Origin of the sequence: Curvibacter sp. CHRR-16 (assembly GCF_018474005.1) — a bacterium.
Lineage (GTDB): Bacteria > Pseudomonadota > Gammaproteobacteria > Burkholderiales > Burkholderiaceae_C > Allorhodoferax.
Genome location: NZ_JAHCSH010000003.1, coordinates 286434 through 342903 on the forward strand (window position 1 = coordinate 286434; position 56470 = coordinate 342903).

Below are 56470 nucleotides of genomic sequence, written 5' to 3' on the forward strand. Positions count from 1 at the left end.
GTATCCACCTCATAGGTGTACATGCCGTAGTTCACAGCAGGCACCTTGGATAGCCAGTCGCTGAACTTTTGCCATACCTTGTCGCCGCCGAAGAAGGGGTCGGCTTCCGAGTAGGCCTTGCCATTGCGCGATGCCAGCAAGGAACCCACAGCGCCACGGGTCGTCAGGATGTTTTGGTAGAAGTCCATGTCCTTGACGTAGACCTCGTTGAGGAAATCTATCGCAGCCGCTTTTTCCTTGGCGCTGGAGAGCACGTACCAGCTAGAGCCCCCCAAGTTGGAGGCGTTGATGGCACCGGGCACATTCAGGCGCGGTGTGGGGGCTACGGCCCACTTGCCCGACTGGCTCGCCTCGGCCTTTACAGAGCCGGTAATCCACACGCCCGTGGTGACGGAGGCCGCGTCGCCTTTGTTGAAGGCACCCACCCAGTCGCCCCAGCCCGACGCGGGTTTGTAGATGCCCGCTTGCATGATCTTGGCGTAGGTTTGCAAAGCAGCCTTGAGCGCAGGATTGTTCTTGATATCGAGTTTGCCGTCTTTGTCAAAGTACCAGCGGCCAGCGCCTTGCATCATGACGCGCAGCAGGCCAATGTCGCCTGGATCCATGGCCAGCATTTTTTTGCCAGTCTTGGCTTCCACTTGTTTGCCGATGTCGATGAAGCGATCCCACGTGATGTTTTCCATGTCTTTGGCAGCAAAGCCTGCTTGCTTGAGCAAGTCGCTGCGGTAGTACATGCCGGTGGTGCCAGTGTCAAACGGCACACCGTAGACCTTGCCGTTCATGGTCATCAGGTTGACCTTGTATTTGGCAAAGCCATCGTGGTTGATCTTGCCGTTCAGGGCTTCAAACGCACCGGGGAAGGAGCGCAGGTACTTGGGTGCGTTGTAGTCTTCCACCAGTACGATATCGGGCAGCGCTTTGCTCACTCCCGAGGCCAAACCGGTTTGCAGTTTCTGCTCCACGTCGGCCTTGGCCATGTCCACGATCTTGAAGGTCACGCCGGGGTGCTTGGCTTGGTAGCGCTTAGCCGCCTCTTGCATGATGGCGATGTTGAAGTTCGGGTCCCAAGCCCAAATCGTCACCTCGCCGGCTTGTGCGGCGTGGCTGGCCATCAGGCCCGATGCGCTCAGGGCCAAGCCAATCATGGTGCTCAGGGTGGTGCGTTTCGCAAAGTTCATGGTTGCTCCTCGTTGTGATTTAAGCGTTTAAATTTGGCGCGCTGAAATGGCCTGAACCCAACACGCCACAGTATCTTGCGCGAATTGGCATGCGGGTTGTATTGGGGATTTAAGCGTTTAAAAAATTTGTTTTTTGCGCTATAAGAGCCAAAAACACATTTTGCTTATGGCCACTCTCAACGAAGTAGCACGCTTGGCAGGGGTCACCACGGCCACCGTGTCCAACGTGCTGCGCAACAGTAACAAGGTACGCCCCGAAACCATCCGCAAGGTGGAAGAGGCCATACGCATCACCGGCTACCAGCCCAACTTGATGGCGCGTGCGTTGGCCGAGGGAAAGTCCTCCATGGTGGCCTTGGTACTGCCCGATATCAGCAATCCTTTCTACCCTGAATTCGTGCGGGTGGCCGAACGCGTAGCCCGCCAGCGCAACTTCTTCCTCATGGTCTGCAACACCGATGCACGCCCCGAGGTGGGCTGCGCTTACCTGCGCCAAATCGCCGGCACCTTGGCCGATGGGGTGCTGGTCTTGCACACTGGTTTGCAAACTGAGGACATCCAAGCGCTCAAAGGCCGCCGCTCACCCGTGGTGCTGGCCTCGGAAGAAAAAGCCAATTTGCAAGACCATTTTCCCCATGTGCTGGTGGATTTGGCACGCGCTGGCCAGCTAGCTGCCGAGCATTTGCTGGGACTGGGGCACCGGCGCATTGGCGTTATTGTGGGTTGTGGCTTGGAAGGCGAGCAGCACACCCGATTGGATGGCTTTACCAGTGTGCTGCAACAGCACGGTATTACCTTGCCACCAGAGGCTGTGCTGCATGTTTTGGACAACGTGGAAAGTGGTCGCAACGCGACCCATGAACTGCTGCAGCGTCACGGAGACCTCACGGCCTTGTTTGCCACCAACGACTTGCTGGCCATGGGCGTGTACCAGGCCTTGTTTGAGCGGGGACTGCGTGTGCCACACGACATATCCGTCATGGGACTGACCGACATCCAGCTGGCGCGCGAACTGCGCCCGGCGCTGAGCACCGTGTCCTTGCACGTGGAAGAGTTGGCCACCTTGTCGGTCAACTTGCTGCTGGATTTGGTGGGCAATCCGCAGCACCAACCCACCATTTTGCAGGTCAGTCCTCCCACTTTGGTGGTGCGCGACAGCACCGCGTCGGTGGCGGTGTAAGGTGGCTTAATCGGTTGCAGGCACGGGGTCGTGCGGTTTGTCGTGCAGACTGAGCGGTGGCAGGGCCCGTACCAACAGCAAACACAGCACCAGCACCGCCAACAAAAAGCCAAAACCTTGGTGATTGGCGTTGACCAGTGTGGCAGGTGTGTTGTGGGTTTGGGTGTGGTAGCTGATCCACGTGCCCATGAGTGCCGTGCCCAGCATGCCACCCACCATGCGCACGGTTTGCAGCATGGCCGTGGCAATACCCAGTTGGCTGCGTGGCGAGGTGTATTGCACCAGCAGGGTGATATTGGGCAGCAGCAGCCCCAAGCCCAAGCCACCCAGCACCATGGTGATGACAATCCACCAGTGTGGGGTAGTGGCCTGCATGGTCATCAGCGATACCGCCATGCCCATGGTGGGCCACAAGCCACAGAGCAACAGGGTGTTGCTGCTCAGTTGCGGCAGCAGACGCACCACTTGGCCATTGACCATGCTGCCGATGGTGATGCACACCGCCAGTGGCGTGACGAGCAAACCCGCGTCGTGCGGGCTCAAACCAAAGCCGCTTTGCAGCAGCAGCGGGGTGTAGAAAATCACCCCAAACATGCACAAGCCCAGTAGGTTGGCCAGCAGCATGAGCTGGGACAGCGGTTTACGCAGCAGCATGTCCAGTGGCAGCATGGGGTTGGGTATGCGGCGCTCCCAGCGCCACAGTGCCACGGCAGCGCCCGTGCTGAGCAATGCCAGCAGCACCAGTACCAGTGGGTTGTGGCCTTCGGGCAGCCACTCCACCAGCAGTTGAAAGCCACCCAAGGCCACGGCTACCAGTGCGGCCCCCCACCAGTCCAGCGCTTGGGGCTGGCTGTGTTGGTGGCGCACGCGGGGCAAGTGGCGCCACACAAAGTACAGCCCCAATATGCCCACTGGCAGGTTGACCAAAAACACCCAGCGCCACCCCCAGTAGTGCGACAAATAGCCGCCCAGACTAGGCCCAATGGCACTGGCCAGACCGTAGCTGCTGGAAAACACCACCTGCCAGCGCAGCCGTTCTTGGCTGTTGGGGAAGATGTCCGCAACCGAGGCAAATACCGATGCGGTCAGCATGCCACCGCCTATGCCCTGCAGTGCCCGTGCGGCCACCAGTTGCGGCATGCTTTGCGCGGCTCCGCACAGCAACGAAGCGAGCGTGAACAGGGTGATGGAAATGAGCAAAAACGGCTTGCGTCCATGTTCGTCACCGAGCTTGCCAAAAATAGGCACGGTAATAACGGAGGTCAGCAAGTAGGACGTACCGACCCAGGCATACAACTCAAAGCCCTGCAATTCGGTCACGATGGTGGGCAAGGCCGTGCCCACAATGGTTTGGTCCAGTGCCACCATGATGAGAACGCAGCACAAACCGACCATGGCCAGAAGCAGATCACGCAGGGTTTTGGTGGAGTGGGGTGTGGTGTGGGCAGCAGGGGGCGATTCGGTCATGGTCGGCGCATTCCGTAGGCGCAGTAACCCGGCTTGGGGCTTTTCTTTTGGGGGTGCAGGCGGCAGGTGTCGGGGCGTTGCTCGTACACCGTGCAGCGGCGGGTTTGCGCGTCCAGAAAACGGCAATCGCCTCCAGCACGGCGGGCGATGGTGAAGAGGCAGTGCTTGTGGTTGAAGTGCTCGATGATGCCTGCTTTTTCCAATCGTTTGGCGATGCGACGCGGCTCCTCGTACTCGGCTTCAAAAGGATCCACCACCCCCAAGCGGATCAAATCGGGCAGCCCCACTTCCAGCGGCATGGTGCAGCAGTTGGCTTGGCAGGTGTCGCACAAGCCATTGCGGTAGCGCGACCAAGTATCGAGTCGATCCACGTCCACGATGTGAATGGATGAGCGCATGGGAGGGGTCAGAGCGATGCGTTGGGGTCGTTGCTGTGGCGCTGTGTTTTGGTGGGCGCGCCCAAAGTCTTGCTGATCCATGTGACAACGCGGTCGATGATGGGCTTTTGGAACCAAGTCAAATCGCCATGCCCAGCGCCTTCGACCAGCACGTATTCGGCACTATTGCCCTTGGCCACCAGACCTTGGTAGAGCTGGGCGCTTTGCACGGGGGAAACGTGCGTGTCTGCACTGCCGTGGAAAATCAGAAACGGGGGTTTTTTGCCCTCCAAATGGCCCATGGAACTGGCTTCCAAGGCTTTGTCGGGCACGCTCATGATGCTGGCTCCGGGAAAGCGCGCAAAGGCAGGGCCGTTGACCAGCAGGGCTTCCGTGACGGCGGGCGATTCGTGCACCTTTTGGATGTTCTCTGGCAAGCCAGCGCCGATGTTGAGCAGATTGGACAGTCCATACAGCGTGACAACGGCCTGCACATCGGAAGACTTGTCCAAGTACGAACCTTTGTCGTAGCGCTTCTCGCCCCCTGTGGTGCCCAGCAGTTGGGCTACATAGCCACCGGCTGAATCACCGAGCGCGGCAATGCGGGTGGGGTCTATGCCGTATTCGGCGGCATGCTCGCGCAGATAGCGCACGGCTGCTTTGGCATCTTCGAGGGGCGCAGGAAATTTGTCCGGCACGGTGCGGTATTCCACCGCGGCCACTACATAGCCCGCTTGGGCCAAGGCCATGCGCATTTCCAAGTATTTTTCGTGTTCTGAGGTGGTGAATCCCCCGCCGGGAAAGTACACGATGGCGGGTTTGAGATCGTCATTGCGGGGCACCAGCAAAGACATCTTCATCTGGCGTACTGAGCGCGTGCCTTTCCACTGGGCGTAAATCACATTGCTCAGTAAATCGACTTGACCACGTTCTTGCTGGATTTGAACCACTTGGGCGCCGGGCACATAACCCATGAGCTTGCTGTTATCGGCTGCCATGGCGGTGCAGCACAAACCCGAGAGAAGCCATACAGCCAAGGCTGCATTTCGCATAAAAAACCCTTTTAAAAGAATAGTTGTGTGTTCCAGCCAATGGGCCGGTCATTATCTTGGATGCGGTTTGCGCTATGGAGTTCCTGCCATGGCGCATGCCTAAAGAGAGGTCGCTGGCAGTGGCAGGCTCGATGTGGGGGTATCGTGCAGTTTTTGTGCTGTAGCAAAAAAGTCATCACAAGGCATGGGTCGCGCAAACCAGTAGCCTTGCCCCGTGTCGCAACCTTGGGCCGCTAGCCACTGCGCGGTAGCCGCATCCTCAATCCCTTCAGACACCACCGTCATGCCCAAGCGGTGCGCCAAATGGATGGTGGAGGCCACAATGGCTTGGTCACTGTTTTGGGATAGCAGTTTGCGCACAAACACTTGGTCGATTTTGAGCTCCGTGATAGGCATGTCTTTCAGATAAGCCAGTGAGGAAAAACCGGTCCCAAAGTCGTCAATCGATAGCTGGAAACCCATGCCACGTAGCTGGTGTAGTACTTTCAAGGCGCGCTCAGGCGAGCCAATGAAGCAGCTTTCGGTGATTTCCAGTGTCACGTTCTTGGCCTGCACTTGGTATTGCTGCAGCCAATTACCAAGCTGCTCCAAAAAGCGTGGATGCATCAGCGTCAAAGCCGATACGTTGATGGAAATGCCTAGTTGCAAGCCAGCAGCTTGCCAACGGGCAAGTTCGGCAAAACAGCGTTGAAGCAGCCATTGCGTTAACGGCCCAATCAGTCCCGATTCTTCGGCAATGGGGATAAAGATAGATGGCGGAATCATTCCCTCAGTCGGGTCGCACCAGCGGGTGAGTGCTTCGGCGCCCACCAGTTTGCCAGTGGCCAAGTTCACTTGTGGTTGCAGATAGAGCTGGAAATTGTCATCGTTGAGAGTCTGCACCATGCGGCTAAACAGCACATGGTTGCGCTGCAACTGCAATTCGTGGGCTTGGTCGTACATAGCCCATGCCGCGTCGGTTTTGTATGCTTGAACCAAGGCTTGCTCAGCCTGGCGCATCAGGGTGGTTGCTGTATCACTGTGCATTGGGTAAAGCGCAATCCCAACGGCAAATTCCACCCTCAGCGTGTAGCCTTGCACTTCCAATGAGAGTTCTCGGTGTTCCATCAGCTTTTTCACGGCCTCAGGTTCTAGTTTGCTACTGGGCATGCGGCAAATCAGCATGAACTCATCGCGTCTGCTGCGTGCTACATGGCCATTGTGTTCAAGCACACGTGTAAGGTGTTTGCCAATCGAGAGAAGCATTTCATCCACGCCCTCTACGCCAAGAGAGTGGCTCAACTCCAAAAAGCGTTTGATATGCAAACAACACACGGCGATGCCAGTGCCTTGCTCGTGAGCGCGGGCAATTTCGTTTGCCAGTAGCGTGGCAGCTTCAAGGCGGTTGGGTAACAGGGTGACTACATCGTGTCTGGCCTGATACTCAAGTTGCTCCATATACGTGTGTGCAGTCTTTGTACGCTCTTCCACCTTTTGCTGCAAACGCTCTTCAAACCGTGCCCGCAAAAGGTTGAAACCCGCTGCAATGGCGGTGTAACAAATCAAGGAAGCGCAGTAGTGCCATCCGTAACCCTCGGGATAGCGGTGGATATAGGGCAAAAAGCCTGATCCGACTTCAAAGAAACTGGCTACGGCGATGATAAATAACAAGCTGTAGAGCAAGCCAAGGCGCGCACCTTTGAGGAAAAAAGCCAAGAAGGGAAATAAGAAGGCCCAAAACAATCCTGTGCCTAGTACGCCATAGAACACGATCAGTGAAGAAAAGATGAAAAAGCCACTGAGCAGTACCAAGTTTTCAGCTACGGCGATGGCGCGTTTATTCAGAGCCAAAAAACCAGCGGGGAGCAAGAACAATACCGATGCGCACAGCTCTATGACGCCAACCAGTTTGAGTAACGGAACGTTGAGGTTTGAAAAACCGTAAGGAACAGCAAAAAACAGTCCCAGTACCACCGTGAGCAGCACTTGCTGGGCGCGTTCTTCGGTGCCCAGTAGGTCGTCCATGGCAGATATGGCTTGCCAGCCCGATCGCATGGTTTGCTGCATGCTTGCCAATCCCATCCGCCCCCCCGAAAATAGAAAAGCCACACCGTGTTGCGAGGCATTATGCGGTTAACTATTAAGGATGACCACCATGAACCGATCACTGGATCACCTGCTTTTGCTGTTGGCTGCACTGCTGGTAAGCCTGTTTTTTAGACTTTATCGGTTCATGGTTAATCTTACGTTGCCGATCATTTTTGTGGGGCTTTTTGCCTTGCTTTACTGGGGGCATCAGTATTACGGCCTTGGCGCTTGGGCTATGGCGACCGTGGTCTTGGGCATGGTGTTGCTCGTGGGCACATACACTGCCTATGCGCTGTACCACTACGACAGCGATCGTTTACCCGATTCGGTAGGCGCTGGTGGTGTGGTCACGCGCATTTGCTCGCGCTTTATCACGTGGCTGGGTACGTTGCGCTACTTCCGGGCGCCGTGGGTGGTGGTGCAAGAGAGCAGCGTTTTCAAACTGCGCGGCCACGAAATACGCCAACTCATCGACCAGCCCGGCGGCTTGCTGCAGCCAGGGGACATCTTGCTGCGCGGGTTTGACGGCTATGTGGATGGTGAGTTCATCCGCCTAACTGGTGGTGCTGGCAATGGCAGCCAGTATTTCTCGCACGCCGCACTGTATGTGGGCCCGTTGACCGAGGCCGATCGCGCTATCGCCAGCCGTCGTCTCAAGGCACTGGGGGCGGATGGCCATTGGCACGAAGCCACGCAAGCGCAGCAAGATGCCGTGCGCCACAACCCGGATTACTTTCAGACGGGCTCGCAAATGGTCATGCACTCCATGGCCAAAGGTGTGCATGTGGAGGACATCCTCACCTTCTTGCGCTGCGACTATGTGGCCGTGATCCGCATGCCAGAGACCTTCACCCGCGCTGACTTGCAGCCCGACGCCCACACCTTGGTGCAACTCAGCGGAGAAGCCAAAACCCTGTACGAGCGCCTGCACGCTGGCGACACCTTGACCCGCGCCGAAGTGGCTGTGGCAGCTATCCGCTCTGGTTTGGGGCAAATTGGCGCGGGCTACGACTGCCTGTTTGAAGACAGCGCCACCTTCCACCGCTTTAGCTGCTCGGAGTTTGTGTACTACTGCTACAAAAGCGTGCACCAAGTGGTGGGCTTGCAGCCCCAAACCCATGCCATAGCGGGTTTGTTCAAGCGCATTACCGTGTCACCCGCAGACCTGTACAACGCTGCCGGGGCAGGCTTGGGCAAGATGCGCGTGCTGTGGAAGAACGTTTAGGACTATTTATCGCCGCAGAGGCTGCAGCAAATGGCGCAAGCCGTTGTGGTCTATGGTCTGCATCAGCTCCAGTAAGCGACCCAGCTCACCGGGTGGAAATCCCTCGCGGGCAAACCAGTTCAGGTAGTGCCCCGGCAAATCGGCCAGCAAGCGTCCAGCGTATTTGCCGTAAGGCATTGGCATAGAGACAAGCTTGAGTAGCTGGGTGGCGTCGTTGGGGAGCATGGGAGCCGATTGTGCGTGCCGCGACTTGTTTTTTTGTCAGTTGGCGACCTTTGTGGCCGAAAAACGTTGACGATCTCATGGAAATCTTGAACTAGGGCCAGAATGTTCTCAAGGTCATCAGTGGTCAGTGTTGTGCGTTCGAACAGCATTGCCACAACAAGCTGTCTGCCCGACAGGTAGCTTCTCGGCCCACTTCTGAATTTCGCTAAGGATAGTCACTTGTTGCCTCCTGAAGGCTGGTCGCCCAGTTGTCGCGCTGTTCTTTACATGAAAAGTCGGTAGGGATAAACCTTGCCGGGCAGGTCCGGAACATTGGCGATGGTCCGCGCCAACCGCTGCGAATACCGAATGCTCACCGGTACTGGGTCATACAGTGCGTCGTTGTTCCAGTCCATCTTGGTCAGAGCAAGCGCTTCGTGGGCAATCAGCTCTAGCGAGCCTCTTCCAGCATGCCGGATGAGTTGCAGCGGCTTCGGGATGCTCTTCTTCCCTTGGTAGTAGTCGCCTCTCGTAGATACCTCAGGTGCGTTGCCGGCCACCCATACGAGTGCCGAGGTCCCCGAACGGGCGACCATCGTCCCTCGGGGAACCGGATAGCCCGATGGTCTGGTCGGCGGCGTCGCACCAGCAGACTGAATCAGCCAGACCCCTCGCCAGCAGGACGCTGCACCGACCTCTACACACTCAATCTCAGCCACGCCGGACAGCGCATCAAACGCGCCTTCGATTTCCTCCTGCTTGAACGCCGTGGTCTTGTGGATGACCAGTCGTTTGGGCAAGTTGCCACCATTGCGGCCCTGATAGAGCTCAAGGCTTCGTGCGAGAACCGCACGCATGTCGTCCCGGCTCAGAAAGGGGTTGCGGCGGGCCTCGGCTACGTCGGCGACAGGGTCGCGCGCTTCGAACGCCACGAACTGCATGCCTCCGCCGTCCATGTCAAAAACCTGCGAGCAACACGTCACATAGTGAGCGTCACGCTGGTCGCCACGTAGTGCATAGGCGAGGCCGATGTACGCGGTGTCATCGGGCACCCCTTTCAGCGGAGCCAACTTCCAAGGTGTCCCCGCCGCCTTCACGTAAAGGGCGGTTGCCAAGCGCCAGGCGAGCGAAGCCTTGTAGTTGAAGGTGAAAACTCGGTCGTTGAGCACCTGGGTAGGAATGTTGTACTTTGCCCCCAGTGCTTTGAGTGCGTCGTGTGCATCGAAGAACTTGCTGCGTGTTGCGGTAGCCCAGGAGTCCGGGAAGTGCACCAGCACCACATCGAACTCGTTGCGCACCGCATCAAGCCTGCGAAGAGCGGAATTCATTGCCTGGAACAGCCGAGCCTGCGGATCGCCGTCGCCTGGAAGTTGAGCTAGGGAGTCAGGCCATTTGATATGCGCGCCGCGCGCCGCCTCCAACTGCACACCGAACAATCGATCAAAGCCTGGGTACGGTGGCACGTACTCGGAGCGGTCGCTGGGCTGGTATGAGCCGCGCAGAGATGCCATCAGCTCACCACGGCGTTTGTACGAACTCTCGGGCCCCACAGTGGCGATTCGAATCTGCGAGGTGTACCCACCGAATGAGCCCTTGGAATACGGCCCGAAATTGAGTAGTCCTCTCAGGGGATGGACGTCCACCTGTGTGTCGTCCGACGGCGAGAAGGAGAGCAGCGGCTCGTCCAGGAGCGTGAATGGCGGAAGCTTCGATGCTTGGAAGGAACTGGCCATCACTTGGTCCTATCGAAGTAGGTGTGATGGTGGCCTGGTCGGCTCCAGCCAGTGAACCGCGAGACGGTGAACACTGCGTCGATGCCAATGCCATCCTCCAGACCGAAGGCGCGGACCTTGCCGTCCTTGGCCGACGTGAGCAGCGTTGCCCACGCGTGGATGATCGCTGCCCACTGCTTGTTGTACTTCGGAGCCCAACGCTCTCTTCGCCAGTCTCCCGCCGGATCACCACCGCGGCGTTCGAATGGCACTCCCAACGCGTCGTTTTCGGTACTACCTGACTCTGGCTGAAGGGCCCGCTCAGAGTGCTCAGGCCGGGGAATGTCTACGAACGTGTATGGCTCGAAGCCGCACCACCAACGGTCCTCTATCTGTTCCAGCTTCAAGAAGACACCTTCATTGAACGGGAAGTTGAGCTTCGGGACGTTGCCCGTGAGGGCGCTCTCATACGCCGTGCGCAGTGGGGCGAGGTCCTGTGAACGCTTCAGAGCGAATTCCGGGTCCTCGCCTTCCCGAGGGCTGGCGACGATGAGTGAGTGCCCGGAACGCTTGAACCGAGGAATGAGGGGGCGATACCGAGACAGAGCTTTGACCAACGCGTCGTACAGAAGACCCAACGCCCAGCTGTCCCTGGCCGCATCCAAGTCTACCGTCCCCGCGATCTGAGCTCCGAGGGGCGCTAGCGCTGCCAAGACTTCTTCGTCTTTCCCGAACACCGCTAGTTCACGGCCATTTGCGGCGACGACTGCCCTGCTGTGCTGTTCTTTCAATAGTGCTCTGACCGTGGGAGAGGTCGCAGCCTGCGCTAGGGTCATCCGCCGTGCAACGCGCGGCAACGATTCGATGAGGAGTGCGGAGTACCGCAGCACCGGAAACTCCCGGGCGTGGCTGTTCGGCAGATTGACGGGCACCAGGCGGGGGGCAGCCCTGCCTTGCATCACATGGTCCATCAGCACCTGCGGCAGGTCGACATGCTTGATGACATCACCTGCCAATTCGTCGAACGTCTTGCACTCGACCACCGCAACGTCGACGCCAGCAAGATGAGCGTGCTCCAAGAACTCAGTGACCGCAGGTAGGAGACGGGAAGCGGACGATGTCACCCAATACAGGCCGTTCGGAAACGGTGCAGGTTCCCGTAAGACTGCGGTCAACGCCTCCATAACCGAAGCGTCCCGCCCGCTGTAACCGACGAACACCATCCCGAAGCGTTTGCTTGCCTCGACGAGCACGTGCCGCATGCGCTCGTCCTGCCGCTCGAGTTCAGACCCTGTGTTCTTGATGGCGATGGATTGGTAATCGCCATGGAGCTTGGCCACCAAGGGCCAGTCCGACTCGTTGAGGCAGCGCATGGCGCGCTCTCCCGAGTCAATGGCCGCGACCGTTGGCCGCGCCTGATCCGCCGTGGGCAGCAATACGTTGGCACTGACTGCGGATTCCTCCACCAGGGGGTCAAAGTTGGTGGTGAATATGCAGTCCACCTTGCGGGCGGCAATCAGGCTTCCGAGAACCTTGTGCCCAAAGCAAGGCGTGCCTTTGGAGATGGCGTCGTCAATGTACTGCCTGCGATGCCGGGGCTGGGGGTAGACCGCTTCGAACGCCGCAGCGTACTCGGTCGGGTCTCCATCTGGCGGGAGAAGCGAGGTTTGCCTGAAGAAGGCGTCGATCCGGTCAATCCAGACTTGGTCGCCGGTGTCGATTTCGCGCTTGGAGAGGTTGTTCTTGCGACAGAAGATTTGGGCCTTGAAGTCCCGAATCATCGCGTAGCCAGTAGGAATTCCTGACGCGGCGGAAGCGCCAGCCCCGAGGAACCAGGCCACCAAGTTGGGCCTCAAGGCGAAGGCCGTTGAGAACTGTGCTGCCGAGATTGTCGGTATCGAACTAGACACGTAGCTCATTCGCTTTTTTCCTTGGATGCGACGGCTTTATAAATCCGTCGGTCAGCCCTATTAAACGCCCTCAAATCATAGATTTTGCAAAATATTGTTCGCCGTATTGCATCTTATAAATCGTTCAAAAATCACACATCAATATTCGCAGCCCTCAGCGCGTTGGTCTCGATGAAGTCGCGGCGCGGCTCCACGTCGTCGCCCATGAGCATGGTGAACACGCGGTCGGCTTCGATGGCGTCTTCGATCTGCACCCGCAGCAGGCGGCGCACAGTGGGGTCCATGGTGGTTTCCCACAGCTGCTCGGGGTTCATTTCGCCCAAGCCTTTGTAGCGCTGGCGGCTGGTGGTGCGCTCGGCTTCGGCAATCAACCACGCCATGGCTTGGCGGAAGTCGCTCACCTTTTCTTCCTTGGCCTTTTCGCCTTCGCCACGGGTGGCTTTAGCGCCTTCGCCCAGCAAGCCACGGAAGGTATTGGCCGCTTCGGCCAAGGCGGCGTAGTCGGCACCGTGCACAAAGTCTTGGGTGATGATGCTGCTCTTGACGTTGCCGTGGTGGCGGCGGCTGATGCGCAGCACGGGTTTGTCGGTGCGCACGTCAAATTCGCCGGCCACCATGGCTTCGCTGCCCACGTCGCGCAGCTTGGCTTGCAGGGCATTGGCGCTGGCTTGAGCGTCGTCCAAAGTATCCAAGTTCAGGGCCACGCCGTCGGCTATTGACCTCAGCGCCTCGGCATCCATGAAGTTTTGCAGGCGATCCACCACGGCCTCGGCCACTTGGTGCTTGTGTGCCAAGGTGGCCAAGGTGTCGCCGCTGAGCACTTGGGGGGCAGTGCCACCGGTGTGGACGGAAGCACCCACCAGCGCAATGCGCAGCAGATAGCTGTCCAGGGCGGAGGCGTCTTTGAGGTACAGCTCTTCTTTGCCGTTCTTCACCTTGTACAGCGGGGGCTGGGCGATGTAGATGTGGCCGCGCTCGACCAGATCGGGCATCTGGCGGTAGAAGAAGGTCAGCAGCAGGGTGCGGATGTGGGCACCGTCCACGTCCGCGTCGGTCATGATGATGATGCGGTGGTAGCGCAGCTTGTCCACGTTGAAGTCGTCCGCGCCGCTCTTGCCGCTGTCTTCGCTGGCTTTGCCAATACCGGTGCCCAGTGCGGTGATGAGGGTGACGATTTCGTTGCTGGAGAGCAGCTTCTCGTAGCGGGCTTTTTCCACGTTCAGGATCTTGCCGCGCAGGGGCAGGATGGCTTGGAACTTGCGGTCGCGGCCTTGCTTGGCCGAGCCGCCGGCGGAGTCACCCTCGACGATGTAGATTTCGCACAGGCTGGGGTCTTTTTCTTGGCAGTCGGCCAGCTTGCCGGGCAGGCCCATGCCGTCCAGCACGCCTTTGCGGCGGGTCATTTCACGCGCTTTGCGGGCCGCTTCGCGGGCTTTGGCAGCGTCGATGATCTTGCCGCACAGAATCTTGGCGTCGGTGGGTTTTTCTTCCAAGAATTCGGTCAGCGCCTTGGCCACGATGTCTTCCACCGGGGCACGCACTTCGCTCGATACCAACTTGTCTTTGGTCTGGCTGCTGAATTTGGGCTCGGGCACTTTGACCGAGAGCACGCAGCACAGGCCTTCGCGCATGTCGTCACCGCTGACTTCGACCTTGGCTTTCTTGGCCATGTCGTTGTCGGCGATGTACTTGCCAATCACGCGGGTCATGGCCGCACGCAGGCCGGTCAGGTGGGTACCACCGTCGCGCTGGGGGATGTTGTTGGTAAAGCAGAGTACCTGCTCGCTGTAGCCGTCGTTCCACTGCATGGACACTTCCACACCAATCTCGGTGCCGGGAATGCCGCCGTAGCTGTCGGCAGGGCGGCTGCCAGTGGCGTAGAAGGCGTTGGGGTGCAGCACCTTTTTGTTGGCGTTGATGAAGTCCACAAAGCCCTTGACGCCGCCAGCGCCGGAGAAGTCGTCTTCGCGGCCATCGCGCTCGTCCTTGAGGCGAATGCGCACGCCGTTGTTCAAGAAGCTCAGCTCGCGCAGGCGCTTGGACAGGATTTCGTAGTGGAAGTCGTTGTTTTGCTGGAAGATTTCGGTGTCGGGCAGGAAGTGCACTTCGGTGCCACGCTTGTCGGTGGTGCCGGTCACGCGCATGGGGCTGACTTCCACGCCATCCACGGTTTCCAGTATGCGGTTTTGCACAATGCCTTGGGCAAACTCGATTTGGTGTACCTTGCCATCGCGGCGCACGGTCAGGCGCAGCCATTTGGACAGGCCGTTCACGCAGGATACGCCCACGCCGTGCAAGCCGCCAGAAACCTTGTAGCTGTTTTGGTTGAACTTGCCGCCCGCGTGCAGTTCGGTGAGGGCAATTTCAGCGGCCGAACGCTTGGGCTCGTGCTTGTCGTCCATCTTCACGCCGGTGGGGATGCCGCGGCCGTTGTCGGTGACGCTGATGGAGTTGTCCGAGTGGATGGTGACCACGATGTCGTCGCAGTGGCCAGCCAGCGCTTCGTCGATGGAGTTGTCCACCACTTCAAAGACCAAGTGGTGCAGACCGGTGCCATCACTGGTGTCGCCGATGTACATGCCGGGGCGTTTGCGCACGGCTTCCAGCCCTTCCAAGATTTGGATGCTGCCTTCGCCATAGCTGTCTGCTCCGGCTGCGGGCATGGGTACTGGGGTGTTGTCGTCGGCGTTGCTGGTGATTTCGCTCATGGTGTTCTGCTATGGTTTTGCTAGCGCGTCAAGCTTTATCCATGCGCCTTTCGGCGCATTTTTTACTTTTTTGCGGGCTTAGATGCGCATCGGCATGACAACGTACTTGAAGTCTTGGTTGTCGGGGATGGTGATGAGCGCGGAACTGTTGCCATCGGAGAGTTCGATCTTGACCATGTCCTGATCCATGTTGGTCAGCACATCAATCAGGTAGGTAACGTTGAAGCCGATTTCGATGCTGTCACCACCGTAGTCGATGTCCAACTCGTCCATGGCTTCTTCTTGCTCGGCGTTGCTGGAGGCCACGCGCAGCGAGCCGGGGTCTAGGTTCAGGCGCACGCCCTTGAACTTGTCGCTGGTCAGAATGGCTGTGCGTTGCAGCGTGGTCAGCAAAGCGGTGCGGCCCAGTGTGACGCTGTTTTTGTGGTTTTTGGGGATGACGCGGTTGTAGTCGGGGAATTTGCCTTCCACCAGCTTGGTGACGAACTCCATGCCGTCAAACGCAAACTTGGCTTGGTTGTTGGCAAATTGCATCTCGATCAGGCCTTCATCGTTGGAGCTGAGCAGGCGCTGCAGTTCCATCACGGTTTTGCGCGGCAAGATGACTTCTTGTTTGGGCACTTCGGTGTCCAAGGTGGCGCTGGAGAAGGCCAAGCGGTGCCCGTCGGTCGCGACCAAGCTCAGGGTTTTGCCTTCGGCCACGAACAAAATGCCGTTGAGGTAGTAGCGGATGTCGTGCACGGCCATGGCAAACGCCACTTGGCCCAGCAGCGCTTTGAGGGTTTTTTGCGGCACGCTGAAAACGGGGCCGAAGTTGGCCGATTCTTGCACCAGTGGGAAGTCTTCGGCGGGCAGGGTTTGCAGCGTGAACTTGCTCTTGCCACCTTTGAGGATGACTTTGTTTTGGCTCGACTCCAAGCTCACGGTCTGATCGCCGGGCATGGTGCGCAGGATGTCGATGAGTTTTTTGGCGCCAATGGTGGTGGAGAAATTGCCAGTGTCGCCTCCCAGATCGGCGGTGGTGCGGATTTGGATTTCCAAATCGCTGGTGGTCAGTTGGATCGAGTCACCTGCTTTGCGCAGCAGTACGTTGGCCAGTATCGGCAAGGTGTGGCGACGCTCCACGATGCCGGCCACCGATTGCAGTACCGACAGAACCTTGTCTTGTGTAGCCTTCAAAACGATCATGGGTAAATCCTCTCCATATATCCAATTCACTGGGCAACGCGCATTTTCGCTTGTTTTGTGACATTTCTTGGCGCGCGTTGTTGGGTTTTTCGCATCAGCCTTTCAGGGTTTGCTCCAGTACGTGCAGCTGCTGGTTCAGTTCAGCTAGCTGCTGGCGCTCGGCGGCGATTTTGCGCACTGCATGCAAGACAGTGGTGTGGTCGCGTCCGCCAAACAACTCGCCAATCTCAGGCAGACTCTTTTGCGTCAGTTCTTTGGCCAGGTACATAGCGATCTGGCGTGGCCGGGCAATGCTGGCCGGGCGCTTTTTGCTGTACATGTCGGCCACTTTGATCTTGTAGTAGTCGGCCACCGTTTTTTGGATGTTCTCCACACTGATTTGCCGATTCTGAATCGACAGCAGGTCTTTGAGCGCGTCGCGCGCCAGCTGAATGGAAATGTCTTTGTGGTTAAAGCGCGAGTAGGCCAGTATCTTGCGCAGGGCCCCTTCAAGCTCGCGCACGTTGGAGCGCACGTTTTTGGCCACAAAAAAAGCGACTTCTTCGGGCATGTCGGCGCCTTCGGCGTGGGCTTTGTTGATCAAGATGGCCACGCGCATTTCCAATTCGGGTGGCTCGATGGCCACGGTCAGTCCCGAGTCAAAGCGCGACACCAAGCGCTCGTGGATGTCGGTCAGCCCCTTGGGGTAGGTGTCGCTGGTCATGATGATGTGGCTCTTGCGCGTCAGCAGGGCTTCAAATGCGTTGAAGAACTCCTCTTGCGTGCGGTCTTTGCCAGCGAAGAACTGAACATCGTCAATCAGCAGCAAATCCAGCGAGTGGTAGCGCTGCTTGAATTCATCAAAAGTCTTGCGCTGGTAGGACTTCACCACATCGGAGACGAATTGCTCGGCGTGGATGTACAGCACTTTGGACTGCGGTTTGTCTTGCAGCAGGCGGTTGCCGACGGCGTGCATCAAGTGGGTTTTGCCCAAGCCCACCCCACCGTAAATGAACAGGGGGTTGTACATGGCACCCGGTGAGGTTGCTACATGCATGGCGGCGGCGCGGGCCATGCGGTTGGCAGAACCCTCCACCAAAGTATCGAACGTCAGGATGCTGTTGAGGCGGTTCTTGGGAACGCTGGTAGTGGTGCTTTCGGCTCCGTTGGCAGCGGCAGATATGGTGCCGTCCCCGGCTGGATTGGGGGTATAGCCGTTGGCAAAGGTGTCAATGGTGGGGGTGCTATCCACAGGCCTGCTAGGCATATGCACACGGGTGGGGGCTACTCGGGCTGCGATGGCCAATTCCAATTGCACGGGCATGCCACGTAGCTGTTCCAGCAGCGTGCTGATGCGTTGGCTGTACTGGGCGCGCACCCAGTCCAGCTTGAAGCGGTTGGCCACCAGCAGGGTGATGCGATCTTCCTCGTCGCCCGGCTGTACAGAGAGAGGTTTGATCCAGGTGTTGAACTGTTGTTCGGGCAGCTCTTGCGCTAGCACGTCCAAACACTCTTGCCACAAACCCACGCTCAGTGGGATGCCGCTGTCGCTGTTTTGTAATGATGGTCCCTGGCTCATGGCTGATGGCTTTGTTGTGGATATTTGTGGTTGTGGATGCTGGTGAATGCGCAATTATTAAGAGCTTATCCACACCGCCTGCATGCCGAAACGGCAAGGGGGCGGATTATGCCTGCAAGCGCGGCCTTGCTGCATGTTTAAAGTTTTGCGATAATTCGCGGTTCACCGGACTTCAGGGTTGGCTTTGGCCAGCTAAGCGTGGTCCGAACAGAAGTCCACCCGAAGCAGTCGGTTACTACAGGAATTTTTCAACAATGAAACGCACATACCAACCATCCAAAACCCGTCGTGCTCGCACCCACGGTTTCTTGGTTCGCATGAAGACTCGTGGTGGTCGCGCCGTGATCAACGCACGCCGCGCCAAGGGCCGCAAACGCCTGGCTGTCTAAGCTGGCTTAGTCTGGTCTGGGTGCGTGGTGTCCCACGACGTCCACAGCACACACTGCACGCACTTGCTGCGTTTGCAAACCCGCCCGCAATTCCAAGTTGTCTTGGATGGGGTTGTGGTGTCGCGAACGCAGCATTTTGCGTTGCATGCCCGTGAATTGAGTGCCTTGAGCCTGCGCCAGCCCGAAGCTATGCGCCCGGTGTTCCATCCATCGGGTACGTGGTTGGGGGCGATGGTGCCTAAGCGTTGGGCACGCCGGGCTGTGACACGCAATACCATCAAGCGCCAAATCTACAGCGTGGCCGCAGAATATGCGCCCACGCTGTTGTTGCTCGCACCCATGGGCCATGTGGTGCGCTTGCGCACAAGCTGGGACAGGGCAGAGTACATTAGCGCCACCTCTGACAAGTTGCGGCACGACGTGCGCCAAGAGCTGCAGGTCTTGTTCAGCAACGCCCAGCGCCGTTTGGCAGACTTAGCGGCCACACCATCCCAACTGGCAACGAACACGCTATGAAGTCCATACTGATTCTGCTGGTTCGTGGCTACCGCTTATTCTTGAGCCCTTGGTTGGGTTCTTCTTGCCGTTTTGAGCCTACTTGCTCGGCCTACTCATTGCAGGCCTTGCAGCAGCACGGTGCAGCAGCGGGAACTTATCTCACATTGCGCCGTCTGGTACGTTGCCATCCCGGCTGTGCTGGGGGGCATGATCCGGTACCCGAGCAGTCGCCTTTGCACGGTGGTTTGTTTCGCCGTTTCTCTTCAACCTCATCTGTCTCTTCGGAAAAGAGAGTTCCATGAACGATATTCGCCGCACCATTCTTTGGGTGGTTTTTGGTTTCTCCATGGTCTTGTTATGGGACCAGTGGCAGGTCTATAACGGACACCAAGCCACTTTCTTCCCACGCGCCACGCCGGCTGCTGATAAGGCTGCAGTGCCGACAGCAAGCGCGGCTACTCCCACGCCAGCCACTACTGGAGCGACTGGCAGTGCAGTTCCTGCCACGACGGCTGCCCATGCGGCAACTCCCGCGTTGCCCAAAGAACGTTTTGAAGTGAGCACCGATACCCTCAAACTCACCTTCGATACCGAAGGCGGTTCTGTGGTGCGCACCGAGTTTCTCAAGCACGTGGATGACCACGACAAGACCCGTAATGTGGTGCTTTTGGAAGACAGTGCTGCCCATGTGTACCAAGCGCAAACGGGCTTGGTGCAGACGGCAGGTGCAGGTTTGCCAACCCACAAAACCGTGATGCAAGTTAGCGGTGATCGCGTATTGAAAGAAGGTCAAGATAGCTTGAGCATTCAATTTACGTCGCCCGAAGTCGGTGGTGTGAAGCTGGTGAAAACCTATACCTTGCACCGCGGCTCTTATGCGGTGGATGTGCAGCAAGATGTGGTGAATGCTTCTGGCGCGCCTATCGCTCCGCAGCTGTATTTGCAGTTGGTGCGCGACGGCAATCCTTTAGAAGGCGGATCGTCCTTCTATTCCACTTACACCGGCCCGGCCCTCTATACCGAGGACAGCAAGTACCGCAAGGTGGATTTTTCTGACATCAAAAAGAAAAAAGCCGACTACCCCGCACAAGCTGACAACGGTTATGTCGCCATGGTGCAACATTACTTTGCCAGCGCTTGGATTTTGCCCAAGGGCGTGCAGCGTGAGTTCCACTTTGACGGCGTAGACATTGGTTCGACCTTGGCCGATTGCTGCTACCGCGCCACTATGGTGAGCCCATTGGGTGCCATTGAGCCTGGCCAGAGCAAGCAAATCAAGGCAACTTTGTTCATGGGCCCCCAAGACGAAAAAATGCTCGAAGGCATTGCGACCGGTTTGGAGTTGGTCAAGGATTACGGTCACCTGACCATCATTGCCAAACCGCTGTACTGGTTGCTCGACAAGTTGCATGGCTTTATTGGCAACTGGGGCTGGTCCATCGTGGCCTTGGTGCTTTTGCTCAAGATTGCTTTCTACTGGTTCAACGCCAAGGCCTACGCCAGCATGGCCAAGATGAAGGCCATCAACCCCCGCATCATGGAGCTGCGTGAGCGTTTGAAAGACAAACCGCAGCAAATGCAGCAAGAGATGGTGAAGATCTACCGCGAGGAAAAGGTCAACCCCATGGGCGGTTGCTTGCCTATCGTGATTCAAATTCCGGTTTTTATTGCGCTGTACTCCGTGCTGTTGTCATCGGTGGAGATTCGCAATGCACCGTGGATTTTGTGGGTGACCGACTTGTCTGCCAAGGATCCTTACTTCATCCTGCCCGTCATCATGACCTTGTCAACCTTGCTGCAGACAGCGCTCAACCCCGCGCCACCAGACCCACTGCAAGCCAAGATGATGTGGATCATGCCGCTGGCCTTCAGCGTGATGTTCTTCGCTTTCCCCGCCGGTTTGGTGCTGTACTGGATCACGAACAACATCTTGTCGATTGCTCAGCAGTGGATTATCAACACCCGAATGGGCGTACCACCGCAGTTCAATCTGCCCAAGTTCAAGTAAGCAGATCAGCACAAAGGGCCCGCAAGGGCCCTTTGTGCTTGGGTTCCCTGCTTGTATAACGACAGACAGTTGGCCATTTTCCATGACTTCGCTTGCTCGCCACCGTGATCCCATCATTGCCATAGCCACAGCTCCCGGACGTGGGGCGGTGGGTATTGTGCGTATCAGTGGTCCTCAGTTGGGGCCGTTTATTGCAGCCTTGCTGGGCAAAGCCTTGGTGCCGCGCCAAGCCACTTATTTGCCGTTCAACGATGGTCATGGTGCACCACTGGACCATGGTTTGGCCCTGCACTTTGTGGCACCACAGTCCTACACCGGTGAAGATGTGTTGGAGTTGCAAGCCCACGGTGGCCCGGTGGTGCTCCAGTTGCTGGTGGCCCGCTGTCTGGAGTTGGCGCAGCAACTGCAACCCACAGGTCAGCCGTGGCTGGCCGGTTTGCGTTTGGCGCAGGCGGGCGAATTCACCCAGCGTGCCTTTATGAATGGCAAGCTCGATCTGGCCCAGGCCGAAGCGATTGCCGATTTGATCGATGCCAGTACCGAGGCGGCCGCGCGGGGTGCTTCGCAGTCTTTGTCGGGTGCGTTTTCGCGTGAGATTGCTGTGCTGCGTGAGCGCCTCATCCACCTGCGCATGTTGGTGGAGGCGACACTGGATTTTCCGGAAGAGGAAATCGATTTCCTGCAAAAAGCCGATGCCGTGGGGCAGCTACAGCGCTTGCGGCAGCAGTTGCAGCAAGTTCAAGCGCAGGCCCAGCAAGGAGCCCTGCTGCGCGAGGGGCTCAAAGTCGTTATCGCCGGTCAGCCCAATGCTGGCAAATCATCCTTGCTCAATGCCTTAGCTGGTGCAGAGTTGGCCATCGTCACACCGATTGCGGGTACCACCCGTGACAAGGTACAGGAAACCATCCAGATAGAGGGTGTGCCTATCCACATCGTGGACACAGCTGGCTTGCGTGCCAGCGACGATGAGGTGGAGCGCATCGGCATACAGCGTGCGTGGGGTGAGATAGAGCAGGCCGATGTGCTGCTGTTTTTGCACGATTTGTCACGCGCATCTGCTACAGAATATGTAGCAGCAGAAGCAGATATAGCAAGCTTGGTGGCTGAAAAACTTCCCCAAGGTGTGCCGGTATTGCATGTGTGGAACAAGGCCGATGCGGTGCCCCCGCAAGAGTTGCCCAGCATTGCTGATGGGGTGGTGCTATCGGCCAAGACGGGTGAGGGCTTGCAACCCCTGCGCATGCGCTTGCTGGAATTGGCGGGCTGGCAGCCTGCGGGCAGTGGTGTGTATTTGGCGCGACAGCGCCACCTTCAGGCTTTGCACACTGTGCAGGAGCATCTTTCTCTGGCAGACGAGTGGTTGCAACAGAGGGCGTTAGCGCTAGATATACTGGCCGAGGAGTTGCGTTTGGCTCAGAATGCACTGAATCAAATCACGGGCGAATTTGGGAGTGATGACCTATTGGGAGTGATCTTTTCGCAGTTTTGCATTGGCAAGTAGCGCACTAGACTGGCAAACAGCAGCACGTTACCGAGCCGCATACAAGGATGAGACAAGATGTCTTTATTTAATTGGTTTGGCAAAAAAGCCAATACCGCAACACCAACAACCCAGCGTACCAATGCGGGGTTGCAAGCCGATGGTGCACGCGCGGGTGCTGTCGGCGCAGATGCCAACGATCCGTTGGCACGTCGTGCAGAACGTTATGAACGACGTGAAATGTTGTATGGCGTGGTACGTGAAACGATGGCCCGCGCAGGCCTGATTTCCAGCAGCTACAAGTTCAAAGTGTTGTCACTGGACTCACGCGGCTTGGATTACTTGGTGATGGTGGACGTAGGCAGCGCCATCATGGCTGATCACGGCAGGCTGTACGAAATGGAGCAAAACATCGTGCAAGCAGCCAAAAACCGCCATGAGATGCAGGTCAATGCGGTGTACTGGCGCGCCAACGAGCATGTGCTGGCACAGCGCATCACTCGTACCGAGCGGGTGGCGCAGGAACCGGCAGACAGCCGCAAAAGTACAGCAACGGATGAGCGTGCCTTTGCCGATACCACCTCACTCAAACCCTACGACCCGTTGCATGAAGATGAGTTGTTGGCGTTCAAAAAAGCCTTGGCATCCATCCCTGCGCAAGGACCTTTGTCAGCGCCCGGGCAAATTGTGCAAACCGGCCCGCGCAAGCCTATGCCGGTGCGCGACTTTCAGGATACGGTGATTGATGAGCGCGCTATGTCACCCTTGAGTTCTACCCAGTGGGGCGACTTGTAAGCGCTGTGCATTCGCTCAGTGGCCTTCGAAGTCCACCAGTGTGAACAAAGGCAGGCCTGCTTCGCGCAGGCGCGCCGAACCGCCCAACTCGGGCAAATCGACAATCGCTGCACCTTCGGTCACGGTGGCACCTAGCTTTTCCAGCAGTTTTTTACCTGCCATCATGGTGCCCCCGGTGGCAATCAGGTCGTCGATCAGCAGCACGCGGTCACCGGCCTTGACGGCATCGGTGTGCAGCTCCACGGTGGCACTGCCGTATTCCAGCTCGTAGGTTTCTTCGACCGTGGTGAAAGGCAGCTTGCCTTTTTTGCGGATAGGGACAAAGCCGACATTGAGCTCATAGGCGACCACAGCGCCCAAAATAAAGCCACGGGCATCTAGGCCCGCTACCACGTCGGGGCGCATGCTGGGATCCATGTAGCGGTGCACAAAGGCGTCGATCAGCACACGAAACACCTTGGCGTCTTGCAGTAGCGGGGTAATGTCGCGAAATTGCACTCCAGGTGCAGGCCAATCCGGCACGGTACGGATATGGTTGCGCAGGTATTGGTTGATGCTCAGGTGTTGCATGGCAGTGCTCATGGGGCCAGAAAAATGAAATGGGCAACAGGCTATTTTGCCCGCAAAAGATACGTTTCGGCGTCTGCCAACGCAGAAGCTAGGCCAGACAGTACCAAGGTGTCCCCGGCGATGAGTTGTGGATTGTCTTGGCTGTGCAAGATGTGTCCATTGGATTTGCGCACATGCAGCACCCGCACCGACAAGTTGTCCAAGGCGAGTTCGTGCAAGTACAGGCCGCAGCTGGCGGCAGTGTCGGACAGTCGGATGGATGCCAAACGTTGCTGTGCGTCGGCGTCTTCACTGCCCAAATCGTCAGCACCATGGAAAAAACCGCGCAGCAGGTTGTAGCGGGCATCACGCTGGTCTTGCACGATGCGGATCACGCGCCGCATGGGCACACCAATCAAGGCCAGTGCATGGCTGGCAAGCATGAGCGAGCCCTCCATGGCTTCTGGCACGACTTCCGTAGCTCCTGCTTGTTGCAGTTTTTCCAAGTGCAAATCGTCTTGTGTGCGCACAATGACCGGTACTTGCGGTGCGTGTGAACGCACATGGTGCAGCACCTTGAGCGCTGCGGGTTCGTCCAAATACGTGATCACGACTGCACTGGCGCGGGCCAAACCAGCAGCCATTAAGGCTTGCAGGCGGATGGAGTCGCCATACACCACCGAGTGGCCGGCAGCAGCAGCTTGCCGTACCCGGTCAGGATCCAAGTCCAGAGCAAGGTAGGGTATGTTTTCTTGCTCCAGAATGCGCCCCAAGTTTTGCCCACAGCGACCAAAGCCGCAGATGATGATATGCTCCTTGGCCGACATGGCTTGGCGAGCAATGTGGGTCATTTGCAGCGATTGCATCAGCCATTCGCTGCTAACAAGTTTGAGCACGATGCGGTTGCTGTTGAGGATGACAAAAGGCGTCAGCATCATGGACAGCACCATGGCAGCGAGCACTGGGTTGAGCAGTGGCGCAGGCACCAAAGAATGCTGTTGTGCCAAGGCCAGCAGAACAAAACCAAACTCCCCTGCTTGCGCCAAATACAAGCCTGTGCGCATGGCTACCCCAGGGCTTGCACCCAGCAGGCGAGTCAGTCCACCAACTAGGCCGGCTTTGAGTACCGTGAGGCTGAGCACGAACACCAACACCAGTGGCCAACGCTCTAACACCAAAGCCCAGTCCAGCCGCATGCCAATGCTGATGAAAAACAGTCCTAGGAGCACATCGTGGAAAGGACGGATATCCGTCTCCACGCGGTGCTTGTATTGGGTTTCCGAAATCAACATGCCCGCAATAAAAGCACCCAATGCCATGCTCAGGCCAGCCAATTCGGTGAGCCAGCCCAAGCCCAACGTGATGAGCAAAAGATTGAGCATGAACAGCTCATCACTCTTGCGCCGTGCAACCTGCGTCAGCCAATGGCGCATGACGTATTGCCCGCCACGCAGCAGCAGCGCGATGATGGCTCCTGCCTTCAGGGCTGCCAGCCCAAGATCGATGAGCATGGTGTCGCCCGAACTGCGCAAGGCTGGAATGAGTACCAGCAAGGGCACCACGGCCAAATCCTGTAGCAACAGCACCCCCAGCACGCGTTTGCCGTGTTCGGATTCCAGTTCTACGCGCTCAGACATCAGCTTGACCACAATGGCGGTACTGCTCATCGCCAACGCGGCAGCCAGTGCTAAGCCGCCCTGCCAGCTCAGTTGCCACTGGCTGGGTAACACCCAGCCCAAGCCCAACACCAAACCCACTCCCAGCAACAGGCTGACGAGCACCTGCAGCAAACCCAGTCCAAACACGTGCTTGCGCATGGTGTGCAAACGGCCCAGGTTGAACTCCAAGCCGATCACAAACATCAGCAGCACCACACCCAGCTCACCGAGGGTATGGACAATATGCTCGTCGTTTGACACCGCTAGTGCATGGGGGCCGATCAGCATGCCTACGGTCAGGTAGCCCAGCATGGGGGGTAAGCGCAGGCTGCGGCACACGACCACCCCTAATACGGCGGCCAATAGGTAAAGAAGGGTGATCTCCAAAGCAGTCATAACCCCATACTAGCAAGAAGCAGGCGTGCTTTAGCCGCTTTTGTCATGGGATCCCGCCGATAGAATCACTGCATGACAAGCAGTACACCGACTTGGAGCGCGGCCATGGCCGATAGGGCCTTGCAAATGGCCCGCGATACTTTCGCCATAGAGGCTAGTGCAGTGCAAGCATTGCAGCAGCGCATAGGCCAAGGTTTTGTCGACAGCGTGCGTGCCATCCTCGCACTACAGGGGCGAGTGATCGTCATGGGCATGGGCAAGAGCGGACATGTAGGGCGCAAAATAGCGGCCACCTTGGCGTCTACGGGTACTCCTGCGCAGTTTGTTCATCCCGGTGAAGCCAGCCATGGCGATTTGGGCATGGTCACCGCCCAAGACATGGTCATCCTTATCTCCAACAGTGGCGAGTCACAAGAATTGGCTGCCATCTTGCCCGTGCTCAAACGCTTGGGCGTGCCCTTGGTGGCTATGACGGCCAAGCCCCAATCGAGTTTGGCCCGCTTTGCCGACTATTGGATAGACACAGCGGTAGACAAAGAAGCCTGCCCCCACAACTTGGCCCCCACCGCCAGTACCACGGCACAAATGGCCATGGGCGATGCACTGTCCATGGCTTTGCTCGACGCTCGTGGCTTCAAGCCCGAAGACTTTGCCCGCTCGCACCCCGGTGGGGCCTTGGGCCGCAAGCTCCTCACCTTGGTGAGCGATGTGATGCGCCATGGAGATGCCGTGCCGCGTGTGCCGTTGTCCGCCACTTTCAGCGAGGTAATGCGTGAAATGAGTGCCAAAAACTTGGGTGCTACGGCCGTGGTGGACGATAGCGGTGCATTGCAAGGCATATTCACCGATGGCGACTTGCGCCGCCTGATCGAAAAAGGCGAAGACCTGCGAGTAAAAACCGCCGCCGAGGTGATGAAAGCCAAGCCCTACACGGTGTCGGCGCATGCTCTGGCAGTGGATGCCGCTAGCATGATGGAGCAGCGTCGTATCAATTGTGTTTTGGTACTGGATGGACAAGGGCAGCTCTGTGGTGCGCTCAGTAGCCACGATTTGATGTTGGCCAAGGTGATTTGATGCCCCAGCATTTCAACCAACGCTTTTCCCCCGCCGTGCTGCAGCGCGCAGCCAGCGTGCGCGTATTCTTCTTTGACATTGACGGCGTGTTCACCGATGGTGGCTTGCTGTTCACCGAAACGGGAGAAACCATCAAACGCTTCAACACCTTGGATGGACATGGCATCAAACTCTTGCAGCAGGGGGGGGTGGTGCCGGTAGTGATCACGGGACGTGATTCGGCCCCGTTGCGCAAGCGGCTCAGTGCCCTGGGTGTAGAGCACGCCTACTTTGGAACGGAAGACAAAGGGCCTGCTGCCACCGATGCCCTGCAGCGTTTGCAGCTTGAGTGGTCCCAAGCCGCAGCCATGGGGGATGACTGGCCTGACTTGCCCGTGATGCGGCGTGTTGCCTTGGCCTGTGCGCCAGCCAATGCCCATCCTGAGGTACAGGCCGTGGCCCACTACAGTACCCAAGCCATGGGCGGGCATGGTGCCGTGCGCGAAGCCTGCGATTTGGTGTTGCAGGCTGTGGGTGCCTATGATCGCTTGCTTGGGGCGTATCAGCAGTGACACTTCGCATGGCACGAATTTGGAGCATGGCGCTGGACAAGCTGGTGTTGTCCGTGCCTTTGCTGGTCATGGCTGCGCTGGCCTTGGGCACTTACTGGCTGGTGCGCAATACCCCACCACCAGCGGTTGTGGAGCCAGAACCCGTGCGTGGGCATGAGCCCGATTACTACATGAAGCAGTTCGCCATCCGCACCTATGACGACAAGGGGGCATTGCGTTCTGAGATTACCGGTGAGGTGGCCAAGCACTTTCCCGATACCAAATGGATTGAGATTGACGGCATCCGCATCCGCTCGGTCGATGCCAAAGGCCGTTTGAGCGAGGCCCAAGCCGACCATGGCTTGACCGATGACCATGCCAACGAAGTGCAGTTGATCGGCAAAGCCAGCGTCAAGCGCCAAGACCAAGCCTCCGTCAATGCCCCTAGCATCGAATACCACGGCGAGTTTTTGCACGTGTTCTTGAAGGCCGAACGCATCCGCTCCCACTTGCCAGTGGAAATTCGCCGCGGTAACGATCGTTTTACGGCCGACACGCTGGACTACGACGACGTCGAGCGCCAGTTGCTGCTCAAAGGCCGGGTGCGTGCTACCCTGCAACCTCAAAAAACCACGCCTTGACGCTAGCCGGCAAGGCATTGCTAGTTACTGCCATGTTACACACAGCCCCTTCTTTAGCCCCACTCGTGTTCATCACCGGCGCGTCCAGCGGTTTGGGGCAAGCCATGGCCTTGCAGTATTACCGTGCTGGCTACCGCTTGGCACTGGTGGCACGGCGCGTGGATGCCATACAAGACTGGGCCAGCAGCCAAGGGCTAGATGCACAACGCTGGCAAAGCTATGCAGCCGATGTGTCCCATACCGACAGCATCGTGCAAGCCGGTCAGCAATGCCTGCAGCAACAAGGCGTACCCGATGTGGTCATTGCCAATGCCGGTATCAGCATTGGCATGGATACACGCGAGCGCACTGACTTGGATGTGATGACCCAACTCCTGGCTACCAACAACGTGGGGCTGGCGGCTACTTTTCATCCTTTTATAGACGGCATGGTGCAGCGCGGTAGCGGTGCGCTAGTGGGCATTGCCAGCGTTGCTGGTATACGTGGCTTGCCTGGTCATGGTGCTTATTGCGCCAGCAAAGCAGCGGTGATTGCCTATTGTGAATCCTTGCGCGGCGAATTGCGTGGCTCCGGGGTGCGTGTAGTGACCCTCCTGCCTGGCTACATAGACACGCCGTTGACACGGCAAAATCGCTACAGCATGCCGTTTCTGATGACTGCAGAGGCATTTGCGCAGCGTGCAGTGGCCTCTATTGCCCGTGGAGACTCCTATCGCGTCATACCATGGCAAATGGGCATAGTGGCCAAACTGCTGCGCGCTTTGCCCAACGGGCTCTATGACAAAGTGTTGGCTGGGCGTCCGCGCAAGCACCGCCAAGGGCAGCAGACCAGCCAGTAATTGGGGTAATAAAAAAGGCTCCCGATAGGAGCCTTTGTCAGCATGGCTGCCAGTGTGGCAACCCATGGGGCAGTGCTTAGTAGCCGCCGCGGTCACCGCCGTAGCCACCGCGATCACCACCGAAGCCGCCGCGAGAACCGCGGTCGCCACCGAAGCCACCACCACGGGGGCCACGATCGCCACGGTCACCACCGCCGCCGAAGCCACCACCACCACGGGGGCCACCAAAGCCACCAGTGCGGGGAGGACGGGGTTCCATAGGACGGGCTTCGTTCACTACCAGACCGCGACCACCGATTTGTTGACCGTGCATGGCATTGATAGCAGTTTGTGCTTCAGCGTCAGACGCCATTTCGACAAAACCAAAACCCTTGGAGCGGCCAGTGTCACGTTCCATCATGACTTTGGCGCTGGTAACGGTGCCGTGGGGAGCGAAAGCCTGTTGCAGGTCGTTGTCGCGGAAAGAGTAGGGCAGGTTGCCCACATAAAGTTTGTTGCCCATGAAAGGACTCCTGAAAAAAATAAAAACGCGATGGAGTCCTGACCCGCTACCGAACAATCCGTTAACCAGAAGAGACGCGATACCGACTATTCACCGCACACCCCTTGCGCGCGCAATAAACCACCCGCAAAGGCGCAGCCCATTATGAACGACTTTTGCCGGTGTGGAATTTTTTTTGCGACTATTTGTGTTAAAAGTATCTCAATTGGTTGATGCAAGCCCTAATTGCACGGTACAGCGGCTTGCTATACTCCTAAACATAACAGCGCCGAATTTGCTCCGCTTGCGGGCGCTTTAACAAATGCAGCTAAACACGGGATTGACCACCTCCAGACCCGGTTAGCTGCTTTCAGCCACCGGGTTTTTTGTTTTTTATGCTCATAGCAACACCACAAACCATGCACTTTGAGGCGCCTTTGCCACTGCAAAGCGGCGCCAGCATCCGTGGCTACAGCTTGGCCTACGAGACCTACGGCACCCTCAATGCCGACAAGTCCAACGCCGTGCTGGTGTGCCACGCGCTCAATGCTTCGCACCACGTAGCCGGTGTGTACGAAGGCCAGCCCCACAGCGAAGGCTGGTGGGACAACATGATTGGCCCGGGCAAGCCGGTGGACACCAACCAATTCTTTGTCATCGGCATCAACAACCTGGGTTCGTGCTTTGGCTCTACTGGCCCCATGCACACCAACCCCGACACTGGACACGTATACGGCGCAGATTTTCCCGTGGTGACGGTGGAAGATTGGGTGAATGCCCAAGCCCGCCTGATCGACGCCTTGGGCATTGAAAAACTGGCCGTGGTACTGGGGGGCTCGCTGGGCGGCATGCAGGCCCTGAGCTGGACGCTGCAATACCCCGAGCGCATGGCGCACGCCGTGGTAGTAGCCAGTGCCCCCAACCTGACGGCGGAAAACATCGCCTTCAACGAAGTGGCGCGGCGCGCCATCGTGACCGATCCGAACTTCTTCAGTGGCCACTTTTACCAATACGGCGTGGTGCCCAAGCGCGGGTTGCGCATCGCCCGCATGATTGGCCACATCACTTACCTGAGCGATGACGTGATGAACGAAAAGTTTGGCCGTGAGCTCAAAGACGCCGTGCTAGCCAATACCAATGGCTACAAATACAGCACGCAGGAGATGGAGTTCCAAATCGAGAGCTACCTGCGCTACCAAGGCGACAAATTCGCCGAGTATTTCGATGCCAACACCTACCTGCTCATCACCCGCGCGCTGGACTATTTCGACCCCGCCAAGGCCTATGGTGGCGATCTGAGCGCTGCTTTTGCCCGCGCCCAGTGCCAGTACATGCTGGTGAGCTTCACCACCGACTGGCGCTTTAGCCCCAAGCGCAGCCGCGAGCTGGTCAAGGCCCTGTTGGATAACCGCCGCAACGTGTCGTATGCCGAGATCGATGCCCCCCACGGGCACGACGCCTTCTTGCTCGATGACGAGCGCTACATGGGTGTGATGCGCTCCTATTTTGATAGCATCATAGCCAAGCTGGGAGCGGCTGTATGAGCGATATGCAAATTATCCGAGCACTGGCCGATTTGGTGCCCCACGGCTCGCGTGTGCTCGACCTAGGCTGTGGCGACGGTGCCATGCTGGACTACCTGCAGCGCGAACGCGGCTGCACCGGCTACGGCGTGGAGTTGGACGACGCCAACGTGCTGGCCTGCGTGCAGCGTGGCGTGAACGTGCTGCAACTCAACCTGAACGATGGCCTGTCCATTTTTGAGGACGGCAGCTTTGACGTGGTGCTGCAAATAGACACCATCCAGCACCTGCGCAATGCCGAGCAAGTGCTGCTGGAAACCGTGCGCGTGGGGCGGCTGGGCATCATCGCCTTCCCCAACTTTGCCCACTGGCCCAACCGCCTGAGCGTGCTGCATGGGCGCATGCCCGTGACGCGCCGCCTGCCCTACCAGTGGTACGACACGCCGAATATACGCGTCGGCACCCATGCCGACTTGGCCGAGTTGGCGCAGAAAAACGGCCTGCGCATCCACGACAGTTTTGGCTTGCAGCAAGGCGGTGTGGTGCGTTGGCTGCCCAACTGGCGTGCTGGGACCAGCGTGCATGTGCTGAGTCGGTAGGGTAACGCATGCCAGTGCGATGCGTTAGGCTCCTGCGCAGCTTGCACAAGGAGTGATATGCCCACCCCCGGATTGCGTTTCGCTGCTAACCTGAGTTTTCTCTACCCTGAGCTGCCATTTCCCCAGCGCTTTGCCGCGGCGGCTGCGGATGGCTTTGTGGGGGTGGAGTACCTGTTCCCGTATGCCCACCCGGCGCGGGACATGGCGCGCTGGTTGGCCGATGCGGGGTTGGAGCAGGTGCTGTTCAACGCGCCGCCTGCTGGGCACACGCACGACGCCATGGTGGCAGCGTGGGACTTGGGCGAGCGCGGCACGGCTTGCTTGCCGGGGCGCGAGGCGGAGTTCCGCACTGGGTTTGCGCTGGCGCTGGACTATGCCCACACCCTAGGTTGCCCGCGTGTGCATGTCATGAGTGGCTGTGTGCCCAGTTCTGTGTCCCGTAATGGTGGTGCGGCGGTGAGCAGCTTGGCCTTGCGCGACACCTTGCTGGAAAATTTGGCGTGGGCCTTGCCGCAAGCGCAAGCAGCAGGGGTGACGCTGCTGCTGGAGCCACTCAACGGGCGCGATGTGCCGGGCTACTACCTGCGCAGCCAAGCGCAAGCCCATGCCATCGTGGAGCTGCTGGGCAGCCCTGCGTTGCAGGTGCAGATGGACCTGTACCACTGCCAAATCAGCGAGGGCGATGTGACCGCCAAGCTGCGCCAATACCTGCCCACTGGTCGCGTGGGGCATATCCAGATCGCCAGCGTGCCCGAGCGCCAAGAGCCCGATGGCGGTGAGCTGCACTACCCCTACGTGCTGGGCGTGCTGCAAGAGCTGGGTTACCGCGACTGGATAGGCTGCGAATACCGCCCCCGTGGTGGCACCCACAGCGGCGCCACATCGGCTGGGTTGCAGTGGCTGCGCACGCCTTCGTAGCGTTGGCAGGACTATCATCCAGCACTGATTTATTTGTGAGGCTACCTATGACCGCACGCCCTCCCTTTACCGCCGCCCAAAGCGCGCAAATCCTCTCTGACGTCAGTGCCCGCTGGGATGGCGACATCGTGGCGCGGCTGCAGGACTACATCCGCATACCGGCCAAGTCGCCCATGTTCGATGCGCAATGGCAGACAAGCGGCCACTTGGACACCGTGGTGCGCCTGACCGCGCAGTGGATAGAAGCGCAGAAAGTGCCCGGTCTGCAGCTGGAGGTGGTGCGCCTGCCCGGACGCACGCCGGTGCTGTTTTTTGAAGTCGCTGCCAGCCAGCACCACAGCACCCAGACCGTGCTGATGTACGGCCACTTGGACAAGCAGCCCGAGTTCGATGGCTGGCGCAATGACCTGGGCCCGTGGACGCCCAAGTACGAAGACGGCAAGCTCTATGGCCGTGGCGGCGCGGACGATGGCTACGCTGCCTACGCCGCCATTGCCGCTATCCAGGCCTTGCAAGCGCAGGGGCTGGGGCATCCGCGCATCGTGGGTTTGATCGAGACCTGCGAAGAGTCTGGCTCGTTTGACTTGGGTGCCTACATCGATGCCCTGCGCCCCCGCTTGGGCGATGTTGGGCTAGTGGTGTGCTTGGATTCGGGCGCAGGCAATTACGACCAGCTGTGGCTGACCAACAGCCTGCGCGGCATGGTTAGCGGGGTGCTGCGCGTGGACATTCTGACCGAGGGCGTGCACTCGGGCGATGCCAGCGGCCTCGTGCCGTCGAGCTTTCGCATCATGCGCCAGGTGCTCGACAGGCTGGAAGACAGCACTACGGGGCGTTTGCTGCCCGCCAGTTTCCACTGCGAAGTGCCTACCGAGCGCCTGAGCCAAGCGCGGGCGGCGGCCAGCATTCTGGGCGACGAGCTGTACAAGCGCTTTCCGTGGGCGCACTATGACTGCGGTGGCTCCACCGCTTTTGCCCTGCCCACCACCACAGATCCGCTGGAAGCGCTGCTCAAGCGCACCTGGCAACCCACATTGAGCGTGACCGGGGTGGAGGGCATGCCCGACCTGACCAATGCGGGCAATGTACTGCGGCCCTACACCGCTTTCAAACTCAGCCTGCGCCTGCCCCCGCTGATGGACGCAGCCAGTGCGGTGCAGGAGCTCAAAACCCTGTTGGAAGACAACGCGCCCTACCAAGCCAAAGTAACGTTCGAGGCCAAGTCCCACGCTACGGGCTGGAACGCGCCCAGTAGCGCCGACTGGTTCGAGGCAGCGGTGCAAAGCGCCTCGCAGACCTACTACGGCGCAGCAGCGGCTTATATCGGACAGGGTGGAACGATTCCGCTCATGAACATGCTCTCGCAAGCCTTTCCCACCGCGCAGATGATGGTGTGTGGCGTGCTGGGCCCCAAGAGCAACGCCCACGGCCCCAACGAGTTCCTGCACGTGCCCTACGCCCGTCGCCTGACAGCCGCCGTGGCGCAGGTGATGAGCCAGTTACCTTGAATCGCCCGCCATGACCCGCACCACACTCCAACTCAAGCCGTCTGCCAAGGCAGTGCGCAAGGCACCGCCCCGCCAGGCGACGATCACACGGTCGGCCCCTAAGTCTTTGCCGGATACCGGTGAGCGCCTGTCCAAAAAGGTCATGCTGCTCCAAGGCTGCTCCCGCAAGGAAGCCGAGCAATACATCGAAGGCGGGTGGGTGCAAGTCAATGGCGTGGTCGTGGAAGAACCCCAGCAACGAGTGGATCGGGAAACCATTACCGTGGACGCTAATGCCAGCCTGATGGAGCAGGTCCCGGTCACCCTGCTGCTGAACAAAGCTCCCTCGGCCCATGCGCGTACGCTGCTGATCCCTGCCAACCATTGGGCCAGTGACCCCACGGACATCCGCGTGCTCAAGCGCCACTTCCACCATCTCCAATCCGATGTGGCACTGGAAAACGATGCCTCGGGTTTGGTGGTCTTCACCCAAGACTGGCGCACCACCCGCAAGCTCACCGATGACATGGCCACGATGGAGCACGAGTTTTTGGTGGAGGTACAAGGGGCAGTAACGCCCGATGTGCTTAAACCCATCAGCCACGCGCTCCAAGACGAGCGCAGGGACTTGCCCCCGGTCAAGGTCAGTGTGAACAGCACCACCCCCGAGTCCAGCCGCCTGCGCTTTGCCATCAAGGGCTCACATCCGGGACTGATTGCCTTCCTGTGCGAGAAAGCCGACCTGCAGATTCTGGCTATGAAGCGCATCCGGCTGGGGCGCGTCGCCTTGGCCGATCTGCCGATCGGGCAGTGGCGCTATTTGGCGAGTGGGGAGAGGTTTTAATGACGCACGAGACTGAACACACTGCCGCATCGGCATCGGTCACCACCATGCACCGACCGGACGGGACGGCCTGTCTGGTTCGCCACTGGAGGGCGGCTGCACCGCGTGGGGTGGTGCTCATGGTGCATGGGCTGGGGGAGCACAGTGGCCGTTATGCGCATGTAGCGCAGCGCCTGTTGCAATGGGGCTATAGCGTGCGTGCTTACGACCAGTGGGGCCATGGTCAGAGTTCTGGATCGCGTGGCGGATTGCCCTTGGATTCTCAGCTACTGGACGATTTGGCTTGGCAAGTGGATGAGGCCCGTGCTGCCCATCCGGGGTTGCCGCTGATTCTGCTCGGTCACAGCATGGGTGGATTGGTGGTAGCGCGCTTTGTGGGCTTGCGCTTGCGCCCGGTCGATGGCTTGGTGCTGTCTTCTCCTGCGCTCAACCCCGGGCTCAATCCCGTGCAAAAGCTGTTGGTGGCGGTGCTGCCGCGCCTGCTACCCAGTTTGCGCGTGAAAAACGGCCTGCAGGTCAGCCACATTTCGCACGACGAACAGGTGGTGGCCCAGTATGTGGCCGATCCCTTGGTGCACCCCTATATATCGGCCCGGCTGGGCGCGTGGATTGCTGCGCAAGCTCCACTGGCCGTGGCCAGTGCCAGCAGCTGGAGCGTGCCCACGCTGCTGCTGTACGCCGGGGCCGACAAATTGGTCAATGCACAAGGCAGCCGCGACTTTGTCCGACTAGCGCCCAGCAGCGTGGTGCAGAGCCAGTGCTTTGATGGCCTGTACCACGAGATATTCAACGAACGCCCGGAGTTGGCGCAGCCCGTGTTTGCGGCGCTGCAGGCATGGTTGGCAGCGCGCTAGTCGGTGCCTGTAACCCTTTTTTGACCTGAACCAAGGTATTGCCATGCCCCTGAGCCCCTACCTCGACACCTTCCCCCAAGTGGATGCAAGCGCTTGGGTGCACCCCTCTGCCCAAGTGATTGGCGACGTGACGCTGGGTGCTGACAGTTCGGTGTGGTGCAACACCGTGCTGCGGGGGGATGTGAACCGCATCCAGATTGGCCACAGCAGCAACATCCAAGACCTGACCATGGGTCATGTCTCGCACAAAAGCGCAGCCAAGCCGCAGGGCTCGCCGCTCATCATCGGCAATTACGTCACCGTAGGCCACTCGGTGGTGCTGCACGGCTGCACCGTTGGGGACGCATGCTTGATTGGCATGGGCTCCATCGTCATGGACGATGTGGTCATCGAGCCGCAGGTGATGTTGGGCGCAGGCAGTTTGGTGTCACCGGGCAAGGTGCTCAAAAGCGGTTATCTGTACATGGGCCGCCCTGCCGCACAGGTGCGCCCGCTCACGCCCGAGGAGGTGGCCTACCTCACGTACTCTGCTGAGCACTATGTCCGCGTGAAGAATAACTATCGAATCATCGGTGCTGCGTAAGTCCTAGCCAGTCTTGTCCATAGTCCTGCTGCCAGTGCGGAGATGGAGCACGCTTGCGCCAATGGTGTTGCGCTATCTGTAGACTTCTCCGCAATAAGGAGAACTGTATGTTGTTGGAACGTTGGACTGTGGGGCGACGCCTGTACGCAGGATTTGGAGTCGTGTTGGCGGTGCTCGTGGTGGTCACGCTGGTGGCCATGGTGAAGGTGAACACGATCGATACGGCCTTGCTCGCCAACAGCGAGGAAAACGTGCTGATACAGCGTTATGCGATCAACTTTCGGGGCTCTGCGCATGATCGGTCGATAGCGGTGCGCGATGTGGTGTTGGCCCGCTCCGAGCAAGACCGACAGCGTGAAGTCGAGCACATCAAGCAACTGGCGGATTTTTATGTGCAATCGGCCAAGCCCTTGGAGGCGCTGCTGGCCAAATCCGGCATCGATCCCAAGCTGCTCGACCTGTACAAAGACATCCGGGCCATAGAGCAAAAAACTGTGGCCACCACTCAAGCTATCGTGGCCCAAGTCGCGACCGATGAGGCAGGTGCCAGCGCTGCGCTGTGGCAGCAAGCCAAACCCCAGTATGTCCAGTGGCTGGCAGCGATCAACCAGCTTATCGATTACGAGGAAAGCAAAATCCAGCACGAAAACCAACTGGCCATGCACCAAGCGCACAGCTTTGTTGCGGTCATGCTGGTGGCTTTGTTGTTGGCACTGCTGCTCAGTGCGGCTGTGGCATGGTGGGTGGCGCGCAGCATCACGCGCCAATTGGGGGCCGAGCCAAGTGACTTGGCCTACGTCGCCGGCAAAGTGGCTGCAGGGGATTTGCAGTCCGTGGCTTTGTCTGAACAAGCCAGTGCGGGAAGTGTGATGGCTTCGCTCACCACCATGCAGTTGAGTTTGGCCAAGGTGGTGGAGCAAGTGCGCCAAGCCGCGCAAACTATTGGAATGAGTACCGCTGAGATAGCCACAGGCAACAGCGGCTTGCTGCAGCGCACCGAAGAGCAAGCGGGCAATTTGCAGCAAACCACCTCGTCCATGGCTGCCATCAACGACATCGTGCAGGCCAATGCAGCCTCGGCCCAGCAAGCTAGCACGATTGCCAGCACCGCCAGCCAAGCGGCAGAGCGGGGCGGGGCTGTGGTGGAGCAGGTGGTGAACACCATGCAAGACATTACCCAAAGCTCGCACAAGATCGCTGACATCATCGGTTTGATCGATGGCATTGCGTTCCAGACCAATATCCTGGCGCTCAACGCGGCGGTGGAAGCCGCACGCGCAGGCGAGCAAGGCCGTGGCTTTGCGGTGGTGGCAGCCGAGGTGCGCAACCTAGCCCAGCGCAGTGCGCAGGCGGCCCGCGAGATCAAAGGGCTGATCGATACCAGTGTGACTAAGGTGGAGCAGGGCTCGCATTTGGTGGGGGCGGCGGGTTCGGCGATGGCCGATATCGTGTCCCAAGTGCGCCGGGTGGCCGATTTGATGGCTCAGATCAATACCGCCACTGTGGAGCAAAACCAGGGCATCGCGAACGTGAGTGAAGCAGTGCGCCATCTGGATCAATCTACCCAGCAAAACGCGGCCATGGTGGAGCAAAGCGCCGCTGCTGCCGAAGGGCTGCAGCGCCAAGCCCAACAGTTGGCCCATGCCGTGGGGGTCTTCAAGCTCTAGCTGGAGTGCGAGGTACGCTGTTGGCGCTGTAGCCACCACAGCGCCGCAGCCATGAGCAGCATGAGGGGCAGGCTGCTCCAGTTCAGCAAGCTCCAGCCTTGGGTGATGACCAAGGCACCCGAGGCCAGTGAGCTCAGGCTCATGACGGCGAACACCGCGAAGTTGATGGCCGCCTGAGCGCGGTCTTTCTCTTCGGGTCGGTAGCTGGCCAGAGCCAGTGTGGTGCTGCCGGTAAAGAGGAAATTCCAGCCCACGCCCAACAAGGTGAGGGCGACGAGGAAGTGGTGCAACTCCACCCCGGCCAGCGCCACGGCGATGCACAGCAGGTTGAGCAGCACCCCCAGCGCCATGATGGGCAGTGTGCCCCAGCGTTTGATGAGATGGCCGGTGAAAAACCCCGGTGCAAACATGCCGATCACGTGCCACTCCAGCACCAGCGCGGCATCGCCAAAACCCAGACCGCACTGCTGCATGGCCAAGGGGGTGGCGGCCATGAGCAGGTTCATCACCCCGTAGCCCAGTGCAGCACCCAAGCACGCCACCACAAAAGTGGGTTGGCGGGCGATGGCCCACAGGCTGCGGCCATGGCCTTGTTGGCTGGTCGGCGTTGTATGCGCTGGAAAACGCATGCCCCACAGCACCAGCATGCCTAGCACCGACAGCGCGGCCAGCGCCAGATAGGCGGCCAAAAACGGGGTGCTCAACCACTGGCGGCTGTGGGCGGCCAAGTTGGGGCCGGCAATGGCACCCAGCAGGCCGCCAGCCAACACAAGGGAGACGGCTTTTTCGCGTGCGGCGGCGCTGGCCAGTTCGGCGGCGGCAAAGCGGTAGAGCTGGCCGTTGGCGCTGTAGTAGCCTGCCACCACAGTGGCTGCTACCAGCAGCCAAAAACTGTGCACGACCACCGCCCATGCCGCGGCTGCGCAGGCCAAGAGCGATACGAGCAGACCGAGCTGGAAGGACACTTTGCGCCCCCAGCGCATTTGCGAGCGGGCCACCAGCGGTGTGGCCAGCGCACCGCCCACCACATAGCCCATGACGGGCAGCGTGGCCATCCACGCATACGGTGCCATGGACAGGCCGACCAAGCCGTTGATGGCGATGAAGGTGACGTTGTTGGTCAGGAACAGGCCCTGCAGCGCCGTGAGCAGCCAGAGGTTGCGGTTCATGCTTGGGTCGCCAAGGTGAGGGCGGCCAAGGCCGCCGTTTCGGCGCGCAGCACGCGCGCACCCAGCGACACGGGGGCAAAACCGTGTTGCAGTGCCAGCGCCTCTTCGGCGGGGCTCAGGCCGCCTTCGGGGCCGGACAGGAACAACAAGCGTTGCGAGGGAGCTTGGGCTGACAGGCAGCGGGCCAGGGGCTGGCTGCCATCGGCCAGCGACAACAGGGCGTGCAGGGGGGGCGTACCTTGGTTGCCGCTGGGCGCTACGGTAGGCAGCCACTGGGCCAGCGTACGCACGGGCAGCACGGTGGGCACGCGGTTGCCGCCGCACTGTTCGCAGGCGGCAATCGCAATGCTTTGCCAGTGCTGCTGTTTTTTTTCGCTGCGCTCAGCCGACAGACGCAGCACGGTGCGCTCGGTCATCAGGGGCTGGATAGCGTGCACGCCCAGTTCGGCGGCTTTTTCTACCAGCCAGTCCATGCGCTCGTTGGCGGGCATGCCCACGGCCAGCGTCACGCTGCGCGTGGTGTCCGTGTCGGTTGGCGTGAAGCTGTCTACACGCACTTGCACGCTGCTGCGGCCCATGCTGAGGATTTCGGCCTCCCACTGGCCGTAGGGTTCCAAGCCGTTGAACAGGGTGATGGTCTGGCCGGGTTGCATGCGAAGCACTTGCACATGGCGCACGGCGCTGGCGGGCAAGTCCAGCGTGTGCTGGGCTTGCAGGGGGGTGTCGCAGTAGAAGCGGGGCATGGTGGGCTTACCAGTGGGCGACTTTTAGCGACCCATGACGAACACGTCTTGCTGCTGCACGCCTTCAATCTGCTCGATCAGGCGTGCCAAGGGGCGCAGCTCGCGGTAGCGACTGCAGGCGCTGTGCAGGTACTGGATGAAGCGGGGTGTGTCGGCCAAGTATTTGGGCTTGCCATCGCGCAGGGTCAGGCGGGCAAAGATGCCAGCCACTTTGAGGTGGCGCTGCACGCCCATCCACTCCACGCTGCGGTAAAAGTCGCCAAAGTCTTCGGGCACGGGCAGGCCAGCGCGGCGGGCTTTTTCCCAGTAGCGGATGGTCACGTCCAGGCAGAACGCTTCATCCCAGCTGATGAAGGCGTCGCGCATCAGGCTGGCTATGTCGTAGGTGATGGGGCCGTACACCGCGTCTTGGAAGTCCAGCACGCCCAAGCGTTGGTCGGGGTCGTTGGCGCGGGCCAGCATGAGGTTGCGCGGCATGAAGTCGCGGTGCACGTAGACGCTGGGGCTGGCCAAGTTGTTAGCGATGATGGCGTCAAAGGCGCTGTGCAGGATTTTGTTTTGTGCATCGTTCAGGGTGATGCCTTTGTGCGCTTGCACGTACCACTCGGGAAAAAGGTTGAGCTCACGGCGCAGCAGGGCTTCGTCGTAGGCGGGCAGCACATCGGGCGTAGAGGCTAGTTGCCACTGCACCAGCACGTCCACTGCTTGCAGGTAGTGGTCCAGTGGGGGGGCGGCGGCCTCAGGATCGAGTGCTGTCATCAGGGTGTGCTCGCCCAAGTCGGTCAGCAGCATGAAGCCCACTTCGGGCGACCACTGCAGCACTTGCGGGCCTTTTAGGCCAGCTTGTGTCACGAGTTCGGCGCAGCGCACATAGGCGTCGCAGCGCATTTTCTCGGGCGCTGCGTCCATGATGATGCGGCTGCCGCCATCGACCGTGTCCACGCGCAGGTAGCGGCGAAAGTCAGCATCAGCGGCAGCAAAGCGGGCGCTGCTGGGCACCAGTTGGTGGCGGTTGGCCACGCTGTCCAACCACAGGGCAAATGCGGCTGCGCGTTCCGGGCTGCTCCAGCTCAGAGAGCCTGGCAGGCAGGCAGGGGAGGGGGTGTCGGGGATGGAAGAGGGTGTGCTCATGGATAATCGATTCTACAAAGCCGCCTTGGCTCTATTTGCCCCATGTTCTGTTTGATCGCTTCCTCTGCTATTACCTCTTATCTCAATGCCAGGCGTCCCTATTGGTGCGTATTACTGGGTTTGGCGTGGAGCGCTGCTTCTGCTCAAAGTGTTGAGTCGCCTGCCGAGGCCAGTTCCAGCGCGGGAATCGAGTTGCAATCGAGCCGTAAATTGGTCGAAACCGTGGGGGATCAGCAGCGCCAGCAAGCGCCTGTCTTTGTGTTGGGTCAAAAGCTAACGGGTCGCCCCGACTTGGATCTGGAAGTGCAAGGCGATGCTGAGTTGCGCAAACCGGGCACCGTAATCAAGGCCGACACACTGCGCTACGACGCCGAGCAAGACAAAGCCTATGCCACGGGCCACGTGCGCGTCAACCGCAATGGCAATGTCATCCAAGGCTCTGCCTTGGAACTGGAGGTAGAGGCGTTCAAAGGCCACTTCAATGATGTGCAGTACGAATTTCTGCAGTCCCAAGGACATGGTCAGGCCACGCAAGCCGAATTTGTGGACGAACACCATTCGGTAGTGCGCAACGCTACCTACACCACTTGCACACGCAAGCCCGGCCCTAGCTGGCTGCCCGATTGGTTTTTCCAAGCCGAGAGCATGTCGTTTGACACGCAGAACGATGAGGGCGTGTCGGAGGGGGCATATTTGGTTTTCAAAGATGTTCCCATTCTTCCTGTTCCCCCCTTGAGTTTTCCGCTCACGGGTAAGCGCAAAACAGGCTTGTTGCCACCCACTATGGGGTTGGACAGCATCGATGGCGTGGAGTACAGCCAACCGTACTACTGGAACATTGCACCCAATCGGGATATGACCATTACCCCATCGATCATGACCGCACGGGGTCTGGATGTGGGTACAGAATTTCGCTATTTGGAGCCAGGTTACAAAGGCAATGTGGCTATCAACTTCATGAGTACTGACAAACTGCGCGATATGGAGCGTTGGTCGTTGGCATGGAAGCAGACGGGTGAATTTGCCCTTGGCAGTGGGCAAATGTCATACAGCCTGGATTTGAACCGCGTCAGCGATTCGTACTACTGGAGTGACTTCACAAGAGCTTCTGGCTATTTCACGCAGCGCCTGTTGCCCACGGATTGGAACGCGGCATGGAAATCAGGCGAATGGACGTTATCAGCGCGTGTACTCAAGTACCAAACTTTGCAGGTGCCCGATTCCATCATCACCCCGCCTTATGACAGAGAGCCAGAATTTGGCGTGTCCTACGAATCGTCTTCGTCATCAGGGTGGGTTTGGTCTTGGCAAGCCGATGCGACGCACTTTGTATCGGACACACGCCTCACGGGTCAGCCCAATGCCCAGCGGGTCTACTCCTTGGGGCAATTGAGTTATCCGTGGCGCAGTGCAGCAGGGCATGTGATACCCAAGTGGCAATGGCATTCAACAGCCTATCAGTTTGATAGCCCACTGAGCGACGGCTCGCAAACAGCAGGCGTGACAGTGCCGACCTTCAGTCTGGATGTGGGCCAGGTGTACCAACGCAATACGCAATGGGGTGGCCATGCGCTGCGCCAAACTTTGGAGCCGCGTTTGTTTTATGTGCGTACACCTTACCGTAACCAGAGCATGCTGCCCAACTATGACACGGCAGCCAACGACTTCAGTTTCGCCAGCATCTGGACTGAAAACTCGTATTTGGGTCACGACAAAATCGCCGATAACGATCTGCTTACAGCAGGTGCGAGTACGCGTTTCATCGATGCCGATTCAGGCTTGCAGTGGGCTCGCTTTGGCATTGCCCAACGCTATCGCTTGCAAGAGCAACGCGTTACTTTGACCAGCACCGATGAGACCGCCAAGGCGGGCTACAGTGATGTGTTGGCGGGTGCAGACCTGAATTTGTCAGAGCGCTGGATGCTCACCTCGACTTGGCAGTACAACCCGAAAACCGATTTGTCGGTGCGATCCATCGTCGGTGCTCGCTACAGCCCAGAGCCTTACAAAGTACTCAACGTGGCGCACCGCTATCAACGCGATTCCAGTGAACAAATTGATGTGAGTTGGCAGTGGCCGCTGAACCAAGGTAGCGCAGAACCGGGTGTGTTAACCACTTTGCCTGCGGGCCGTTACTACACGGTGGGACGGGTCAATTACAGTATCGATGAAAGTCGGACTGTGTATGGTCTTTTTGGCTTGGAATACGATGCAGGTTGTTGGATAGGGCGCATTGTGGTGGCACGTACACAAACCAGTGCCACCTCGTTTACCCAAGGTGTCAAATTCGAATTGGAGTTTGTAGGCTTCTCGCGTGTCGGGGTGAGTCCTTTGCAAACACTCAAAACCAATATCGGGGGCTATCAGCCGTTGCGTGCTGAGTCATCGTCTAGTCCAAGCCGATTCACAAATTACGATTGATTGTTATGAACGTACGAAGCAAGGCCATCGCCTGTATGCTGGGATTGGGCTTCTGTGCCGCTGCGGTGGCACAACCCGTGGTCAAAACGCTGGATTACATCGTTGCGGTGGTGAATTCAGAGCCTATTACGCAGCAGCAGCTATTGCGTGAAGTAGCGCGTGTGCGCCAGCAGTTGCAGCAGAAAGGCAAACCAATTGCACCTGAGCAAGCCTTGCAAAAGGAGGTTCTGGAGCAAATGATCAATGTCCGGGCCCAAATCCAATCAGCCGCTGATTGGGGTATCAAGGTTGACGAGGCCAGCATTGATCGCGCAGAACAAAATGCCGCCTTGCAAAACGACACGACGGTTGAAGGTTTGTACCAAAAGCTGCAGCGTGAAGGGGTTTCTCAAACAAATTTTCGTCGCAATTTGCGCGATCAAATTTTGCTTGAACGGGTGCGTGAGCGCGCCACCGATGCATCGGTGCGGGTGAGTGATGTGGACGTAGACCAAGCACTTCAGCAGCGGGTCGCGAATCAGACCGATCCGTATGTGCAGGACATCAATTTGGCCCAGATTTTGGTGGCTGTTCCAGAAAAAGCAAGTGAATCACAAGTCGCCCAGTTGTACCGCAAAGCCCAGTCGGTGCTCCAGCGCTTGCAAGCCGGGGAGTCTTTTCCGCAATTGGTGCAAACGGAATCGGATGGTGATAAGCGCAATGCTGGCTTGATGGGCATGCGCCGTGCGGATCGTTATCCCCCTGTGTTCGTTGAAGCCACCAAAGCAGTAGCAGTGGGTGGTTTTTCCGATATCGTGCGATCCAACGCTGGTTTCCATATTCTGCGTGTAGTGGAGCGTCAAATGCCCAGTAATTTGGTGCTGTTTGAGACCCAAACCTCGGTGCGCCATATCTTGCTGCGTCCTGATGCCAAGCTTTCGCAAGCCGATGCAGTGGCCAAATTGGCGCAACTGCGCATGCAGTTGGTGTCTGGTAAAGCCGATTTCGCAGCGCAAGCGCGCGCTATGTCGCAAGATGGCAGTGCGGCCGGAGGCGGTGATCTGGGATGGGTGCCCCCGGGTTTGTTGGTGCCCGAATTTGAAACGCCAATGGATGCATTGGCGACAGGTGAGATCAGCAAACCGGTGGTATCGCGTTTTGGTGTGCACTTGATCCAAGTTTTGGACAGGCGCAAGGTGGAACTCAATCCCGCCCAAGTGCGTGAAGCCGTGCGGGTTGAATTGCGCCGTGCCCGCCAAGAAGAGGCGTATCGCACATGGGCTCAGGACGTTCGTTCGCGCGCCTTTGTCGAATACAAAGACGCAGGCGAACAGCCATGAAGCACATACCACGCAAGCGTTTTGGCCAGCATTTTTTGTCGGATGACGGCATCATCGATGCCATAGTGCGCGGTATCGATCCCAAGCCCGGGCAACCCTTGGTGGAAATCGGCCCCGGTTTGGCTGCGTTGACACAGCCTTTGGTAGAGCGTGCTGGACAACTCACCGTCATTGAACTGGATCGCGATTTGGCCCAGCGTTTACGCAGCCACCCGCAGCTCACGGTGGTGGAGTCCGATGTGCTCAAAGTGGACTTTGCGTCCTTGCGCAATCAGCTCTCGGCACCCCAAGGTTTGCGCGTGGTGGGCAATTTGCCCTACAACATCTCCACCCCTATCTTGTTCCACTTGCTGGATTATGTAGAGCACATCCAAGACCAGCACTTCATGTTGCAAAAGGAAGTGATTGATCGCATGGTGGCCGAGCCCGATAGCGGTGAATATGGACGTTTGAGCGTGATGCTGCAGTGGCGTTACGACATGGAAAATTTCTTATTCGTGCCACCAGAGTCTTTTGATCCCCCGCCCAAGGTCGATAGTGCTGTGGTGCGCATGGTGCCTTGGACGCAAGCTGCCCCGGTGCGTGTGGAGTTGCTGTCAGAGTTGGTACAGGTGGCCTTTAGCCAGCGGCGCAAGCTGCTACGCCACACCCTCGGTGCATGGCTTGATGCGAAAGGGTTTGCAGGGGAGTTTGACCTGCACAGGCGTGCCCAAGAGGTGCCTGTGCAGGAGTTTGTCGCCTTGGCTCAGGCTGCGGACAGCCAGTAGCCAGCGTTGAATGGGCTGCTCATGCGCAGCGCCATAGGAGACACGTCCACCAGCTTGTCGGTGGGCATTTTTTCCCCGCTGTCGGTCGTGATCAGGGGGCTGCCGATGTGAATTTCGGCGGGGCCTTCTTCCGCCCGTTCCGCTTGGCCAATTGGTGCAGAACGGGCTACAGAAAAGAATAGAAACACCGGAAGGGTATCTTCCGGTCATGCCAGTAATCGGCTGTGTCGCGGAACACATCGAGCAATTGCTCGCGTGCTTCTTTGTCGAACTTGGGGTTGGCAGGGATGTGCTCCAGAACCACCACAAAACCTGGCTGTGCTCCGGCCTTGTGGATGGGATCCGTTAGCAGATCGTAGAGCGCATCCAAGTTTTTGCCAGCCGTAGCAGGCAGCAAAAATTGCTCGCTAATCATGTCCATCACGTCTTGCTTGGACTGTGCTGGTGCTAGGTTTGCGTACAGAAAATGCTGACCCAAGTGCGCAGCTGCGTGCTGCAGGTCGCAGGCGCGGAAAGCGCGAATCGACTGCACTATGTTGGATCGGACATTTCGAAGTGGTGTATCCATCCTCGATTCACTTTCTTGCTACAAAAATTAGGGTTCTATGCGTTTAAACGACGCATAGTGGTCTTTGGTGTAATAGCAACCGTCAGGGCGTGTTGCTGGGCCACCGCAAACCAGTCTGTGTGTACCGCGATTGGAAAAGTTCCCATTCATGATCACGGTGTATTCACGGTAGTAACCGCGCTGCTTGATCGGAAGCAAACGCTCGCGGTTGAAAAAAACCGTGCCATCTTTCTCAAACGGGAAGGGGCCGCCTTGCAATACCAATTGGTAGGTTTTGCTGACAGGGGTTGGAAGACTGGCAATAGAAACGCTAGCAACGGGTGCAGCTGTCTCTTTGGCTACTAGTGGGCTACATGCAAAGTACAAACCCAGCAGGCTTGCAACAGTGAAGTTTTGAAACCCCTTACGCACCGCTTCTTCCTTGCGAAAAACGACCGGGAAACCCGATTAAAGAATATGCAAGTGTGCTGGATTTGGGGCCAAAAATCAAGCCCCCGGGTATGGCGGGGGCTGGTGTCTTATACAAATGTTAGCGATCTACGTTTGCATCAGCCACTGTCAAAGCGGTCATATTCACAATCCGGCGCACGGTCGTGCTGGGTGTGAGAATGTGCACCGGTTTGGCTGCGCCCAGCAGCACAGGGCCAATGGCAATATTGCCGCCAGCCGCGGTTTTGAGCAGGTTGTAGGCGATGTTGGCCGCATCGATGTTGGGCAGCACCAGCAAATTGGCGTCACCATGCAGAGTGCTGTTGGGCATCAGTACTTTGCGCGCCGCACTGTCCAGCGCCACGTCACCGTGCATTTCGCCATCCACTTCCAGCCAAGGGGCTTGCTGTTGCAGCAAAGTCAAGGTTTGGCGCATTTTGACGGCGCTGGGCTCGTTGCTGCTGCCAAAGTTGGAGTGCGATAGCAGTGCCGCATGGGGTTTGATGCCAAAGCGCATCATTTCTTCGGCCGCCATGACGGTGATTTCGCACAATTGCTCGGGTGTGGGGTCGTAGTTGACGTGGGTATCGACCAAGAAAACCTGGCGGTTGGGCAGCATCAAGCCGTTCATGCAGGCGTAAACGCGCACGTCTTGCGGAGTGCTCGGGCTGCCACCGTGGCGTTTGCCAATCACTTGGTCAATGTAGTGCAAGTGGGTGGCGGTTGTGCCCCAGGTGCCACAAATCAAGCCATCTACATCACCCTTGTGCAGCAGCATCGCGCCAATCAGGGTGAGGCGGCGGCGCATTTCGATCTTGGCCATTTGTGCCGTCACACCTTTGCGCTCGGTCATGCGGTGGTAGGTTTGCCAGAAATCGCGGTAGCGTTCGTCGTGCTCGACGTTGACAACGTTGTAATCACGCCCTTCTTGCAAGCGCAGGCCAAACTTTTGGATCCGCTCGGCAATGATGGCGGGGCGACCAATCAAGGTGGGCAGTGCCAAGCGCTCGTCTACCACGATTTGTGCAGCGCGCAAGATGCGCTCATCTTCACCCTCCGCGTAGGCAACGCGCTTTTTCAACGCTTTCTTGGCGGCGCTGAAAATGGGCTTCATGGTAGTGCCCGAGGCATACACAAAGCTCTGCAGGCGTTCGCGATAGGCATCCATGTCTTGGATCGGGCGCAGCGCAACACCGCTGGCCACGGCAGCTTCGGCCACTGCCGGAGCGATCTTGATCATCAAGCGGGGGTCAAACGGTTTGGGAATAAGGTATTCAGGTCCAAATGCCAGTTTTTCACCCACGTAAGCGGCCGCGACTACTTCGCTTTGCTCGGCTTGTGCCAGCTCGGCAATCGCGTGCACGGCGGCAATTTCCATCTCCAGCGTGATGGTGGTGGCGCCGCAGTCCAAGGCTCCCCGGAAGATGTAGGGGAAGCACAGAACGTTGTTGACCTGGTTGGGGTAGTCGGTGCGGCCTGTGGCCATGATGGCATCGTCACGCACCGCTTTGACCTCTTCGGGCAAGATTTCGGGCGTCGGGTTGGCCAGCGCAAAGATCAAGGGCTTGGCCGCCATGGATTGCACCATGTCTTGTTTGAGCACGCCACCTGCAGACAGGCCCAGAAACACGTCGGCTCCGGCAATCACTTCGCGCAGGGTGCGGGCATCGGTCTTTTGGGCGAACTGGATCTTGTCCTCATCCATCAGCTCGGTGCGTCCTTCGTACACCACGCCAGCCAAGTCGGTGACGTAGATGTTCTCGCGGCGGATGCCCAGCTTGACCAGCAGACCCAAGCACGCCAAAGCGGCGGCACCGGCACCAGAGGTGACCAATTTGACTTTGCTCGGGTCTTTGCCGACCACTTTGAGGCCGTTCAGGATGGCCGCGCCTACCACGATGGCGGTGCCGTGTTGGTCGTCGTGGAAGACCGGGATTTTCATGCGTTCGCGCAACTTGCGTTCAACGTAGAAGCAGTCCGGCGCTTTGATGTCTTCGAGGTTGATGCCACCGAAAGTAGGCTCTAGCGCTGCAATGATTTCGACCAGTTTGTCCGGGTCTTTCTCGTTGATTTCGATGTCAAACACATCAATACCAGAGAACTTTTTGAACAGAACGCCTTTGCCCTCCATCACGGGTTTGCCAGCCAGTGGGCCAATGTCGCCCAAGCCCAGTACGGCCGTGCCGTTGGTCACCACGCCGACCAAATTGCCACGGCTGGTGTAGCGAAAGGCATTGGCCGGATCCTTGACGATTTCTTCGCACGGAGCCGCCACACCGGGGGAGTAGGCCAAGGCCAAGTCGTGCTGGTTAATCAGTTGCTTGCTGGGGGTGACGGCAATCTTGCCCGGGGTGGGAAACTCGTGGTATTCCAACGCTGCTTGGCGCAGTTGCACCTTTTTTTCAGCCGAGTTCGCTACAGGAGGATGGGGGATAAGAGGCGTGGTGGACATGGATGGTGTGTGTCTCGCAGGTGAGGTTCAAAGACCGGGATCAGGGCCCATTTTTGAGTCGATTCTAGGAGAGAGCCTATGCAAAACTGCATCGTACCCCTGAAAAAGCATGCGTATTTTTCATTGGGTTATTCGGCAAAAAGCAAAGCAGTCTTCAAATGCCGTGAATTTGTCCAAGTAGTCGGCGTTTAGCATTGGGCCATGACTTCGACCCTCATCATCCAACAACCAACAGCCCCAGTGGCCCAATTATTTTTGTTGTTCCACGGCGTAGGGGCTACACCGCAGAGCATGGAGCCAGTAGGTGCCTTTTTGGCCCAGCATTTTCCCCAAGCGGCGATTGTGAGCGTGGCCGCCCCCTACGCTTGGGAGGGCGGTACTGCGGGTCGCCAGTGGTTCTCTGTCCAAGGCATCACCGAAGAAAACCGCATCGACCGCATCGCGGCTGTCATGCCTGAGTTTGTCCAATGCGTACAGCAGTGGCAGCAGCACTTTGGGGTGGAGCCAGCGGCTACCGCTTTGGTGGGGTTTTCGCAGGGCGGCAGCATGGCCTTGGAGTCGTCTCAGCAAGACAGTCTGCTGGCAGGGAGGGTGGTCAGTTTGTCAGGTCGCTTTGCCCGCATGCCACAACTGCCGCACGCGCATTGCACCGTCCACCTGTTCCACGGCAAGGCAGACCCGCTCATGCCCTACAACTTGACGGTCATGGCAGCAGAGCATTTGGTCGAATTGGGGGCAGACATCACAGCCGATGTGATACCGCACCTTGGCCACACCGTGAACGGGCAAGTGCTGGCGCTGCTACTGGAGCGCTTGCAGGGGCACGTGCCCAAGCACATCTGGCTGGCCGCGCAGCAAGCAGCAGCCAGCGGTGCAGACGAAGAAAAACCAACGCCCCTGCATTGAACATACTGACTCCCGCAGCGATGGCGCTGCGGTTTATGCCGTTGCCATCAAGGCTTCAATAGCCTCGACTGCTACGGGCACGTCACGGGTGATCAACTCGCAGCCAACATCGGTCACCACCGCGTCGTCTTCGATGCGGATGCCAATGTGGTGGAAAGCCTCTGGCACGCCCGGCGCAGGGCGCACGTACAAGCCCGGTTCGATGGTGACCACCATGCCGGGGCGCAAGATGCGCGCAGGGCGGTTCACGATGGGCTGGTTGCTCAGTGCGTCTTTGCGTACATGACTGTGGCCCAGTTCGGTGGGCTCGTGGTAGCTGCCGCAATCGTGCACATCCATGCCCAGCCAATGGCCCGTGCGGTGCATGTAAAACGGAAAGTAAGCGCGCTGCTCGATGGCACTATCCAAGCTGTTGTACTGCGTCTTGTCCACCAGCCCAAGATCCATCAAACCTTGGGTCAGCACCCTTACCGTGGCGTCGTGGGCGTCGGTAAAACGTGCACCGGGGTGGGTGGCCGCAATGGAGGCTTCTTGTGCGGCCAGCACCAGTTGGTACAAGTCACGCTGCGGCCCAGTAAAGCGTCCATTGGCAGGGAAGGTGCGGGTGATATCGCTGGCATAGCCATCGAGTTCGCAGCCTGCGTCAATCAGTACCAAATCGCCATCGCGAATCGGCGCGGTATCGGCCCGGTAATGCAGCACACAGGCATTGGCCCCGGCAGCCACGATGCTGGTGTAGGCGGGGTATTGGCTGCCATGACGGCGAAACTCGTGCAGCAGCTCGGCCTCAAGGTGGTATTCGCGCAGATCCTCGCCCGCACGCAGCATGCGCACGCTGGTTTGCATGGCCCGCACATGGGCACCAGCGCTGATGCGGCAGGCGCGGCGCATGGTGTCCAACTCGTGAGCGTCTTTCACCAAGCGCATTTCATCGAGCACGCTGCACAGATCGCGCTGCGCCGTGGGCACCACGGCACCGTAGCGCACACGCTGGCGCAGGCTGTCCATCCACGTGCTGACGCGGGTTTCTAGCTGGTGGTGGATGGCAAACGGATACCACACCGCATCGGCACCATCGAGCAAGGGCGGCAGTTGTTCATCGAGCACGGTCACGGGCAAGGCGGTTTGCACGCCCAGTTGGGCTGGGGCTGCATCGGGACCTAGGCGATAGCCATCCCAAATTTCGCGCTCCAAGTCCTTGGGCTGGCAAAACAGCGTGCTACTGCCATTGCCTTGCACTACCAGCCAAGCGTTGGGCTCGGTAAAGCCCGTCAGGTAATAAAAATAGCTGTCGTGGCGGTAAGGAAAGTCGCTGTCGCGGTTGCGTTGGCGCTCCGGTGCAGTGGGCACGATGGCCACGCCAAGCGGGCCCAAGTGACGGGCCAGTGCAGCGCGGCGCTGGGCGTAAAGAGAGGAATCGTGACTCATGGTGTTCAAAGCGGGGTTGCGTTGAGTTGCGCCAAGCGTTCGGGCGTGCCGACATCGGTCCAGCGGCCAGTGTAAAGGGATGCACTGACCCGCTGCTGCAGCATGGCTTTGCGCAGCAGCGGCGCCAATGCGGCCGACTCGCCCGCCGGGTTGCCGGGCTTGATGTCGCACCACGGCTGCGCAAACAGTTCGCGCCGCAGCAAGGCGATGGTGGAGTAGGTGTAGCACGGCGACTGGGCGTGCGGATCGCTGGGGGAAGTTGGCTTGTTCAGCGCCAGTCCACCGTGCAGCACAAAGTCACCGGCGGGGTTGTGGGTGGGGTTGGGCACCAGCCACAGGTGGGCCAAATGGTCAGATGCAGCAAAAGCGGCGTAGGCTGCGGGGTCAAACACAAAGTCGGGCACAAACACATCGCCCGCAGCCAGCCAAAACACCGGTGCCAACTGGGGCAATGCGCGGGCAATGCCACCAGCGGTTTCCAGCGCGCGGCCAAAGTCTTGCCCTTCGTGTGAGTAGCGCACAGGGGGGATGCCATCCAGTGCAGCGCAATGCGGGGCTATTTGTTCACCCAACCACGCGGTGTTGACAAGTACAGGCCCCTGGCGCTGCTGTGCCAACGCCAGCAAATGCCAATGCAGCAAGGCTTTGCCATGCACCGCCAGCAAGGGTTTGGGGTGCACATCGGTCAAGGGCCGCATGCGTTCGCCACGGCCAGCGGCCAGCAGCATGGCGGTACAAAAGGGGGGATGGCTGTTCACTATTCGTTCATCCAAAGTTACAATTTTGGCAATTGCTGACTAGCAATTTGGCCTAGGAATTACAAAAATGACAAAACTAAAAACTCGGAGCACAACAGCCGAGAAAGAGAGCGGAGGGAAAATGATCTCACTGGATTTAAACCTAGATATAGGCTTGCCGCCCAGCATGGTTGCAGGGCCACGCAACTTTACCGATACGGGCACCTTCCTGCTCAATTCGGACATGATTCCTTTGGCCAAAGATCCCTTGGTCGAGGATGATTTTTTCATAGGCGGCGTCAGCTTGCGCGAACTCAGCGCTGACCCACAGCCGCCCCAGAAAAAACGCTAGCCGCTTCCCGCGGCAGGCAGCGCCAGTACGCAGGAAACGCCTGCACCTGTCCTCCCAGCGCTGCCGCAGCATGCCAGCCCCAGCGCGGGTTGTACAAAAAGGCACGCGCCAGTGCCACCAAATCCGCTTGGCCCTGCTGCAAAATTGTTTCTGCCTGTAGCGCATCGGTGATCAGCCCTACGGCCATGGTGACCAATCCGCTCTCGGCCCGTATGGTCTGGGCAAATGGCACTTGGTAGTTGGGCCCAAGCGCAATCTTTTGCTGGTGTGACAAGCCGCCACTGGAGACGTGGATGAAATCGCAGCCCAGTGGCTTGAGCGCTTGCGCCAGTGCCACGCTGCTGGGCAGATCCCAACCACCCTCGGCCCAATCGCTGGCCGAAATGCGGATGCCCAGCACCCCATCAAAGGCCGCGCGCATGGCCGAGAACACCTCGAGCACCATGCGCATGCGGTTGGCCAAGCTGCCACCATAAGCATCGGTGCGGATGTTGGACAGTGGCGACAAAAACTCGTGCAACAAGTAACCATGTGCAGCATGCAGCTCCACCACCTCAATGCCCAAGCGCTGGGCGCGCTGCGCTGCATCCACAAATGCTTGGCGAATGCCTGCAATGCCCGCATCGTCCAGCGCGCTGGGTGGCGTTTCCTGTGGCAAGTGCGGCACGGCCGATGGGGCCACTGTGGGCCAACCGCCTTGTTCGGGGCTGAGCAACTGCGCACCTTGCCATGGCAGCGCGCTCGATGCCTTGCGCCCCGCATGCGCCAACTGAATGCTGACGGGCACGTGCGGTGCTAAGGCGCGGGCGCGTGCCAAAGTACGGCCCAGAGCCGCTTCGGTGGCGTCGTCCCACAGGCCCAAACAAGCCGGGCTGATGCGCCCTTGCGGCGTCACAGCGGTGGCTTCAATGGTCAGCAAACCCGCGCCGCCATTGAGCAAATTGGCCCAGTGCATCAGGTGCCAGTCGGTGGCTTGGCCATTCACCGCTTGGTACTGGCACATGGGGGCAATCACGATGCGGTTGGGCAGGGTCACCGTAGCGCGTGCACTGGTAAAGGAGAAAGGCTGGAAAAGAGCGCTCATGAACAAAGGGCTTCTAAGGCTTGGATGGTGTGTGCAGACTGTGTACCATCAACTTTCTAACACACAGGAGGAGCACCCATGGCACTGATGGATTTCATCAAGAAACAGTTTATTGACGTCATTCAATGGACTGAGGACGATGACCAAACACTGGCTTGGCGCTATCCCATGCGTGACCAAGAAATCCAGTCTGGTGCCCAGTTGGTGGTGCGCGAAACCCAGCTGGCCCTGTTTGTGAACGAGGGCCAAGTGGCCGACGTATTTGGCCCCGGCACCCACACGCTGACCACCCGCACCCTGCCCGTGCTGACCAACTTGAAGAACTGGGACAAGCTGTTTGACTCCCCCTTCAAGAGCGATGTGTACTTTTTCAGCACCCGCATGCGCATGGACCAAAAGTGGGGCACACCCCAGCCCATCACCATCCGCGATGCCGACTTTGGTGCTGTGCGTCTGCGCGCCTTTGGCAACTACGGCTACCACCTGACCGACCCCAAGCTCTTCCACACCTTGGTGTCGGGCACGCGCGAGCACTATGGCGTGGCCGATTTGGATGGCCAACTGCGCGGCCTCATCCTGCAAAACATCAGCCAGGCCGTGGCCAGCAGTGGCATAGCGTTTTTGGACTTGGCTGCCAACCAGCAAAGCTTTGCCCAAGCCTTGGGCACACAGATTGCCCCTGAACTGAGCAAACTGGGCCTAGCGCTCGATGGCATGACGGTGCAAAACATCTCCCTGCCCGAAGAGCTGCAAAAAGTGCTGGATCAAAAAATTGGCATGGGCATGGTGGGCCAAAACGTTGGCCAGTTCATGCAATACCAAACCGCACAGGCCATCCCCGCCATGGCTGCTGGCGCTGCCAACGGCGGCGGTGGCGTAGCGGGCGACGCCATGGGCTTGGGCGCTGGCGTGGCGCTGGGCCAAGTGCTGGCGCAAAACTTGGCGCAAGGGCTCAACCCCGGCGCTGGTGCCAATGCAGCGGTTCTTGCAACCCCAGCAGACACCGTCAAGCCCGACGAGGTGCTGGCCACGCTGGAAAAGCTGGCCGACCTCAAAGCCAAGGGCATCCTCACCGACGACGAGTTCAGCGCCAAAAAAGCCGAACTACTCAAGAAACTGAGCTGATAGGCCCGGCTTGAGTACGGCCAACACCCCTTACCGCCAATACCAAGCCCCCTGCCCCGGCTGCGGGGCTCCGGTGGTTTTTGCCAGCGCGCAAAGCACGCACGCGGTGTGCGTGTATTGCCAGAGCAGCATCGCCCGCGACGGCGAGGTGCTGCGCCGCATTGGCAAAGTGGCGGAACTGTTTGACGACCACAGCCCGCTCACACTGGGGGCCAGCGGCCAGTACCAAGGCCAAGCCTTCACACTGGTGGGGCGCTTGCAATACCAGTACGACGAAGGTGTGTGGTCTGAGTGGTACGCGCTGCTGGCCGATGGCAGTGGCGCGTGGCTGAGCGAGGACAACGGCAGCTACGTCTTTTGCACCCAAATCAGCCAGCAGCGCAGCCTGCCCGAAGCGGCCAACTTTCGCGTCGGCGCTACCACCGCTATCAACGGCAAAACCTTCCGCGTCGCCTCCAACCAAACCGTGCACGTGCGCAGCGCCCAAGGCGAACTGCCCACCGCCCCGGTGCTGGAGCGCCCCTTTGCGCTGGTGGAACTGCGCAGCGATGCCCCTGACAGCGCAGGCCAAGTCTTGAGCCTGGACTACAGCACCCAGCCGCCCACGGCCACACTGGGCCGCGCAGTGGAGCTGGACGCGCTGCGCCTGCAGGGGCTCCAAGACAGCGCCCGCACCAAAGACGAAAAAGGCCGCCAGTTCAACTGCCCGCAGTGCGGTGCCACGCTCAACGCCTTGCTGCCCAAGACGGTGAGCATGAGCTGCAGCAGTTGCCACAGCCTCATAGACCTGAGCAGCGGCATAGGCGGCGAGCTGCGTCACGCCCAGCAAGACGAGCCCATACAGCCGCAAATCCCCCTAGGCAGCTACGGCGTGCTGCAGGGCCTGCGCTGGCAAGTGGTGGGCTTTCAACACCGCATGGGCGTATCGCCTGCGGACACCGACGAGAGCTTTGGCTGGGAGGAGTACCTGCTCTACCACCCGACCAAAGGCTTTCAGTTTCTGGTGGACAGCACCGAAGGCTGGAGCCTGGTGCGCCCCGCCACCGGCGCGCCAGCCTTGGCGGACAACGGCCAAAGCGCCCGCTACCTGGGCAAGACCTACCGCCTGACCGACACCTACCGCGCCGAGACCAACTACGTGGTGGGCGAGTTTTACTGGCGCGTGCAGCGCGGCCAAGTGACGCAAAACCGCGACTTCAAGGCGGGTAAAAACTTTCTCAACCTCGAGCAAAGCGCCAAAGAAATGGTGTGGAGCGTGGGCAGCGCCATCGACAGCGAGACCGTGGCCAAAGCCTTTGGCCAAGAAGCCAAGAAGGCCGACTTCAAGCGCGGTGGCCTGCTGGGAGCCACCGCTGCGGGCAGCGCCTTGGGCGGGCTGACCCACCGCCTGCGCCAAGATGTCAGCCCTCTGTCCAGCCAAAACCCGTTCTGGCAGCGGCCCGACTTTTGGCTTTTTGTCGTGTTCTTGCTCATCGTGCTGGCCATTTCGCGCTGCTCCAGCTGCGACCCCAATGTGGAAAACTGCTCCTCGGGCAGCTACCGCACGGGTGGCGGCTCGTGGGGTGGGTTCTCCACCGGCGGCGGGCACAAATAACTTTTTTCTAGAGGAGATCGACCATGCAATGGTTTCACCCCGACGTACTTTTGGGTTCCCTGCTTTACGCCGTCATGGGCGTGCTGCTGTTTTGGCTGTGCTTCATCCTCATCGACAAGCTCACCCCCTACAACCTGTGGCTGGAGATCGTGGAAAAGCAAAACCAAGCGCTGGCGCTGGTGGTAGCGGCCATGGCGCTGGGCATTTGCATCATCGTGGCTGCGGCAATCCACTGACGTGCATCCGGTTCAATTAGCGCTGCTGGCCTCCGTCTTTGTGGTGGCGGCCTGCGGGCTGGTGTACGAGCTGGCAGCAGGCGCGCTGGCGTCTTACCTGCTGGGCGACTCGGTGCTGCAGTTCTCCACCGTCATTGGCAGCTACCTGTTTGCCATGGGTATTGGGTCGTACCTGTCACGCTTTCTGGAGCGCCAACTCATTGCCCACTTTGTCCGCATCGAACTGCTGGTAGCGCTGGCTGGCGGCGCTATGCCTGCTATGCTTTTTATAGCGCATGCAGCAATACCCACGGGCTTTAGAGCCATTTTGTATGCCATGGTCGGCTTGGTGGGCATCTTGGTGGGGCTGGAGATTCCGCTGGTCATGCGC

At 58.9% G+C, this 56470-nt stretch carries 53 protein-coding genes (2 of these 53 only partly in view); 29 read left to right on the plus strand and 24 right to left on the minus strand.

The window, feature by feature from the left end; all coding sequences use genetic code 11:
* Window positions 1-1178 carry the 5' portion of an ABC transporter substrate-binding protein gene (locus tag KIK84_RS08220; RefSeq protein WP_214122584.1) on the minus strand. 100 nt of this gene lie to the left of the window's left edge, so the window shows 1178 of its 1278 coding nt (coding positions 1-1178); its start codon is at window positions 1176-1178; its stop codon lies beyond the left edge, outside the window.
* 166 nt (window positions 1179-1344) lie between these two features.
* Between KIK84_RS08220 and KIK84_RS08225 the strand changes: the two genes are divergently transcribed.
* Complete coding sequence (locus tag KIK84_RS08225; RefSeq protein ID WP_214122585.1) at window positions 1345-2358, plus strand: LacI family DNA-binding transcriptional regulator; 1014 nt, start codon at window positions 1345-1347, stop codon at window positions 2356-2358.
* A 6-nt stretch (window positions 2359-2364) separates the two neighbouring features.
* On the opposite strand, the gene KIK84_RS08230 is transcribed toward KIK84_RS08225, so the two are convergent.
* From KIK84_RS08230 to KIK84_RS08245, 4 genes are all read right to left on the minus strand, one after another.
* Window positions 2365-3825: an MDR family MFS transporter gene (locus KIK84_RS08230; protein WP_250207856.1), complete on the minus strand. Its 1461-nt coding sequence runs from the start codon at window positions 3823-3825 to the stop codon at window positions 2365-2367.
* Window positions 3822-4223, minus strand: coding sequence for a YkgJ family cysteine cluster protein (locus KIK84_RS08235; RefSeq protein WP_214122586.1), 402 nt, complete (start codon window positions 4221-4223; stop codon window positions 3822-3824). The genes KIK84_RS08230 and KIK84_RS08235 overlap by 4 nt, the downstream gene beginning before the upstream one ends.
* A gap of 8 nt (window positions 4224-4231) precedes the next feature.
* Window positions 4232-5254, minus strand: a complete 1023-nt coding sequence (locus KIK84_RS08240) for an alpha/beta hydrolase (protein WP_214122587.1) — start codon at window positions 5252-5254, stop codon at window positions 4232-4234.
* A gap of 99 nt (window positions 5255-5353) precedes the next feature.
* On the minus strand, window positions 5354-7300 hold the full coding sequence (locus KIK84_RS08245; protein ID WP_214122588.1) for a putative bifunctional diguanylate cyclase/phosphodiesterase: 1947 nt from the start codon (window positions 7298-7300) through the stop codon (window positions 5354-5356).
* An 88-nt stretch (window positions 7301-7388) separates the two neighbouring features.
* Here KIK84_RS08245 and KIK84_RS08250 point away from each other — a divergent pair, with 88 nt between their 5' ends.
* The gene (locus KIK84_RS08250; protein ID WP_214122589.1) at window positions 7389-8546 is read left to right on the plus strand and encodes a hypothetical protein; all 1158 of its coding nucleotides are present in this window, start codon (window positions 7389-7391) and stop codon (window positions 8544-8546) included.
* A gap of 6 nt (window positions 8547-8552) precedes the next feature.
* On the opposite strand, the gene KIK84_RS08255 is transcribed toward KIK84_RS08250, so the two are convergent.
* The 6 genes from KIK84_RS08255 to dnaA form a co-directional block, all read right to left on the minus strand.
* Complete coding sequence (locus tag KIK84_RS08255; RefSeq protein WP_214122590.1) at window positions 8553-8771, minus strand: DUF3820 family protein; 219 nt, start codon at window positions 8769-8771, stop codon at window positions 8553-8555.
* 263 nt (window positions 8772-9034) lie between these two features.
* Entirely contained in the window at window positions 9035-10483 is a 1449-nt protein-coding gene (locus tag KIK84_RS08260) for an argonaute/piwi family protein (RefSeq protein WP_214122591.1), read from the minus strand.
* Window positions 10483-12381 carry an SIR2 family protein gene (locus KIK84_RS08265; protein ID WP_250207857.1) on the minus strand — a complete coding sequence of 633 codons (1899 nt, stop codon included), beginning with the start codon at window positions 12379-12381 and terminating at the stop codon, window positions 10483-10485. Before KIK84_RS08265 ends, KIK84_RS08260 begins: the two co-directional genes overlap by 1 nt.
* Before the next feature lie 122 nt (window positions 12382-12503).
* Complete coding sequence (gene gyrB / locus KIK84_RS08270; RefSeq protein ID WP_250207881.1) at window positions 12504-15035, minus strand: DNA topoisomerase (ATP-hydrolyzing) subunit B; 2532 nt, start codon at window positions 15033-15035, stop codon at window positions 12504-12506.
* A gap of 123 nt (window positions 15036-15158) precedes the next feature.
* Window positions 15159-16268 carry a DNA polymerase III subunit beta gene (gene dnaN / locus KIK84_RS08275; protein WP_214122593.1) on the minus strand — a complete coding sequence of 370 codons (1110 nt, stop codon included), beginning with the start codon at window positions 16266-16268 and terminating at the stop codon, window positions 15159-15161.
* A gap of 94 nt (window positions 16269-16362) precedes the next feature.
* Window positions 16363-17826 (minus strand): chromosomal replication initiator protein DnaA, encoded by a 1464-nt coding sequence (gene dnaA / locus KIK84_RS08280; RefSeq protein WP_214122594.1) that lies wholly within the window; start codon window positions 17824-17826, stop codon window positions 16363-16365.
* A gap of 254 nt (window positions 17827-18080) precedes the next feature.
* On the opposite strand from dnaA, the gene rpmH reads away from it, so the two are divergent.
* The 6 genes from rpmH to KIK84_RS08310 all read left to right on the plus strand — a co-directional run bounded on the left by rpmH (window position 18081) and on the right by KIK84_RS08310 (window position 22996).
* Window positions 18081-18215 (plus strand): 50S ribosomal protein L34, encoded by a 135-nt coding sequence (rpmH, locus tag KIK84_RS08285; protein ID WP_005798102.1) that lies wholly within the window; start codon window positions 18081-18083, stop codon window positions 18213-18215.
* A 27-nt stretch (window positions 18216-18242) separates the two neighbouring features.
* Window positions 18243-18731: a ribonuclease P protein component gene (locus KIK84_RS08290; protein WP_502757546.1), complete on the plus strand. Its 489-nt coding sequence runs from the start codon at window positions 18243-18245 to the stop codon at window positions 18729-18731.
* Window positions 18728-19015 (plus strand): membrane protein insertion efficiency factor YidD, encoded by a 288-nt coding sequence (gene yidD, locus KIK84_RS08295; RefSeq protein ID WP_214122595.1) that lies wholly within the window; start codon window positions 18728-18730, stop codon window positions 19013-19015. The genes KIK84_RS08290 and yidD overlap by 4 nt, the downstream gene beginning before the upstream one ends.
* Window positions 19012-20721 carry a membrane protein insertase YidC gene (yidC, locus tag KIK84_RS08300; protein ID WP_214122596.1) on the plus strand — a complete coding sequence of 570 codons (1710 nt, stop codon included), beginning with the start codon at window positions 19012-19014 and terminating at the stop codon, window positions 20719-20721. Before yidD ends, yidC begins: the two co-directional genes overlap by 4 nt.
* A gap of 82 nt (window positions 20722-20803) precedes the next feature.
* Window positions 20804-22222 (plus strand): tRNA uridine-5-carboxymethylaminomethyl(34) synthesis GTPase MnmE, encoded by a 1419-nt coding sequence (mnmE, locus tag KIK84_RS08305; protein ID WP_214122597.1) that lies wholly within the window; start codon window positions 20804-20806, stop codon window positions 22220-22222.
* 57 nt (window positions 22223-22279) lie between these two features.
* On the plus strand, window positions 22280-22996 hold the full coding sequence (locus KIK84_RS08310) for a hypothetical protein (RefSeq protein WP_214122598.1): 717 nt from the start codon (window positions 22280-22282) through the stop codon (window positions 22994-22996).
* A gap of 15 nt (window positions 22997-23011) precedes the next feature.
* Here the strand turns inward: KIK84_RS08310 and KIK84_RS08315 are convergent, their stop codons facing one another.
* Window positions 23012-23566, minus strand: coding sequence for an adenine phosphoribosyltransferase (locus KIK84_RS08315; protein WP_214122884.1), 555 nt, complete (start codon window positions 23564-23566; stop codon window positions 23012-23014).
* 41 nt (window positions 23567-23607) lie between these two features.
* Window positions 23608-25599 carry a cation:proton antiporter gene (locus KIK84_RS08320; RefSeq protein ID WP_214122599.1) on the minus strand — a complete coding sequence of 664 codons (1992 nt, stop codon included), beginning with the start codon at window positions 25597-25599 and terminating at the stop codon, window positions 23608-23610.
* A 72-nt stretch (window positions 25600-25671) separates the two neighbouring features.
* On the opposite strand from KIK84_RS08320, the gene KIK84_RS08325 reads away from it, so the two are divergent.
* The 4 genes from KIK84_RS08325 to KIK84_RS08340 are packed head-to-tail and all read left to right on the plus strand — an operon-like array spanning window position 25672 to window position 28683.
* Window positions 25672-26673: a KpsF/GutQ family sugar-phosphate isomerase gene (locus KIK84_RS08325; RefSeq protein ID WP_214122600.1), complete on the plus strand. Its 1002-nt coding sequence runs from the start codon at window positions 25672-25674 to the stop codon at window positions 26671-26673.
* Entirely contained in the window at window positions 26673-27224 is a 552-nt protein-coding gene (locus KIK84_RS08330) for a KdsC family phosphatase (protein WP_214122601.1), read from the plus strand. Before KIK84_RS08325 ends, KIK84_RS08330 begins: the two co-directional genes overlap by 1 nt.
* An 8-nt stretch (window positions 27225-27232) precedes the next feature.
* Window positions 27233-27844: an LPS export ABC transporter periplasmic protein LptC gene (gene lptC / locus KIK84_RS08335; RefSeq protein WP_214122602.1), complete on the plus strand. Its 612-nt coding sequence runs from the start codon at window positions 27233-27235 to the stop codon at window positions 27842-27844.
* Between the two features lie 32 nt (window positions 27845-27876).
* On the plus strand, window positions 27877-28683 hold the full coding sequence (locus KIK84_RS08340) for an SDR family oxidoreductase (RefSeq protein WP_214122603.1): 807 nt from the start codon (window positions 27877-27879) through the stop codon (window positions 28681-28683).
* 76 nt (window positions 28684-28759) lie between these two features.
* Here the strand turns inward: KIK84_RS08340 and rbp are convergent, their stop codons facing one another.
* Window positions 28760-29185, minus strand: a complete 426-nt coding sequence (rbp, locus tag KIK84_RS08345; RefSeq protein ID WP_214122604.1) for an RNA-binding regulator — start codon at window positions 29183-29185, stop codon at window positions 28760-28762.
* A 374-nt stretch (window positions 29186-29559) separates the two neighbouring features.
* On the opposite strand from rbp, the gene metX reads away from it, so the two are divergent.
* The 8 genes from metX (at window position 29560) to KIK84_RS08385 (ending at window position 37639) form a co-directional block, all read left to right on the plus strand.
* A complete protein-coding gene (metX, locus tag KIK84_RS08350) occupies window positions 29560-30708 on the plus strand; it encodes a homoserine O-succinyltransferase MetX (protein WP_214122605.1) in 1149 nt (382 codons plus the stop codon).
* On the plus strand, window positions 30705-31286 hold the full coding sequence (gene metW, locus KIK84_RS08355; RefSeq protein WP_214122606.1) for a methionine biosynthesis protein MetW: 582 nt from the start codon (window positions 30705-30707) through the stop codon (window positions 31284-31286). The genes metX and metW overlap by 4 nt, the downstream gene beginning before the upstream one ends.
* 57 nt (window positions 31287-31343) lie before the next feature.
* A complete protein-coding gene (locus tag KIK84_RS08360; protein WP_214122607.1) occupies window positions 31344-32204 on the plus strand; it encodes a hydroxypyruvate isomerase family protein in 861 nt (286 codons plus the stop codon).
* Between the two features lie 47 nt (window positions 32205-32251).
* Complete coding sequence (locus KIK84_RS08365) at window positions 32252-33712, plus strand: M20/M25/M40 family metallo-hydrolase (RefSeq protein WP_214122608.1); 1461 nt, start codon at window positions 32252-32254, stop codon at window positions 33710-33712.
* A gap of 10 nt (window positions 33713-33722) precedes the next feature.
* On the plus strand, window positions 33723-34535 hold the full coding sequence (locus tag KIK84_RS08370) for an RNA pseudouridine synthase (protein ID WP_214122609.1): 813 nt from the start codon (window positions 33723-33725) through the stop codon (window positions 34533-34535).
* Window positions 34535-35389, plus strand: a complete 855-nt coding sequence (locus KIK84_RS08375) for an alpha/beta hydrolase (protein WP_214122610.1) — start codon at window positions 34535-34537, stop codon at window positions 35387-35389. The genes KIK84_RS08370 and KIK84_RS08375 overlap by 1 nt, the downstream gene beginning before the upstream one ends.
* Window positions 35390-35432: 43 nt before the next feature.
* Entirely contained in the window at window positions 35433-35972 is a 540-nt protein-coding gene (locus KIK84_RS08380) for a gamma carbonic anhydrase family protein (RefSeq protein WP_214122611.1), read from the plus strand.
* A 107-nt stretch (window positions 35973-36079) separates the two neighbouring features.
* On the plus strand, window positions 36080-37639 hold the full coding sequence (locus tag KIK84_RS08385; protein ID WP_214122612.1) for a methyl-accepting chemotaxis protein: 1560 nt from the start codon (window positions 36080-36082) through the stop codon (window positions 37637-37639).
* Here KIK84_RS08385 and KIK84_RS08390 read toward each other — a convergent pair.
* The 3 genes from KIK84_RS08390 to KIK84_RS08400 are packed head-to-tail and all read right to left on the minus strand — an operon-like array spanning window position 37636 to window position 40682.
* A complete protein-coding gene (locus tag KIK84_RS08390) occupies window positions 37636-38808 on the minus strand; it encodes an MFS transporter (RefSeq protein WP_214122613.1) in 1173 nt (390 codons plus the stop codon). The genes KIK84_RS08385 and KIK84_RS08390 overlap by 4 nt on opposite strands.
* Entirely contained in the window at window positions 38805-39551 is a 747-nt protein-coding gene (locus KIK84_RS08395; RefSeq protein ID WP_214122614.1) for a 16S rRNA (uracil(1498)-N(3))-methyltransferase, read from the minus strand. The genes KIK84_RS08390 and KIK84_RS08395 overlap by 4 nt, the downstream gene beginning before the upstream one ends.
* 24 nt (window positions 39552-39575) lie before the next feature.
* A complete protein-coding gene (locus KIK84_RS08400; protein WP_214122615.1) occupies window positions 39576-40682 on the minus strand; it encodes an aminoglycoside phosphotransferase family protein in 1107 nt (368 codons plus the stop codon).
* Between the two features lie 51 nt (window positions 40683-40733).
* Between KIK84_RS08400 and KIK84_RS08405 the strand changes: the two genes are divergently transcribed.
* The 3 genes from KIK84_RS08405 to rsmA are packed head-to-tail and all read left to right on the plus strand — an operon-like array spanning window position 40734 to window position 45189.
* On the plus strand, window positions 40734-43103 hold the full coding sequence (locus tag KIK84_RS08405) for an LPS-assembly protein LptD (RefSeq protein WP_214122616.1): 2370 nt from the start codon (window positions 40734-40736) through the stop codon (window positions 43101-43103).
* A gap of 5 nt (window positions 43104-43108) precedes the next feature.
* Window positions 43109-44422, plus strand: coding sequence for a peptidylprolyl isomerase (locus KIK84_RS08410; protein ID WP_214122617.1), 1314 nt, complete (start codon window positions 43109-43111; stop codon window positions 44420-44422).
* Window positions 44419-45189 (plus strand): 16S rRNA (adenine(1518)-N(6)/adenine(1519)-N(6))-dimethyltransferase RsmA, encoded by a 771-nt coding sequence (gene rsmA / locus KIK84_RS08415; RefSeq protein ID WP_214122618.1) that lies wholly within the window; start codon window positions 44419-44421, stop codon window positions 45187-45189. Before KIK84_RS08410 ends, rsmA begins: the two co-directional genes overlap by 4 nt.
* Here the strand turns inward: rsmA and KIK84_RS08420 are convergent.
* The 4 genes from KIK84_RS08420 to KIK84_RS08435 form a co-directional block, all read right to left on the minus strand.
* Window positions 45168-45377 (minus strand): hypothetical protein, encoded by a 210-nt coding sequence (locus KIK84_RS08420; protein ID WP_214122619.1) that lies wholly within the window; start codon window positions 45375-45377, stop codon window positions 45168-45170. The genes rsmA and KIK84_RS08420 overlap by 22 nt on opposite strands.
* Window positions 45356-45757 (minus strand): barstar family protein, encoded by a 402-nt coding sequence (locus tag KIK84_RS08425; RefSeq protein ID WP_214122620.1) that lies wholly within the window; start codon window positions 45755-45757, stop codon window positions 45356-45358. The genes KIK84_RS08420 and KIK84_RS08425 overlap by 22 nt, the downstream gene beginning before the upstream one ends.
* A gap of 27 nt (window positions 45758-45784) precedes the next feature.
* Window positions 45785-46129: a guanyl-specific ribonuclease gene (locus KIK84_RS08430; protein ID WP_250207883.1), complete on the minus strand. Its 345-nt coding sequence runs from the start codon at window positions 46127-46129 to the stop codon at window positions 45785-45787.
* Between the two features lie 157 nt (window positions 46130-46286).
* Window positions 46287-48638 carry an NADP-dependent malic enzyme gene (locus KIK84_RS08435; RefSeq protein ID WP_214122622.1) on the minus strand — a complete coding sequence of 784 codons (2352 nt, stop codon included), beginning with the start codon at window positions 48636-48638 and terminating at the stop codon, window positions 46287-46289.
* Window positions 48639-48839: 201 nt separating this feature from the next.
* Between KIK84_RS08435 and ypfH the strand changes: the two genes are divergently transcribed.
* On the plus strand, window positions 48840-49544 hold the full coding sequence (gene ypfH, locus KIK84_RS08440; RefSeq protein ID WP_214122623.1) for an esterase: 705 nt from the start codon (window positions 48840-48842) through the stop codon (window positions 49542-49544).
* Window positions 49545-49577: 33 nt separating this feature from the next.
* Here ypfH and KIK84_RS08445 read toward each other — a convergent pair whose 3' ends face one another.
* The gene (locus tag KIK84_RS08445; protein ID WP_214122624.1) at window positions 49578-50972 is read right to left on the minus strand and encodes an aminopeptidase P N-terminal domain-containing protein; all 1395 of its coding nucleotides are present in this window, start codon (window positions 50970-50972) and stop codon (window positions 49578-49580) included.
* Between the two features lie 5 nt (window positions 50973-50977).
* Window positions 50978-51700, minus strand: coding sequence for an NTP transferase domain-containing protein (locus KIK84_RS08450; RefSeq protein WP_214122885.1), 723 nt, complete (start codon window positions 51698-51700; stop codon window positions 50978-50980).
* 97 nt (window positions 51701-51797) lie between these two features.
* On the opposite strand from KIK84_RS08450, the gene KIK84_RS08455 reads away from it, so the two are divergent.
* Window positions 51798-52061 (plus strand): hypothetical protein, encoded by a 264-nt coding sequence (locus KIK84_RS08455; RefSeq protein WP_214122625.1) that lies wholly within the window; start codon window positions 51798-51800, stop codon window positions 52059-52061.
* Here KIK84_RS08455 and KIK84_RS08460 read toward each other — a convergent pair.
* Complete coding sequence (locus KIK84_RS08460; RefSeq protein ID WP_214122626.1) at window positions 52024-53145, minus strand: NADH:flavin oxidoreductase/NADH oxidase; 1122 nt, start codon at window positions 53143-53145, stop codon at window positions 52024-52026. The genes KIK84_RS08455 and KIK84_RS08460 overlap by 38 nt on opposite strands.
* Before the next feature lie 78 nt (window positions 53146-53223).
* Between KIK84_RS08460 and KIK84_RS08465 the strand changes: the two genes are divergently transcribed.
* The 4 genes in view from KIK84_RS08465 to KIK84_RS08480 are tightly spaced (at most 23 nt apart) and all read left to right on the plus strand, a layout consistent with a single transcriptional unit that may run on beyond the window.
* The gene (locus KIK84_RS08465) at window positions 53224-54270 is read left to right on the plus strand and encodes an SPFH domain-containing protein (RefSeq protein WP_214122627.1); all 1047 of its coding nucleotides are present in this window, start codon (window positions 53224-53226) and stop codon (window positions 54268-54270) included.
* 10 nt (window positions 54271-54280) lie between these two features.
* Window positions 54281-55864: a DUF4178 domain-containing protein gene (locus tag KIK84_RS08470; protein ID WP_214122628.1), complete on the plus strand. Its 1584-nt coding sequence runs from the start codon at window positions 54281-54283 to the stop codon at window positions 55862-55864.
* Window positions 55865-55887: 23 nt separating this feature from the next.
* The gene (locus KIK84_RS08475) at window positions 55888-56100 is read left to right on the plus strand and encodes a DUF350 domain-containing protein (protein WP_214122629.1); all 213 of its coding nucleotides are present in this window, start codon (window positions 55888-55890) and stop codon (window positions 56098-56100) included.
* Window position 56101: 1 nt separating this feature from the next.
* Window positions 56102-56470 carry the start of a polyamine aminopropyltransferase gene (locus KIK84_RS08480; RefSeq protein WP_349815917.1) on the plus strand. Its footprint extends 1167 nt past the window's final position, so 369 of the gene's 1536 nt are visible here — the first part of the coding sequence; its start codon is at window positions 56102-56104; its stop codon lies beyond the right edge, outside the window.

Coding starts and splice junctions, on each gene's coding strand:
- KIK84_RS08395 (WP_214122614.1), bottom strand. CDS start 39,551: ATGCCCCGCTTCTACTGCGACACCCCCCTGCAAGCCCAGCACACGCTG.
- dnaN (WP_214122593.1), bottom strand. CDS start 16,268: ATGATCGTTTTGAAGGCTACACAAGACAAGGTTCTGTCGGTACTGCAA.
- KIK84_RS08240 (WP_214122587.1), bottom strand. CDS start 5,254: ATGCGAAATGCAGCCTTGGCTGTATGGCTTCTCTCGGGTTTGTGCTGC.
- KIK84_RS08455 (WP_214122625.1), top strand. CDS start 51,798: ATGACAAAACTAAAAACTCGGAGCACAACAGCCGAGAAAGAGAGCGGA.
- KIK84_RS08250 (WP_214122589.1), top strand. CDS start 7,389: ATGAACCGATCACTGGATCACCTGCTTTTGCTGTTGGCTGCACTGCTG.
- KIK84_RS08340 (WP_214122603.1), top strand. CDS start 27,877: ATGTTACACACAGCCCCTTCTTTAGCCCCACTCGTGTTCATCACCGGC.
- KIK84_RS08260 (WP_214122591.1), bottom strand. CDS start 10,483: ATGGCCAGTTCCTTCCAAGCATCGAAGCTTCCGCCATTCACGCTCCTG.
- KIK84_RS08390 (WP_214122613.1), bottom strand. CDS start 38,808: ATGAACCGCAACCTCTGGCTGCTCACGGCGCTGCAGGGCCTGTTCCTG.
- KIK84_RS08310 (WP_214122598.1), top strand. CDS start 22,280: ATGTCTTTATTTAATTGGTTTGGCAAAAAAGCCAATACCGCAACACCA.
- KIK84_RS08450 (WP_214122885.1), bottom strand. CDS start 51,700: ATGCTGCTGGCCGCTGGCCGTGGCGAACGCATGCGGCCCTTGACCGAT.
- KIK84_RS08235 (WP_214122586.1), bottom strand. CDS start 4,223: ATGCGCTCATCCATTCACATCGTGGACGTGGATCGACTCGATACTTGG.
- KIK84_RS08380 (WP_214122611.1), top strand. CDS start 35,433: ATGCCCCTGAGCCCCTACCTCGACACCTTCCCCCAAGTGGATGCAAGC.
- KIK84_RS08370 (WP_214122609.1), top strand. CDS start 33,723: ATGACCCGCACCACACTCCAACTCAAGCCGTCTGCCAAGGCAGTGCGC.
- KIK84_RS08245 (WP_214122588.1), bottom strand. CDS start 7,300: ATGCAGCAAACCATGCGATCGGGCTGGCAAGCCATATCTGCCATGGAC.
- KIK84_RS08425 (WP_214122620.1), bottom strand. CDS start 45,757: ATGGATACACCACTTCGAAATGTCCGATCCAACATAGTGCAGTCGATT.
- mnmE (WP_214122597.1), top strand. CDS start 20,804: ATGACTTCGCTTGCTCGCCACCGTGATCCCATCATTGCCATAGCCACA.
- KIK84_RS08325 (WP_214122600.1), top strand. CDS start 25,672: ATGACAAGCAGTACACCGACTTGGAGCGCGGCCATGGCCGATAGGGCC.
- KIK84_RS08460 (WP_214122626.1), bottom strand. CDS start 53,145: ATGAGCGCTCTTTTCCAGCCTTTCTCCTTTACCAGTGCACGCGCTACG.
- KIK84_RS08315 (WP_214122884.1), bottom strand. CDS start 23,566: ATGCAACACCTGAGCATCAACCAATACCTGCGCAACCATATCCGTACC.
- KIK84_RS08475 (WP_214122629.1), top strand. CDS start 55,888: ATGCAATGGTTTCACCCCGACGTACTTTTGGGTTCCCTGCTTTACGCC.
- ypfH (WP_214122623.1), top strand. CDS start 48,840: ATGACTTCGACCCTCATCATCCAACAACCAACAGCCCCAGTGGCCCAA.
- KIK84_RS08265 (WP_250207857.1), bottom strand. CDS start 12,381: ATGAGCTACGTGTCTAGTTCGATACCGACAATCTCGGCAGCACAGTTC.
- metX (WP_214122605.1), top strand. CDS start 29,560: ATGCTCATAGCAACACCACAAACCATGCACTTTGAGGCGCCTTTGCCA.
- KIK84_RS08360 (WP_214122607.1), top strand. CDS start 31,344: ATGCCCACCCCCGGATTGCGTTTCGCTGCTAACCTGAGTTTTCTCTAC.
- yidD (WP_214122595.1), top strand. CDS start 18,728: ATGAAGTCCATACTGATTCTGCTGGTTCGTGGCTACCGCTTATTCTTG.
- KIK84_RS08320 (WP_214122599.1), bottom strand. CDS start 25,599: ATGACTGCTTTGGAGATCACCCTTCTTTACCTATTGGCCGCCGTATTA.
- KIK84_RS08435 (WP_214122622.1), bottom strand. CDS start 48,638: ATGTCCACCACGCCTCTTATCCCCCATCCTCCTGTAGCGAACTCGGCT.
- KIK84_RS08225 (WP_214122585.1), top strand. CDS start 1,345: ATGGCCACTCTCAACGAAGTAGCACGCTTGGCAGGGGTCACCACGGCC.
- gyrB (WP_250207881.1), bottom strand. CDS start 15,035: ATGCCCGCAGCCGGAGCAGACAGCTATGGCGAAGGCAGCATCCAAATC.
- dnaA (WP_214122594.1), bottom strand. CDS start 17,826: ATGAGCCAGGGACCATCATTACAAAACAGCGACAGCGGCATCCCACTG.
- rsmA (WP_214122618.1), top strand. CDS start 44,419: ATGAAGCACATACCACGCAAGCGTTTTGGCCAGCATTTTTTGTCGGAT.
- rpmH (WP_005798102.1), top strand. CDS start 18,081: ATGAAACGCACATACCAACCATCCAAAACCCGTCGTGCTCGCACCCAC.
- KIK84_RS08385 (WP_214122612.1), top strand. CDS start 36,080: ATGTTGTTGGAACGTTGGACTGTGGGGCGACGCCTGTACGCAGGATTT.
- KIK84_RS08230 (WP_250207856.1), bottom strand. CDS start 3,825: ATGACCGAATCGCCCCCTGCTGCCCACACCACACCCCACTCCACCAAA.
- KIK84_RS08445 (WP_214122624.1), bottom strand. CDS start 50,972: ATGAGTCACGATTCCTCTCTTTACGCCCAGCGCCGCGCTGCACTGGCC.
- KIK84_RS08375 (WP_214122610.1), top strand. CDS start 34,535: ATGACGCACGAGACTGAACACACTGCCGCATCGGCATCGGTCACCACC.
- KIK84_RS08330 (WP_214122601.1), top strand. CDS start 26,673: ATGCCCCAGCATTTCAACCAACGCTTTTCCCCCGCCGTGCTGCAGCGC.
- rbp (WP_214122604.1), bottom strand. CDS start 29,185: ATGGGCAACAAACTTTATGTGGGCAACCTGCCCTACTCTTTCCGCGAC.
- metW (WP_214122606.1), top strand. CDS start 30,705: ATGAGCGATATGCAAATTATCCGAGCACTGGCCGATTTGGTGCCCCAC.
- KIK84_RS08400 (WP_214122615.1), bottom strand. CDS start 40,682: ATGAGCACACCCTCTTCCATCCCCGACACCCCCTCCCCTGCCTGCCTG.
- yidC (WP_214122596.1), top strand. CDS start 19,012: ATGAACGATATTCGCCGCACCATTCTTTGGGTGGTTTTTGGTTTCTCC.
- KIK84_RS08410 (WP_214122617.1), top strand. CDS start 43,109: ATGAACGTACGAAGCAAGGCCATCGCCTGTATGCTGGGATTGGGCTTC.
- KIK84_RS08365 (WP_214122608.1), top strand. CDS start 32,252: ATGACCGCACGCCCTCCCTTTACCGCCGCCCAAAGCGCGCAAATCCTC.
- KIK84_RS08465 (WP_214122627.1), top strand. CDS start 53,224: ATGGCACTGATGGATTTCATCAAGAAACAGTTTATTGACGTCATTCAA.
- KIK84_RS08255 (WP_214122590.1), bottom strand. CDS start 8,771: ATGCTCCCCAACGACGCCACCCAGCTACTCAAGCTTGTCTCTATGCCA.
- lptC (WP_214122602.1), top strand. CDS start 27,233: ATGGCACGAATTTGGAGCATGGCGCTGGACAAGCTGGTGTTGTCCGTG.